50 protein-coding genes (2 of these 50 cut by a window edge) are annotated in these 57,671 nt (G+C 71.9%); 35 read left to right on the top strand and 15 right to left on the bottom strand.

From position 1 onward, the window contains the following. The 4 genes from AB0898_RS20630 to AB0898_RS20615 form a co-directional block, all read right to left on the bottom strand. Positions 1-1,075, bottom strand: partial view of a DUF3488 and transglutaminase-like domain-containing protein gene (locus AB0898_RS20630; RefSeq protein ID WP_366804386.1) — the beginning only. The gene continues 1,319 nt to the left of window position 1, outside the view; 1,075 of the gene's 2,394 nt are visible here — the first part of the coding sequence; its start codon is at positions 1,073-1,075; its stop codon lies beyond the left edge, outside the window. Beyond that, on the bottom strand, positions 1,072-2,424 hold the full coding sequence (locus AB0898_RS20625) for a DUF58 domain-containing protein (RefSeq protein ID WP_366804385.1): 1,353 nt from the start codon (positions 2,422-2,424) through the stop codon (positions 1,072-1,074). Before AB0898_RS20625 ends, AB0898_RS20630 begins: the two co-directional genes overlap by 4 nt. Next, complete coding sequence (locus AB0898_RS20620; protein ID WP_366804384.1) at positions 2,424-3,464, bottom strand: MoxR family ATPase; 1,041 nt, start codon at positions 3,462-3,464, stop codon at positions 2,424-2,426. The genes AB0898_RS20625 and AB0898_RS20620 overlap by 1 nt, the downstream gene beginning before the upstream one ends. Before the next feature lie 742 nt (positions 3,465-4,206). Further along, complete coding sequence (locus AB0898_RS20615; protein ID WP_366804383.1) at positions 4,207-4,755, bottom strand: carbonic anhydrase; 549 nt, start codon at positions 4,753-4,755, stop codon at positions 4,207-4,209. Positions 4,756-5,177: 422 nt separating this feature from the next. Between AB0898_RS20615 and rsmH the strand changes: the two genes are divergently transcribed. The 16 genes from rsmH (at position 5,178) to AB0898_RS20535 (ending at position 23,117) form a co-directional block, all read left to right on the top strand. Then, entirely contained in the window at positions 5,178-6,134 is a 957-nt protein-coding gene (gene rsmH, locus AB0898_RS20610; RefSeq protein ID WP_199588002.1) for a 16S rRNA (cytosine(1402)-N(4))-methyltransferase RsmH, read from the top strand. A gap of 42 nt (positions 6,135-6,176) precedes the next feature. After that, positions 6,177-6,806: a septum formation initiator family protein gene (locus AB0898_RS20605; protein WP_366804382.1), complete on the top strand. Its 630-nt coding sequence runs from the start codon at positions 6,177-6,179 to the stop codon at positions 6,804-6,806. Positions 6,807-6,811: 5 nt separating this feature from the next. After that, positions 6,812-8,776 (top strand): penicillin-binding transpeptidase domain-containing protein, encoded by a 1,965-nt coding sequence (locus tag AB0898_RS20600; RefSeq protein ID WP_366804381.1) that lies wholly within the window; start codon positions 6,812-6,814, stop codon positions 8,774-8,776. A gap of 44 nt (positions 8,777-8,820) precedes the next feature. Further along, positions 8,821-10,476 (top strand): UDP-N-acetylmuramoyl-L-alanyl-D-glutamate--2,6-diaminopimelate ligase, encoded by a 1,656-nt coding sequence (locus AB0898_RS20595; RefSeq protein ID WP_366804380.1) that lies wholly within the window; start codon positions 8,821-8,823, stop codon positions 10,474-10,476. Positions 10,477-10,480: 4 nt separating this feature from the next. Then, positions 10,481-11,896, top strand: coding sequence for a UDP-N-acetylmuramoyl-tripeptide--D-alanyl-D-alanine ligase (murF, locus tag AB0898_RS20590; RefSeq protein WP_366804379.1), 1,416 nt, complete (start codon positions 10,481-10,483; stop codon positions 11,894-11,896). Continuing rightward, the gene (gene mraY, locus AB0898_RS20585; RefSeq protein ID WP_361107915.1) at positions 11,893-12,966 is read left to right on the top strand and encodes a phospho-N-acetylmuramoyl-pentapeptide-transferase; all 1,074 of its coding nucleotides are present in this window, start codon (positions 11,893-11,895) and stop codon (positions 12,964-12,966) included. Before murF ends, mraY begins: the two co-directional genes overlap by 4 nt. Next, positions 12,948-14,390 carry a UDP-N-acetylmuramoyl-L-alanine--D-glutamate ligase gene (gene murD / locus AB0898_RS20580; protein WP_366804378.1) on the top strand — a complete coding sequence of 481 codons (1,443 nt, stop codon included), beginning with the start codon at positions 12,948-12,950 and terminating at the stop codon, positions 14,388-14,390. The genes mraY and murD overlap by 19 nt, the downstream gene beginning before the upstream one ends. Before the next feature lie 68 nt (positions 14,391-14,458). Continuing rightward, entirely contained in the window at positions 14,459-15,820 is a 1,362-nt protein-coding gene (gene ftsW / locus AB0898_RS20575) for a putative lipid II flippase FtsW (protein ID WP_366804377.1), read from the top strand. A 6-nt stretch (positions 15,821-15,826) separates the two neighbouring features. Continuing rightward, positions 15,827-16,915 (top strand): undecaprenyldiphospho-muramoylpentapeptide beta-N-acetylglucosaminyltransferase, encoded by a 1,089-nt coding sequence (gene murG / locus AB0898_RS20570; RefSeq protein WP_361782711.1) that lies wholly within the window; start codon positions 15,827-15,829, stop codon positions 16,913-16,915. 26 nt (positions 16,916-16,941) lie between these two features. Next, positions 16,942-17,736: an FtsQ-type POTRA domain-containing protein gene (locus AB0898_RS20565; protein WP_366804376.1), complete on the top strand. Its 795-nt coding sequence runs from the start codon at positions 16,942-16,944 to the stop codon at positions 17,734-17,736. A gap of 276 nt (positions 17,737-18,012) precedes the next feature. Beyond that, positions 18,013-19,218, top strand: coding sequence for a cell division protein FtsZ (gene ftsZ / locus AB0898_RS20560; protein ID WP_366804375.1), 1,206 nt, complete (start codon positions 18,013-18,015; stop codon positions 19,216-19,218). Further along, complete coding sequence (pgeF, locus tag AB0898_RS20555) at positions 19,215-19,943, top strand: peptidoglycan editing factor PgeF (protein WP_366804374.1); 729 nt, start codon at positions 19,215-19,217, stop codon at positions 19,941-19,943. Before ftsZ ends, pgeF begins: the two co-directional genes overlap by 4 nt. A 6-nt stretch (positions 19,944-19,949) precedes the next feature. Further along, on the top strand, positions 19,950-20,669 hold the full coding sequence (locus AB0898_RS20550) for a YggS family pyridoxal phosphate-dependent enzyme (RefSeq protein WP_366804373.1): 720 nt from the start codon (positions 19,950-19,952) through the stop codon (positions 20,667-20,669). 127 nt (positions 20,670-20,796) lie between these two features. Next, complete coding sequence (gene sepF / locus AB0898_RS20545) at positions 20,797-21,438, top strand: cell division protein SepF (RefSeq protein ID WP_366804372.1); 642 nt, start codon at positions 20,797-20,799, stop codon at positions 21,436-21,438. 49 nt (positions 21,439-21,487) lie between these two features. Then, complete coding sequence (locus AB0898_RS20540) at positions 21,488-21,778, top strand: YggT family protein (RefSeq protein ID WP_161178205.1); 291 nt, start codon at positions 21,488-21,490, stop codon at positions 21,776-21,778. Between the two features lie 52 nt (positions 21,779-21,830). Beyond that, positions 21,831-23,117: a DivIVA domain-containing protein gene (locus AB0898_RS20535; protein ID WP_366804371.1), complete on the top strand. Its 1,287-nt coding sequence runs from the start codon at positions 21,831-21,833 to the stop codon at positions 23,115-23,117. Between the two features lie 215 nt (positions 23,118-23,332). On the opposite strand, the gene ileS is transcribed toward AB0898_RS20535, so the two are convergent. Continuing rightward, a complete protein-coding gene (gene ileS / locus AB0898_RS20530) occupies positions 23,333-26,470 on the bottom strand; it encodes an isoleucine--tRNA ligase (protein ID WP_366804370.1) in 3,138 nt (1,045 codons plus the stop codon). Between the two features lie 1,161 nt (positions 26,471-27,631). Between ileS and AB0898_RS20525 the strand changes: the two genes are divergently transcribed. The 5 genes from AB0898_RS20525 to AB0898_RS20505 all read left to right on the top strand — a co-directional run bounded on the left by AB0898_RS20525 (position 27,632) and on the right by AB0898_RS20505 (position 33,222). After that, positions 27,632-29,368: a histone H1-like repetitive region-containing protein gene (locus AB0898_RS20525; protein ID WP_366804369.1), complete on the top strand. Its 1,737-nt coding sequence runs from the start codon at positions 27,632-27,634 to the stop codon at positions 29,366-29,368. A 67-nt stretch (positions 29,369-29,435) separates the two neighbouring features. Continuing rightward, entirely contained in the window at positions 29,436-30,050 is a 615-nt protein-coding gene (gene lspA, locus AB0898_RS20520) for a signal peptidase II (RefSeq protein ID WP_366804368.1), read from the top strand. Between the two features lie 79 nt (positions 30,051-30,129). Continuing rightward, the gene (locus tag AB0898_RS20515; RefSeq protein WP_366804367.1) at positions 30,130-31,074 is read left to right on the top strand and encodes an RluA family pseudouridine synthase; all 945 of its coding nucleotides are present in this window, start codon (positions 30,130-30,132) and stop codon (positions 31,072-31,074) included. Next, complete coding sequence (locus AB0898_RS20510) at positions 31,071-31,538, top strand: GNAT family N-acetyltransferase (protein WP_366804366.1); 468 nt, start codon at positions 31,071-31,073, stop codon at positions 31,536-31,538. Before AB0898_RS20515 ends, AB0898_RS20510 begins: the two co-directional genes overlap by 4 nt. Positions 31,539-31,635: 97 nt before the next feature. Beyond that, the gene (locus AB0898_RS20505) at positions 31,636-33,222 is read left to right on the top strand and encodes a Na+/H+ antiporter (RefSeq protein WP_366804365.1); all 1,587 of its coding nucleotides are present in this window, start codon (positions 31,636-31,638) and stop codon (positions 33,220-33,222) included. Between the two features lie 38 nt (positions 33,223-33,260). Here the strand turns inward: AB0898_RS20505 and AB0898_RS20500 are convergent, their stop codons facing one another. Next, positions 33,261-34,367: a mechanosensitive ion channel domain-containing protein gene (locus tag AB0898_RS20500; protein ID WP_366804364.1), complete on the bottom strand. Its 1,107-nt coding sequence runs from the start codon at positions 34,365-34,367 to the stop codon at positions 33,261-33,263. A gap of 111 nt (positions 34,368-34,478) precedes the next feature. Between AB0898_RS20500 and AB0898_RS20495 the strand changes: the two genes are divergently transcribed. After that, positions 34,479-35,048 (top strand): dienelactone hydrolase family protein, encoded by a 570-nt coding sequence (locus AB0898_RS20495; protein ID WP_366804363.1) that lies wholly within the window; start codon positions 34,479-34,481, stop codon positions 35,046-35,048. Between the two features lie 7 nt (positions 35,049-35,055). Here the strand turns inward: AB0898_RS20495 and AB0898_RS20490 are convergent, their stop codons facing one another. From AB0898_RS20490 to AB0898_RS20475, 4 genes are all read right to left on the bottom strand, one after another. Beyond that, positions 35,056-36,726: an alkaline phosphatase D family protein gene (locus tag AB0898_RS20490; protein ID WP_366804362.1), complete on the bottom strand. Its 1,671-nt coding sequence runs from the start codon at positions 36,724-36,726 to the stop codon at positions 35,056-35,058. 80 nt (positions 36,727-36,806) lie between these two features. Continuing rightward, entirely contained in the window at positions 36,807-37,631 is an 825-nt protein-coding gene (locus AB0898_RS20485; RefSeq protein ID WP_366804361.1) for a thioredoxin domain-containing protein, read from the bottom strand. 96 nt (positions 37,632-37,727) lie between these two features. Continuing rightward, positions 37,728-38,417, bottom strand: a complete 690-nt coding sequence (locus AB0898_RS20480) for a hypothetical protein (protein WP_366804459.1) — start codon at positions 38,415-38,417, stop codon at positions 37,728-37,730. A 68-nt stretch (positions 38,418-38,485) separates the two neighbouring features. Further along, positions 38,486-39,826, bottom strand: coding sequence for a DUF2252 domain-containing protein (locus tag AB0898_RS20475; protein ID WP_366804360.1), 1,341 nt, complete (start codon positions 39,824-39,826; stop codon positions 38,486-38,488). A 256-nt stretch (positions 39,827-40,082) separates the two neighbouring features. Here AB0898_RS20475 and dnaE point away from each other — a divergent pair, with 256 nt between their 5' ends. Beyond that, entirely contained in the window at positions 40,083-43,622 is a 3,540-nt protein-coding gene (dnaE, locus tag AB0898_RS20470; RefSeq protein WP_366804359.1) for a DNA polymerase III subunit alpha, read from the top strand. A gap of 107 nt (positions 43,623-43,729) precedes the next feature. On the opposite strand, the gene AB0898_RS20465 is transcribed toward dnaE, so the two are convergent. Beyond that, positions 43,730-43,906, bottom strand: coding sequence for a hypothetical protein (locus tag AB0898_RS20465; RefSeq protein WP_366804358.1), 177 nt, complete (start codon positions 43,904-43,906; stop codon positions 43,730-43,732). Positions 43,907-44,130: 224 nt separating this feature from the next. Between AB0898_RS20465 and AB0898_RS20460 the strand changes: the two genes are divergently transcribed. The 4 genes from AB0898_RS20460 (at position 44,131) to AB0898_RS20445 (ending at position 48,122) form a co-directional block, all read left to right on the top strand. After that, positions 44,131-45,363, top strand: a complete 1,233-nt coding sequence (locus tag AB0898_RS20460; RefSeq protein ID WP_366804357.1) for an NYN domain-containing protein — start codon at positions 44,131-44,133, stop codon at positions 45,361-45,363. Between the two features lie 102 nt (positions 45,364-45,465). Continuing rightward, positions 45,466-46,479, top strand: a complete 1,014-nt coding sequence (locus tag AB0898_RS20455; RefSeq protein ID WP_366804356.1) for an ABC transporter ATP-binding protein — start codon at positions 45,466-45,468, stop codon at positions 46,477-46,479. Positions 46,480-46,600: 121 nt separating this feature from the next. Beyond that, positions 46,601-47,422, top strand: a complete 822-nt coding sequence (locus AB0898_RS20450; protein WP_366804355.1) for an ABC transporter permease — start codon at positions 46,601-46,603, stop codon at positions 47,420-47,422. Positions 47,423-47,456: 34 nt separating this feature from the next. Further along, a complete protein-coding gene (locus AB0898_RS20445) occupies positions 47,457-48,122 on the top strand; it encodes a DUF2567 domain-containing protein (protein WP_366804354.1) in 666 nt (221 codons plus the stop codon). Positions 48,123-48,194: 72 nt separating this feature from the next. Here AB0898_RS20445 and ybaK read toward each other — a convergent pair whose 3' ends face one another. From ybaK to AB0898_RS20425, 4 genes are all read right to left on the bottom strand, one after another. Further along, positions 48,195-48,746, bottom strand: a complete 552-nt coding sequence (ybaK, locus tag AB0898_RS20440; RefSeq protein WP_366804353.1) for a Cys-tRNA(Pro) deacylase — start codon at positions 48,744-48,746, stop codon at positions 48,195-48,197. Between the two features lie 24 nt (positions 48,747-48,770). Next, on the bottom strand, positions 48,771-49,508 hold the full coding sequence (locus AB0898_RS20435) for an LON peptidase substrate-binding domain-containing protein (RefSeq protein WP_366804352.1): 738 nt from the start codon (positions 49,506-49,508) through the stop codon (positions 48,771-48,773). An 11-nt stretch (positions 49,509-49,519) separates the two neighbouring features. Next, positions 49,520-50,572 carry a hypothetical protein gene (locus AB0898_RS20430; RefSeq protein ID WP_366804351.1) on the bottom strand — a complete coding sequence of 351 codons (1,053 nt, stop codon included), beginning with the start codon at positions 50,570-50,572 and terminating at the stop codon, positions 49,520-49,522. Positions 50,573-50,760: 188 nt separating this feature from the next. Continuing rightward, positions 50,761-52,338, bottom strand: coding sequence for an oxidoreductase (locus tag AB0898_RS20425; RefSeq protein ID WP_366804350.1), 1,578 nt, complete (start codon positions 52,336-52,338; stop codon positions 50,761-50,763). Positions 52,339-52,516: 178 nt separating this feature from the next. On the opposite strand from AB0898_RS20425, the gene hisD reads away from it, so the two are divergent. The 8 genes in view from hisD to hisF are tightly spaced (at most 4 nt apart) and all read left to right on the top strand, a layout consistent with a single transcriptional unit that may run on beyond the window. Next, positions 52,517-53,842 carry a histidinol dehydrogenase gene (gene hisD, locus AB0898_RS20420; RefSeq protein WP_366804349.1) on the top strand — a complete coding sequence of 442 codons (1,326 nt, stop codon included), beginning with the start codon at positions 52,517-52,519 and terminating at the stop codon, positions 53,840-53,842. Continuing rightward, complete coding sequence (locus AB0898_RS20415; protein WP_366804348.1) at positions 53,839-54,945, top strand: histidinol-phosphate transaminase; 1,107 nt, start codon at positions 53,839-53,841, stop codon at positions 54,943-54,945. The genes hisD and AB0898_RS20415 overlap by 4 nt, the downstream gene beginning before the upstream one ends. Beyond that, the gene (gene hisB / locus AB0898_RS20410; protein ID WP_026248532.1) at positions 54,942-55,535 is read left to right on the top strand and encodes an imidazoleglycerol-phosphate dehydratase HisB; all 594 of its coding nucleotides are present in this window, start codon (positions 54,942-54,944) and stop codon (positions 55,533-55,535) included. Before AB0898_RS20415 ends, hisB begins: the two co-directional genes overlap by 4 nt. Before the next feature lie 4 nt (positions 55,536-55,539). Next, positions 55,540-55,704 (top strand): hypothetical protein, encoded by a 165-nt coding sequence (locus AB0898_RS20405; protein ID WP_030810044.1) that lies wholly within the window; start codon positions 55,540-55,542, stop codon positions 55,702-55,704. Further along, positions 55,695-56,342 carry an imidazole glycerol phosphate synthase subunit HisH gene (hisH, locus tag AB0898_RS20400; protein WP_366804347.1) on the top strand — a complete coding sequence of 216 codons (648 nt, stop codon included), beginning with the start codon at positions 55,695-55,697 and terminating at the stop codon, positions 56,340-56,342. Before AB0898_RS20405 ends, hisH begins: the two co-directional genes overlap by 10 nt. A 4-nt stretch (positions 56,343-56,346) precedes the next feature. After that, positions 56,347-57,072, top strand: a complete 726-nt coding sequence (gene priA, locus AB0898_RS20395; RefSeq protein ID WP_366804346.1) for a bifunctional 1-(5-phosphoribosyl)-5-((5-phosphoribosylamino)methylideneamino)imidazole-4-carboxamide isomerase/phosphoribosylanthranilate isomerase PriA — start codon at positions 56,347-56,349, stop codon at positions 57,070-57,072. Further along, a complete protein-coding gene (locus AB0898_RS20390) occupies positions 57,069-57,464 on the top strand; it encodes a RidA family protein (protein WP_366804345.1) in 396 nt (131 codons plus the stop codon). Before priA ends, AB0898_RS20390 begins: the two co-directional genes overlap by 4 nt. Beyond that, a protein-coding gene (hisF, locus tag AB0898_RS20385) for an imidazole glycerol phosphate synthase subunit HisF (RefSeq protein WP_366804344.1) crosses the window boundary here: on the top strand, positions 57,461-57,671 show its 5' portion. Its footprint extends 545 nt past the window's final position; 211 of the gene's 756 nt are visible here — the first part of the coding sequence; it begins with the start codon at positions 57,461-57,463; its stop codon lies off the right edge, out of view. Before AB0898_RS20390 ends, hisF begins: the two co-directional genes overlap by 4 nt.

The raw sequence follows: 57,671 nt of genomic DNA, 5'->3' as shown, positions 1-57,671 counted from the left end.
GCGGATACGGCATCGGCAGCCAGTCCTGCGCGTACCACTCGGCCGCCGAGACGGTCGTCAGCACCTTGGTCCGGCGTACGTCGCTGCCGAGCCCGACCGGTGTCGGGAAGTCGTCCGGCACCCCGACGATGTGCCGCTGGGCCGGCTTCCAGGTCGTGCCGTCGAAGTCGTCGAGCGACACGATCCGCACGTACATGTCCGACAGGTTCTCGGCGTTGGTCCGCAGGGACAGCACCTGGCGGTCGCTGTCCACGTTCAGGGAGTCGCGCAGCGACACCAGCGGGTTGACGGCGGAGATCATGCCCCCGGTCCCGCTGCCCGCGCCGACGCCCGCCCCCCGGCCCCCCAGCAGTCCGCCCTGCATCGCGGGCAGCGCCAGCGGCACCAGCAGGGCCACGCCGAGTGCCACCGCGCCGATCCGGCGCCCGGTGCGCACCGGGGACGCGAGGGTGTTGTCACCGGCGCCCGGCGCGCGGGCCGTCGCCCCGAAGACCCGGCCCCACCGGGTCACCCGCTCCCGGCCCTCCGCGAGCAGCAGCATCAGATAGCCGGCCGCCGCCAGCAGGAACCACAGCCAGTCGGCGGCGCCCCCGGACAGCCCGGCCGCCACCGAGTACAGCGCGAGGAGCGGCAGCCCGGACGGGGCCGCCGCCCGGAAGGTCACCGCCAGCGTGTCCACCAGGAGATGGACGATCAGCACCCCGCCGATCAGCATCAGCCGGATGCCGTCGGTCAGCGGCGCCGGGGGCGCGTACCGGCTGACGTCGTCCGAGCCCTGCTGAAGCAGGTCCGAGAAGTGCCCGAACGCCTCCGGCCCCGGGAACAGCCCGGCCACCGCCTGGTGCCGCGCGAAGACCAGGGTGAGCAGCAGCAGCGTCACCAGCAACTGCGCCAGCACGGTCAGCGGCCGCGCCAGCGGCACCCGCCGCGCCGCCGCCCCCACGCCCGTCTGCACCGCCACGAGCAGCGCCGCCACGGCCAGCCAGGCGGGGCCGTGGACCAGCGGCAGCAGTGAGCACGCCGTCATCAGCGTGGCCGCCGCCGCGCACCCCGCGAGCCGCGCCCGCCCGCTCATCCCCCCGCCCTTCCGCTCGGCGTCACCAGACCGGACCGCTCCCGGTCGGCCTGCCGCCACAACTCGTCCAGCGAGGCACCGCGCGGCACCCCGAGCGCCGTCCAGCCCGCCTCGCGCAGCACCCGCAGCCGCTCCCCGCACGGATCGCCGGGGCCCGGCTCCGCACCCGGAGCACGCGTCCACACCCCCGGATCCAGCACGAAGACCAGCGCGGCCCCGCTGCGCCGCCGCATCCGGGCCACCGTGTTCACCTGCTCCTCGTCGAGATCGCCGAGCAGGGCGACCAGCAGCCCCTCGTCCCCGGCGCGCAGCGCGTCGTACGCCCCCGTCAGGCCCGTGCCGTCCGAGTGGTCGACCACCGCGAGGGTGTCCATCATCAGCCCCGAGGCGGCCGCCGTCTCCTGACCCGTCCCCGGGAAGCCGGCACCGCCCTCGCCGGGCACCGTCGCGCCCGTGTCCATGAGCAGCCGCACCGAGAAGCCGCGCTCCATCATGTGCGCGACGACCGAGGCGGCGGCGGAGACCGCCCACTCGAAGGCCGAGCCGGGGCCCGTGTCCTCGTAGCCCACGGCGCGGGTGTCCAGCAGCACCGTGCAGCGGGCCCGCCGGGGCTGCTCCTCACGGCGCACCATCAGCTCGCCGTGGCGCGCGGTGGACCGCCAGTGCACCCGGCGCAGATCGTCGCCGTAGCGGTACTCGCGCGGGATCACGTCGTCGTCCCCGGCGACGGCCAGGGAGCGCCGCCGCCCGTCGCCGTACCCCCGCGCCTCGCCGCCCAGGCGCACCGGGGCCAGCGGCTCCACGCGCGGGACGACCGTCAGCGTGTCGTGCGCCGGGAAGGACCGGGTCAGCTCGCACATGCCGAAGGGGTCGCTCAGCCGCAGCTGGAGCGGCCCGAGCGGGTAACGGCCGCGCAGGTCCGAACGGACCCGGTAGGACACCTCGCGGTGCCCGCCCGGCTCGACCCGGTCCAGCACGAAGCGCGGCCGGGGCCCGAGCACGTACGGCACCCGGTCCTGGAGCATCAGCAGCCCGGTCGGCAGCCGGGAGACGTTGTCCACGCTCAGGCTCACCCGGGCCTCGGCGCCCGCCGGGACGCGCGCGGGGGAGAGCCACCGCTCGGACGCCACCCGGTGCCGGGTGCGGTGCACGACGGCCGCGCAGACCAACGGCAGCACGGCGAGCAGCAGTCCGACCCGCAGCAGATCGCTCTGGCCCAGCACGTACGCGCACACCGACGCGGCGATGCCCGCCGCCAGGAAGGAACGGCCCCGGGTGGTCAGCCCGGCCAGGGCCGTACGGATCCGGGCCGCGCGGCCCGGCGTCCGCTCCGGCCCCCCGGCGGACATCACAGACCCCGCGGGGGCTGCTGGGGATAGGCGGGAACGCCCCGGCCGAGACCGCCGTAGGCCCGCTCCCGCTGCGCGGCCGAGGGCACCGCGGTGTGCCGCAGGATCTCCAGCACGACCTGCTCGGCCGTACGACCGCTCATCTGGGACTCGGTGGTGGGCAGCAGCCGGTGCGCGAGCACGGCCACGGCCAGTTCCTGAACGTCGTCCGGCAGCGCGTACTCCCGGCCGGACAGGGCGGCGGACGCCTTCGCCGCGCGCAGCAGATGAAGCGTGGCGCGCGGCGAGGCGCCGAGTCTGAGGTCGGGATGGGAACGGGTGGCGGAGACCAGCTCCACCGCGTATCTCCGGACCGCGTCCGAGACGTGGACCTCGCGCACCGCCTCGATCAGCTTCACGATGTCGTGCGCGTGCGCCACCGGCTCCAGGTCCTCCAGCGGGGAGACGCCGCCGTGCACGTCCAGCATCCGCAGCTCGGCCTCGATGCTCGGATAGCCCACCGACACCCGCGCCATGAACCGGTCGCGCTGGGCCTCGGGCAGCGGATACGTGCCCTCCATCTCGACCGGGTTCTGCGTCGCCACCACCATGAAGGGGCTCGGCAGTTCGTAGCTCTGCCCGTCGATGGTGACCTGCCGCTCCTCCAGCGACTCGAGCAGCGCCGACTGGGTTTTCGGCGAGGCGCGGTTGATCTCGTCGCCGATCACGATCTGCGCGAAGATCGCACCCGGCTTGAACTCGAAGTCACGGCGCTGCGGGTCCCAGATCGACACCCCGGTGATGTCCGAGGGCAGCAGATCGGGCGTGAACTGGATACGCCGCACGGAGCAGTCGATGGACCGCGCCAGCGCCTTGGCCAGCATGGTCTTGCCCACGCCCGGGACGTCCTCGATCAGCAGATGCCCCTCGGCGAGCAGCACGGTCAGCGAAAGCCGCACGACCTCGGGCTTGCCCTCGATCACTTCCTCCACCGAACGGCGCACCCGCTCCACCGTCGCCGTCAGATCACTGAGGCTCGCTCGATCGTCATAGGTCGTCACCCGGCCCTCCTCGGCCCGTTCTCACCAGTACCGGGGCCCGCGACACCTCGCGACGCGGCTCCGGCCCACCCCGAAACACGGACACCGTGCGGAAACCGGATCCGCGCGCCGTCACACCCGCATTCTTGCCGCCGTTATCGTTTCGTGTCACGGCCTGTGGACAACTGCCCGTCCCGACCTGTGGACAACTCCCCGCACGATGCCGGTCTTGCGGCCCTTTGCCCACGCCTCGCGGGGCCGGCCATCCGTTGCCCGGCCGCTCATCCGCCGCCGGACCGGTCATCCGCCGTCGGATCGCTCGCCCGTCGTTCACCCGGGCCACCCGCCGGGCGCTCCGCGCCTGACCGGCTGCCTGCCGCCGGGCCTGGCCGCCCGCCGCCGGAGTGGCTGCCCGTTGCCCGGCCAGCCACTCGACGCCAGACCACCCGTCCGGCCGCTTCGTACCTGACCGGCCACCTGCCGCCGGGTCAGGCCGCCCGCCGCCGGACCGGCTGCCGCCGTCGGATCGGCCGCCCGCCGCCGGACCGGCCGCCCGTTGCCCGGCCAGCCACTCCGCGCCAGACCACCCGCCCGGCCGCTTCGCGCCTGACCGGCCACCAGCCGCCGGCCCCGGCCACCCGTCGCCGGACCGGACGCCCACCGCCCGCCCGGCCCACCGCCGCCCGCCGCCCCCCGCCGGAGGGGGCGGTCGGCGGGCATCGGCCGGCAGGCTTCAGGCGGACACCGGGCCGGAGGCGCGGTCCTATGCCGGGTCGATCTCGCGCAGCAGACCGCTGCGCACGTCGAAGACGAAGCCGCGCACGTCGTCGGTGTGCGGCAGGAACGGCGAGGTGCGCACCCGCTGCATCGACTGGCGCACGTCCTGGTCCACGTCGCGGAACGCCTCCACCGCCCAGGCCGGACGCTGGCCCACCTCCATCTCCAGCTCGTGCCGGAACTCCTCGGTGAGGGACTCCAGACCGCAGTTGGTGTGATGGATGAGCACGACGCTCTGCGTGCCGAGCGCCCGCTGACTGATGGTCAGCGAACGGATCACGTCGTCCGTGACCACACCGCCGGCGTTGCGGATGGTGTGGCAGTCGCCGAGCTCGAGGCCGAGCGCCGCGTGCAGATCGAGGCGGGCGTCCATACAGGCCACCACGGCCACGCGCAGCACGGGATGCGCGTCCATGCCGGGATCGGTGAACTCGGAGGCGTACCGCTCGTTGGCGTCGACCAGGCGGTCCGTCACGCTGCCGTCGCCCGTGATGGCGCTCTCGGGTCCGGTGGGAACTGCTGCGGAAGTCGTCATGGTCCCGACGTTACTGGTCACCCGCCTCCCCGGCCTGCTGTGAGAGGGGACAAAGAACGTCATCGTGGCTTGTTGTGAGCTAACCCACACGGAGCGCCAACCTCGGCCGGACGGGTGAATCCGGACCGATCGTGACTCCGGCGCGGAAGCCGTACGCGACGCGCAGGCCGGTTGATTGACCGCGACACAGGGTGGACTAAAGTGACGCGAAGCGGGAGGCCCGGCTCTTCCCGCTGGTGAAACCCCAAGGAGACGGCACGGTACCCACCCGGACCGCCTCCCCGCGTGCGCGGCGCGTACGTACGGCTCGGCCTCCTCCCGCTCCCGGTCGGCTGACGCTTCCGGCGCCGGCGGCCTCCCCTACACGGAGCAGCGGGCGGGGACCCGGCGGTGCGTGCGCCCGCCAGAACTGAGAGGCTCCCTTGACCGAGAGTCGACACGTCCCGGTGATGCTCCAGCGGTGCCTGGATCTGCTGGCACCCGCTCTGGAGCGGCCGGGAGCAGTGGTCGTCGACTGCACCCTCGGCCTCGGCGGCCACAGCGAGGCCCTGCTGACCCGCTTCCCCGAGGCCCGCCTGATCGGCCTCGACCGGGACAAGGAGGCGCTGCGCCTGTCCGGTGAACGCCTCGCCCCCTTCGGCGACCGCGCCACCCTCGTGCACGCCGTCTACGACGAACTCCCCGAGGTGCTCGACCGCCTCGGCATCCCGGACGTCCAGGGCGTCCTCTTCGACCTCGGCGTCTCCTCCATGCAACTGGACGAGGCCGACCGGGGCTTCGCCTACGCCCAGGACGCCCCCCTGGACATGCGCATGGACCAGACGACCGGCATCAGCGCCGCCGAGGTCCTCAACACCTACCCGGCCGGTGAACTCGTGCGCATCCTGCGCGCGTACGGCGAGGAGAAGCAGGCCAAGCGGATCGTCTCGGCGGTCGTCCGCGAGCGCGAGAAGGAGCCGTTCACCAACAGCGCCCGTCTGGTCGAACTGATCCGCGACGCCCTGCCGCAGGCCGCCAAGCGCACCGGCGGCAACCCGGCCAAGCGCACCTTCCAGGCGCTGCGCATCGAGGTCAACGGCGAACTGTCCGTCCTGGAACGGGCGATCCCGGCGGCCGTGAAGGCCATCGGCGTCGGCGGCCGCGTCGCCGTCCTCTCGTACCACTCGCTGGAGGACCGGCTGGTCAAGCAGGTGTTCGCGGCCGGGGCCGCCAACACCGCGCCCCCCGGCCTGCCGGTCGTGCCCGAGCGCTACCAGCCCCGGCTGAAGCTGCTCACGCGCGGGGCCGAACTCCCCACCGAGGAGGAGATCGCCGAGAACCGCCGGGCCGCCCCCGCCCGGCTGCGCGGTGTCGAGCGGATCAGGGAGGACGCCGAGTGAGCGGACGGGGCCGACCGGGCGGCCGGACCCTGCGGAGGGCCCGTGGGCGCTGAACCCGAACTGCGAGGGCGGGCCGCACGGCTCGCCCGGCTCTTCCCGGCGGGCCGCGCCCGCGCCGCCCGCACCCCCTTCGTCTTCCTCGTCGTCCTGCTCCTCGGCGGCGGTCTGCTCTGTCTGCTGATGCTCAACTCCGCGCTCAGCGAGGGCTCGTTCAAGCTCGACGACCTCCAGAAGCGCACCAAGAGCCTCACCGACGAGGAGCAGGCCCTCCAGCGGGACATCGACTCCTACTCCTCCCCGGACGCCCTCCAGCGCCGCGCCCGCGAACTCGGCATGGTCCCCGGCGGCGACCCCGCCTTCCTCGGCCCCGACGGCAGCGTCAAGGGCGTTCCGAGTGCCGCGCCCAGCGCCGCCGCGCTCACCAGGCCGCGCGCGCCCGAGGTGATGACGTCGGCCGGCGGCCCGAGCGGCAGCCCCGCCGCAAGCCCGGCCCCTTCGGCCCCCGGCGTCTCCACCGCACCGGCCGCCCCCTCCGCCCCTTCCGCCACGGTGAGCCCGGCCGCCACGGTGAGCCCTGCCGTCAGGACGAGCCCGTCCGCCAAGGCGAGCCCGTCCGCGCGGAACCTGACCCGCACCACCCAGCCCGCCCCCACCCCGACCCACGGCAGGTGACGGAAGTGTCCGACAGGCAACCGCCCCGTCGCCGCGTGCCCGGGGCCGCCGGACCGCCCCGCCCCCGTGGCGCCGCCCCCCGGCGCCAGCCAGGGCGTCCCGCTCCCGGCGCGCGCCCCGCCCGCCGCCCGTCCGGCCCCCGGCCCCCGGCCCGCCCCGCCCTCCGGCTCGGCAGCCCGCGCCCCCGGCTGCGCCTGGTCGGCCTCGCCTTCACCCTCGTGCTGTCCGCGTTCGTGGTCCGGCTGCTCCAGGTCCAGGCGGTGGACGCGAGCACCTACACCGCCAAGGCCGAGCAGAACCGCTATGTCGTGCACACCCTGGCCGCCGAGCGCGGCCGGATCACCGACCGCTCCGGGGTGGCCCTCGCCGTCAGCGAGGACGCCTACGACATCACGGCCGACCCGATGATGTTCCAGCCCAAGCAACTGAAGGTCTCCGACGGCCCCGAGCAGGCCGCCGCCCTGCTCGCCCCGATCCTCGACGAGGACCAGGCCGCGCTCGTCAAGAAGCTCCGGCCGGCCGACAAGGAGTCGCGCTACGCCCGGCTCGCCACCCGGCAGACACCGCAGGTCTGGAAGCAGATCAAGGACCTCAAGGCCGCCCTCGCCAAGAAGTCCGGCACCGGCAACGTGCTCGCGGGCGTCTTCGCCGACCCCAGCAGCCAGCGCGTGTACCCCAACGGCGACCTCGCCGCCGGGATACTGGGCTGGGTCAACAGCGAGGGCAAGGGCGGCGGCGGCATCGAGCAGCAGCTGAACAAGCAGCTCACCGGCAAGGACGGCAAGATCCGCTACGCCCAGTCCGGCGGCCGCGAGGTGCCCACCGCCGGCTCCACCGAGACCCCGGCCGTCTCCGGCAGCGACATCGAGCTGACCATCGACCGCGACATCCAGTGGGCCGCGCAGAACGCCATCTCCCAGCAGGTCAAGAAGTCCAAGGCGGACCGGGGTTACGTCGTCGTCCAGGACACCCGCACCGGCCAGATCCTGGCCATGGCCAACTCGCCCGGCTTCGATCCCAACGACCTGTCGAAGGCGAACTCCGCCGCCATGGGCAACGCGGCACTCCAGGACGCCTACGAACCCGGCTCCACCGCCAAGGTGATGTCCATGGCGGCCGTTCTGGAGGAGAACGCGGCCACCCCGCTCACCCATGTCGTCGTACCCAACCGGCTGCACCGCGGCGACCGGCTCTTCCAGGACGACGTGGACCACGCCACCTGGCACCTCACCCTCAACGGCGTGCTCGCCAAGTCCAGCAACATCGGCACCATCCTCGCCGCGGGCCAGCTCGGCAAGACCCAGAATGCGGCGAACGACACCCTCTACTCGTATCTGCGCAAGTTCGGCATCGGCCGCTACACCGGGCTCGGTTTCCCCGGTGAGACCCCGGGCATCCTCGCGCCCGCCGCCAAGTGGTCCACCTCGCAGCAGTACACGATCCCTTTCGGCCAGGGGTTCTCCATCAACGCCGTCCAGGCCGCCTCCGTCTACTCGACCATCGCCAACGGCGGAGTCCGCGTCGCGCCCACCCTGGTGCGCGGCACCAAGGGCGCCGACGGGCGCTTCACCCCGGCCCCCGAGCCCGCGAAGACCCGGGTCGTCAGCGACAAGACCGCGCGCACGGTCGCCCAGATGCTGGAGTCCGTGGTCGACGACGAACAGGGCACCGGCATCAAGGCCCGTATCCCCGGCTACCGCGTCGCGGGCAAGACCGGCACCGCCAACCGAGTGGATCCGGCCACCGGGAGGTACCACGGATACACGTCCTCCTTCGCCGGGTTCGCCCCCGCCGACAAGCCCCGCGTCACGGTCTACTGCGCCATCCAGAACGCCACCTCCGGCAGTTACTTCGGCGGCCAGATCTGCGGCCCCGTCTACAAGCAGGTGATGGAGTTCGCGCTGAAGACCCTCCAGGTACCGCCGACCGGCGCGAAGGCCGCGAACCTGCCCGTCACCTACCAGCCCTGACCGGCCGCGACACACCACCGGGCCCCGACCACCAGGAACCAGCCGTGACAACGATCACCCCCGACGACGGGAACCAGACGGGCCCCCGGCCCTCGCTTCGCCCCGAGGCGGGTACTCCCGGTACGCTCACCGCCGTGCCACACGCTGATCAGTCCCAAACCACCCAGAAGGGCGCTTCCGTGACCTACCCGGGACCGCCACGACCGGTTCAGATCTCCGCCACCCCCCTCGCGGAGCTCGCCGATCAGCTGGGGATCGCCGCACCGGCCGGCTCCGCCGACGTCACGGGCATCACCCACGACTCGCGCGCCGTCCGCCCCGGCGACGTCTACGCCGCACTGCCCGGAGCCCGTCTGCACGGCGCCGACTTCGTCACCCAGGCCGCGAGCCTCGGCGCCGTCGCCGTGCTCACCGACCCCACCGGCGCCGAGCGCGCCGAGGCCACCGGACTGCCGGTCCTCGTCGTGGACGACCCGCGCGCCGAGATGGGCGAACTGGCCGCCACGGTCTACGGACACCCGGGCCGCGAGCTGCTCCAGATCGGCATCACCGGCACCTCCGGCAAGACCACCACCGCCTACCTCGTCGAGGGCGGCCTCAAGGCCGTACGCGCCACCGGGCTCATCGGCACCGTCGAGATGCGCATCGGCGAGGAGCGCATCAAGTCCGAGCGCACCACCCCCGAAGCCACCGACCTCCAGGCCCTGTTCGCCGTCATGCGCGAACGCGGCACCGAGGCGGTCGCCATGGAGGTCTCCAGCCACGCGCTGGTCCTCGGCCGGGTGGACGGCTGCGTGTTCGACATCGCCGTCTTCAACAACCTGAGCCCGGAACACATGGAGTTCCACTCCGACATGGAGGACTACTTCCAGGCGAAGGCTCGGCTCTTCACCCCCGAGCGCAGCAGACTCGGCGTGGTCAACGCCGACGACGAGTACGGCCGCAGGCTCGCCGGCGAGGCGGGCGTCCCGGTCGTCACCTTCTCCGCCGAGGGCGACCCGGACGCCGACTGGCGCGCCGAGGACGTCCAGATCGGCCCCATGGACTCGACGTTCACCGCGATCGGCCCGAACGGCGAGCGTGTGCACGCCCGCTCGCCGCTGCCCGGCCCCTTCAACGTGGCCAACACCCTCGCCGCCCTCGTCGCCCTCGCCTCGGCCGGGATCGACCCGCAGACCGCTGCCGACGGCATCGCCGCCGTGCCCGGCGTCCCCGGCCGCCTGGAGCGCGTCGACGCCGGACAGCCCTACCTCGCGGTGGTGGACTACGCGCACAAGACCGACGCCGTCGAGTCGGTGCTCAAGGCGCTGCGCAAGGTCACCAAGGGCCGGCTGCACATCGTGCTCGGCTGCGGCGGCGACCGCGACAGGACCAAGCGCGCCCCGATGGGCGCCGCCGCCGCCCGGTACGCCGACATCGCCGTACTGACCTCCGACAACCCCCGCTCCGAGGACCCCCTCGCGATCCTCGCGGCCATGCTCGAAGGCGCCGCCTCCGTCCCCGCGCACGAGCGCGGGGAGGTGCTGCTCTTCGAGGACCGCGCCGCCGCCATCGCCGCCGCCGTGGGCCGCGCGGCCGCGGGCGACACCGTGCTGGTCGCGGGCAAGGGCCATGAGCAGGGCCAGGACATCGCCGGCGTGGTCCGTCCCTTCGACGACCGCCAGGTGCTCCGCGAAGCTATCCAGAACACCCAGGGATGAACTTGTGATCGCCCTCTCCCTCGCCGAGATCGCAGCTGTCGTCGGCGGGCAGACACACGACATACCGGATACGTCCGTCACCGTCACGGGACCGGTCGTCCGGGACTCCCGCGAGGTGGTGCCCGGCGCCCTCTTCGTCGCGTTCAGCGGCGAGCGGGCCGACGGCCACGACTTCGCCGAGGCGGTCGTCGAGGCGGGCGCCGTCGCCGTACTGGCGACGCGCCCCGTCGGCGTACCCGCGATCGTCGTGGACGACGTCCAGAACGCGCTGGGCGCCCTCGCCCGCCATGTGGTCGAGCGCCTCGGCGCGACCCTCGTCGGGCTGACCGGCTCGGCGGGCAAGACCAGCACCAAGGACCTCATCGCCCAGGTGCTCGGCGGCAAGGCGCCCACCGTCTTCACGCCCGGCTCCCTCAACAACGAGATCGGGCTCCCGCTGACCGCCCTGTCCGCCACCGAGGAGACGAAGTTCCTCGTGCTGGAGATGGGCGCCCGCGGCATCGGGCACATCCGCTACCTCGCCGGCCTCACCCCGCCGAAGGTCGGACTCGTGCTCAACGTCGGCAGCGCCCACATCGGCGAGTTCGGCGGCCGCGAGCAGATCGCCCAGGCCAAGGGCGAGTTGGTGGAGGCGCTGCCGCCGGCCGAGGAGGGCGGTGTCGCCGTCCTCAACGCCGACGACCCGCTGGTGCGCGCGATGGCCTCCCGTACCCGCGCGAAGGTGGTCCTTTTCGGAGAGTCGGCCGAAGCGGACGTACGCGCCGAGAACGTGCGACTCACGGACAGCGGACAGCCTGCCTTCAGGCTTCACACACCCTCCGGTGCAAGCGATGTGACCATGCGCCTGTACGGTGAGCACCACGTGTCGAACGCGCTCGCCGCGGCCGCCGTCGCCCATGAGCTGGGCATGTCCGCAACCGAGATCGCCACCGCGCTCTCCGGGGCGGGCTCCCTCTCCCGCTGGCGCATGGAGGTCACCGAGCGCCCGGACGGCGTGACCATCGTCAACGACGCCTACAACGCCAACCCCGAGTCCATGCGGGCCGCCCTCAGGGCGCTCGCGGCCATGGGCAAGGGGCGCCGCACGTGGGCGGTGCTCGGCAAGATGGCCGAGCTGGGGGACGAGGCTCTCGCCGAGCACGACGCGGTCGGACGGCTCGCCGTCCGGCTCAACGTCAGCAAGCTCGTCGCGGTCGGGGGGATCGAAGCCTCCTGGCTGCAACTGGGCGCATACAACGAGGGTTCGTGGGGTGAGGAGTCGGTGCACGTGTCCGACGCACAGGCGGCGATCGACCTGTTGCGCAGCGAGTTGCGCCCGGGGGACGTCGTGCTGGTGAAGGCGTCCCGTTCCGTGGGTCTTGAGAGCGTCGCCCAGACGCTCGCCTCGGCCGGTACCGAGGGCGAGGTCGCCCCCCGATGATGAACCAGGTCCTGTTCTCGGGAGTCATCGGCCTCTTCCTGACGCTGATCGGCACCCCGCTGCTGATCAAGCTCCTCGCCCGCAAGGGCTACGGCCAGTTCATCCGTGACGACGGCCCGCGCGAGCACGCCAGCAAGCGCGGTACGCCGACCATGGGCGGCATCGCCTTCATCCTGTCCACGATCGCCGCGTACTTCCTCAGCAAGGTGATCACGGGCAAGCCCCCGACGTACTCGGGTCTGCTGGTCCTCGGCCTGATGTTCGGCATGGGCCTGGTCGGCTTCCTGGACGACTACATCAAGATCGTCAAGCGCCGTTCGCTGGGTCTGCGGGCCAAGGCGAAGATGGCCGGCCAGCTCATCGTCGGCATCGGCTTCGCGGTCCTCGCGCTGCAGTTCCCGGACAACCGGGGCAACACCCCGGCCTCCACCAAGCTGTCGTTCATCACGGACTTCGGCTGGACCATCGGCCCGGTGCTGTTCGTGGTCTGGGCGCTGTTCATGATCCTCGCGATGTCGAACGGCGTGAACCTCACCGACGGTCTCGACGGCCTCGCCACCGGCGCCTCCGTCCTGGTCTTCGGCGCCTACACGTTCATCGGCGTCTGGCAGTTCCAGGAGTCCTGCGCCAACGCGATGACCCTGACCAACCCGGCCGCCTGCTACGAGGTCCGCGACCCGCTCGACCTCGCGGTGGTCGCCTCCGCGCTGATGGGTTCCTGCCTCGGCTTCCTGTGGTGGAACACCTCGCCGGCGAAGATCTTCATGGGCGACACCGGCTCGCTCGCCCTCGGCGGTGTCCTCACCGGCCTGGCCATCCTCTCCCGCACGGAGCTGCTGGTGGCCATCATGGGCGGCCTGTTCGTCCTCATCACCATGTCGGTCGTCATCCAGGTCGGCTCCTTCCGGCTCACCGGCAAGCGCGTCTTCCGGATGGCACCACTCCAGCACCACTTCGAACTCAAGGGCTGGTCCGAAGTCCTGGTGGTGGTCCGCTTCTGGATCATCCAGGGCATCTGCGTCATCGTCGGACTGGGCCTCTTCTACGCGGGATGGGCAGCGGACAAGTGACCACCTCGGTGCCTTCGGGGCAGAGCGAATTCCAGGGCAAGCGCGTCACGGTCGCCGGACTCGGCGTCTCGGGCGTCCCGGCCGCCAGGGCGCTGCGTGAGCGCGGCGCGGTCGTCACGGTCGTGAACGACGGCGACGACGAGCGGGCACGGGCGCAGGCCGCCGAACTGGAGGCGCTCGGCGTCACCGTCCGCCTCGGCGACGGGGCTACGCTCCCCGAGGGCACCGAGCTGATCGTCACCGCCCCCGGCTGGCAGCCCGGCAAGCCGCTGTTCCAGGCGGCTGAGCAGGCGGGCGTGCCGATCTGGGGCGACGTGGAGCTGGCCTGGCGCCTCAGGGGGCCCGGCGCGGCCCCCTGGCTCGCCGTCACCGGCACCAACGGCAAGACCACCACCGTGCAGATGCTCGCCTCCATCCTGAAGGCGGCGGGCCTGCGCACGGCGGCCGTCGGCAACATCGGCGTCTCCCTCCTGGACGCCGTCCTCGGCGAGGAGGAGTACGACGTCCTCGCCGTCGAGCTCTCCAGCTACCAGCTCCACTGGGCGCCCTCCCTGCGCGCCTACTCCGGCGCGGTGCTCAACCTCGCCCCGGACCACCTCGACTGGCACGGCTCCATGGACGCCTACGCCGCCGACAAGGGCCGTATCTACGAGGGCAACAAGGTCGCCTGCGTCTACAACGTGGCCGACCCGCGCACCGAGGACCTGGTCCGCGAGGCCGACGTGGAGGAGGGCTGCCGGGCCGTCGGGTTCACCCTCGGCACCCCGGCCGTCTCCCAGCTCGGCGTCGTGGACGGCATCCTGATCGACCGGGCCTTCGTCGAGAACCGGTACAAGAACGCACAGGAGCTGGCCGAGGTCTCCGACGTCGACCCGCCCGCCCCGCACAACATCGCCAACGCGCTCGCGGCGGCGGCCCTCGCCCGCTCCTTCGGCGTACCGGCCCAGGCGGTACGCGACGGACTGCGCGCCTTCCGCCCCGACGCCCACCGCATCCAGCACGTCGCGGATATCGACGGCGTGGCGTACGTGGACGACTCCAAGGCCACCAACACCCATGCCGCGGAAGCCTCGTTGGCGGCCTACGAGCCCATCGTGTGGATCGCCGGCGGCCTCGCCAAGGGCGCCGAGTTCGACGAGCTGGTGGCGGCCTCCGCGAAGCGTCTGCGGGGGGCCGTCCTGATCGGCGCCGACCGCGCGCTGATCCGCGAGGCCCTCGCGCGACACGCCCCGGAAGTACCCGTCGTGGACCTCGACCGGACCGACACTGGGGCGATGCTCCAGGCGGTGACCGAGGCGAAGCGGCTGGCCCGGCCGGGCGACACCGTACTGCTGGCCCCGGCCTGCGCCTCCATGGACATGTTCACCAACTACAACCAGCGCGGTGACGCGTTCGCGGCGGCCGTCCGCGAACTCGGCGCCTGACCCCGGCCGCCCGCCGGGCGGATCTTGGGAGGGACGCGTGGGACGTTCGGCGCACAGGGGAGGCGTGGATGCCCGGTAGCCGTACCGGACGGCCGCCCGTGCAGCGGGCGGCCCGCCGCCCCGCACCCCGGCCGAGCGCGCCCGAGAACCCCCTGCGCCGGCTGCGCAACCGCGCCCGCAAGGCCTGGGACCGCCCGCTGACCGCGTACTACCTGATCCTCGGCGGCAGCCTGCTGATCATCGTCCTCGGCCTGGTGATGGTCTACTCGGCCTCCCAGATCACCGCGCTCCAGCTCTCGCTGCCCGGCTCGTTCTTCTTCCGCAAGCAGTTCCTCGCCGCGCTGATCGGCGGCGCGCTGCTGCTGGCCGCCTCCCGGATGCCCGTGCGGCTGCACCGGGCGCTGGCCTACCCGATCCTGGCCGCCGCCGTCTTCGCGATGGCGCTGGTGCAGGTGCCGGGGATAGGGATGTCGGTCAACGGCAACCGGAACTGGATCTCGCTCGGCGGCTCCTTCCAGATCCAGCCCAGCGAGTTCGGCAAGCTCGCCCTCGTCCTGTGGGGCGCGGACCTGATCGCCCGCAAACAGGACAAGAAGCTGCTGACCCAGTGGAAGCACATGCTGGTCCCGCTGGTCCCGGTGGCCTTCATGCTGCTCGGTCTGATCATGCTCGGCGGCGACATGGGCACCGCGATCATCCTCACCGCGATCCTGTTCGGCCTGCTCTGGCTCGCCGGGGCCCCGACCCGGCTGTTCGCCGGCGTGCTCTCGGTCGCGGCGCTCATCGGTGTGATCCTCATCAAGACCAGCCCCAACCGGATGGCCCGGCTCGCCTGCATCGGCGCGACCGAGCCCCGGGCGGGCGGCGCCGACTGCTGGCAGGCCGTACACGGGATCTACGCCCTCGCCTCCGGCGGAATCTTCGGTTCCGGTCTTGGCGCGAGTGTGGAGAAATGGGGCCAACTCCCCGAAGCCCACACCGACTTCATCTTCGCCGTCACCGGTGAGGAACTGGGTCTCGCGGGGACGCTGTCGGTGCTCGCCCTGTTCGCCGCTCTAGGCTATGCGGGTATCCGCGTGGCCGGACGCGCGAAGGACCCCTTCGTGAGGTACGCCGCGGGAGGTGTGACGACCTGGATCACCGCGCAGGCGGTGATCAATATCGGTGCGGTACTCGGCCTGCTGCCGATCGCCGGCGTCCCCCTCCCGCTGTTCTCCTACGGAGGGTCCGCCCTGCTGCCGGCCATGTTCGCCATCGGGCTGCTGATCGCCTTCGCGCGTGACGATCCCGCTGCGCGGGCGGCGCTTGCGATGCGGCAACCCCGCTTTGGTAGAAAGCGGGCGGGCGGCTCCCGTGCCGAGCGGGTGCCCCGGAGATGGAACACGATGCGACGGCGCGCCTCGGCGGCGCGTCCGTCCGGAGAGCGGTGAATTTCGGTGCATGTCGTACTCGCCGGCGGGGGTACCGCGGGCCACATCGAGCCCGCGCTCGCCCTCGCGGACGCCCTGCGCAGGCAGGACCCCACCGTGGGGATCACAGCCCTGGGCACGGAGCGCGGCCTTGAGACCCGGCTCGTTCCCGAGCGCGGTTACGAGCTGGCGCTGATCCCGGCGGTTCCGCTGCCGCGCAAGCCCACGCCCGAGCTGATCACGGTGCCGGGCCGGCTGCGCGGCACGATCAAGGCCACGGAGCAGATCCTGGAGCGCACCAAGGCGGACGCCGTGGTCGGCTTCGGCGGCTACGTCGCGCTGCCCGCGTATCTGGCCGCCAAGCGCCTCGGCGTGCCGATCGTGGTCCACGAGGCCAACGCCCGGCCCGGCCTGGCCAACAAGATCGGCTCGCGCTACGCGGCCCGGGTGGCCGTCTCCACGCCCGACAGCAAGCTCCGGGACGCCCGCTACATCGGCATCCCGCTGCGCCGCTCCATCGCCACCCTGGACCGCGCGGCCCTGCGCCCCGAGGCCCGGCACTACTTCGGTCTGAGCCCCAACCTGCCCACGCTGCTGGTCTCCGGCGGCTCGCAGGGCGCCCGGCGCCTGAACGAGGTCGTCCAGCAGGTCGCCCCCTGGCTCCAGCAGGCCGGCATCCAGATCCTGCACGCGGTCGGCCCGAAGAACGAACTGCCGCAGGTGCAGCAGATGCCGGGCATGCCCCCGTACCTCCCGGTAAGTTACCTGGACCGGATGGACCTCGCGTACGCCGCGGCCGACCTGATGCTCTGCCGCGCGGGCGCGATGACCGTCGCCGAACTCTCCGCCGTCGGACTCCCGGCCGCCTACGTCCCGCTGCCCATCGGCAACGGCGAACAGCGGCTGAACGCCCAGCCGGTGGTCAAGGCGGGCGGCGGACTCCTCGTGGACGACGCGGAACTGACGCCGGAGTGGATCCAGCAGAACGTGCTGCCGGTCCTGGCCGACCCGCACCGCCTCTACGAGATGTCCCGCGCCGCCGGTGAGTTCGGCCGCCGCGACGCCGACGACCTCCTGGTCGGCATGGTGTACGAGGCGATCGCCGCGGGCCGGTAGGACCGTTCGACGAAGGGACAGTGAGCGTGGCCGGACCCACCGTCGCCGAGCGCGACGCACGCCGACCGGAGATGTCCGGCCCGCCACTCGTCCCCAGGCTGCGACGACCGCGGCTTCTTATGATCATCGCTCTGGCGGCGCTGCTCGTCGTCCTCGGAGCCGGTTCCGTATGGGTGTTGTACGGCTCCGCGTGGCTGCGGGTGCGTCAGGTCGCGGTCTCCGGCACGCGCGTGCTGACCCCGGCCGAGGTCCGCAGGGCCGCCGCCGTCCCCGTCGGGGCCCCGCTGGTCTCCGTGGACACCGGCGCCATCGAGGCGCGGCTGCGGCGGGAGTTGCCCCGGATCGACACCGTCGCGGTGGACCGCTCCTGGCCGCACGGCATCACCCTGAAGGTCGTGGAACGCACCCCGTCCCTGCTCGTCCGCAAGGGCGCCGGATTCACCGAAGTCGACGCCCAGGGAGTGAGGTTCGCGACCGTCCCGCAGGCGCCGCGCGGGGTGCCGATGCTCGAACTCACCGTCTTCCCCGAGGACTCGGGCGCCGCGAGCCTGCGCCGCTTCGGCACGGGCCGTCTGACGCGCGAGGCCGTACGCGTGGCCGCCGCGCTGCCCGGGCCCGTCAAGAAGGACACCAGGGCCGTCCAAGTCCGGTCCTACGACGCCGTCTCGCTGCGGCTGAAGGACGGGCGCACGGTGGCATGGGGCAGCGCCGAGAACGGCGCGGCCAAGGCGCGGGCCCTCACAGCTCTCATGAAAGCAGCTCCCGACGCGCGGCACTTCGATGTCAGCGTGCCCACCGCCCCTGCGTCAGCCGGGAGTTGACGTACATCAGCGCAGGCCAGCACCCTGGTTGGGCACTGCTACGGCTGATCACATAGGGTGAAAAGAAAAACGGGAGGTTCGGCGTGTTCGTTGAACGGGCGCCGCTTGTCGACTTAGTGTCCTGTTCAGAAGACTCCAGGGAACAGACACACTGGTAACCCTAAACTTCAGGGTTAGGGTTCGGGTCGGCGTTCGGACCGTCCCAATTCGGCATCCGTCGTCCGGTCGGGGAACCGCCCGGCGCGACAACGTAATTCGAGGCGAGAGGCCTTCGACGTGGCAGCACCGCAGAACTACCTCGCAGTCATCAAGGTCATCGGTGTCGGCGGCGGTGGTGTCAATGCCATCAACCGGATGATCGAGGTCGGCCTCAAGGGCGTCGAGTTCATCGCCATCAACACCGACGCGCAGGCACTGTTGATGAGCGACGCCGACGTCAAGCTGGACGTCGGCCGCGAACTCACCCGCGGACTCGGCGCCGGCGCCAACCCGGCCGTCGGCCGCAAGGCCGCCGAGGACCACCGCGAGGAGATCGAGGAAGTCCTCAAGGGGGCCGACATGGTCTTCGTGACGGCAGGCGAGGGCGGCGGCACCGGCACCGGCGGCGCGCCCGTCGTGGCCAACATCGCGCGCTCGCTGGGCGCCCTCACCATCGGCGTGGTCACGCGCCCGTTCACCTTCGAGGGGCGGCGCCGCGCCAACCAGGCCGAGGACGGCATCGCGGAGCTGCGCGAAGAGGTCGACACCCTCATCGTGATCCCCAACGACCGGCTGCTGTCCATCTCGGACCGCCAGGTCTCGGTCCTGGACGCCTTCAAGTCGGCCGACCAGGTCCTGCTCTCCGGTGTCCAGGGCATCACCGACCTCATCACCACCCCCGGTCTGATCAACCTCGACTTCGCCGACGTCAAGTCGGTCATGTCCGAGGCCGGTTCGGCCCTCATGGGCATCGGCTCGGCCCGCGGCGACGACCGCGCGGTGGCCGCGGCCGAGATGGCGATCTCCTCGCCGCTCCTGGAGGCGTCCATCGACGGCGCCCGCGGCGTGCTGCTCTCCATCTCCGGCGGCTCCGACCTCGGCCTGTTCGAGATCAACGAGGCCGCCCAGCTGGTCAGCGAGGCCGCCCACCCGGAGGCCAACATCATCTTCGGCGCGGTCATCGACGACGCCCTCGGCGACGAGGTGCGGGTCACCGTGATCGCGGCCGGCTTCGACGGGGGCCAGCCCCCGGCCCGCCGGGACAACGTGCTCGGCTCGGCGTCCTCCGGCTCCCCGGCCCAGCGCCGCGAGGAGCAGCCCGCTCCGCCCCGTCAGCAGACCGAGTCCCGGCCGACGTTCGGCTCGCTCGGCAGCGTGACGCCGAAGGAGGAGCCGGAGCCGGCGCCCGAGCCGGTGGTCGAGGTCCCGGTGGCACCGCCGGTGCCCCAGTCCCGGTCCTACGAGGACATCGTCGAGCTGGATGTGCCGGACTTCCTCAAGTGATAGGACAGCGCGAAAGCGTGAGCGGCGCGCACTTCGCCTTCACCGACAGGTGGGGCGGGGTGAGCGCCGCTCCGTATGAGGAGCTCAACCTCGGCGGCGCGGTCGGCGACGACCCCGGCGCGGTACGGGCCAACCGTGAACTGACCGCCAAGGCACTGGGTCTCGACCCGGCGTCGGTGGTCTGGATGAACCAGGTCCACGGCGCCGACGTGGCCGTGGTCGACGAACCCTGGGGAGACCGTCCGGTCCCTGAGGTGGACGCGATCGTCACCACCCGGCGCGGCCTCGCCCTCGCCGTACTCACCGCCGACTGTGTGCCGGTGCTGCTCGCCGACCCGGTCGCGGGTGTGGTCGCGGCCGCGCACGCGGGACGCCCCGGAATGGTCGCGGGCATCGTCCCCGCCGCCGTACGGGCCATGACCCGACTCGGGGCGGAGCCGGGCCGGATCGTCGCCCGCACCGGCCCGTGTGTGTGCGGCCGTTGTTACGAGGTGCCCGAAGCGCTGCGCGCCGAGGTCGCCAAGGCCGAGCCGACGGCGCACGCGGAGACGAGCTGGGGCACTCCCGCCGTCGACGTGAGCGCCGGAGTGCACACGCAGCTCGACCGGCTCGGGGTGTGCGACCGGGCGCAATCACCGGTGTGCACGCTGGAGTCGGGGGATCACTTCTCCTACCGGCGCGATCGCACCACGGGCCGGCTCGCCGGGTATGTGTGGCTGGACTGAGTGGACATGACGGACCGTAGGACCGAACTCGCCGGAAATCTGGCGAAGGTGGAGGAACGCATCGCGGCCGCGTGCGCGGCGGCGGGGCGTGCCCGTGACGAGGTGACCCTGATCGTGGTCACCAAGACGTACCCGGCGAGCGACGTGAGGATCCTGTCGGAACTGGGTGTGCGTCAGGTCGGCGAGAACCGCGACCAGGACGCCGCCCCGAAGGCCGCCGCCTGTGCGGATCTGCCGCTGCAATGGCACTTCATCGGTCAGTTGCAGACCAACAAGGTGCGTTCCGTGGTCGGTTATGCCGATTTCGTGCAGTCGGTCGACCGGGACCGGCTCGTCACCGCGCTCTCCCGGGAGGCGGTGCGGGCCGGGCGCGAGGTGGGCTGTCTCCTCCAGGTCGCGCTCGACGCCGGAGCGGACGGCCGGGGCGAGCGCGGCGGCATCGCGCCCGCCGGAATCGAAGAGTTGGCCGGTCTCGTCGCCGACGCGCCCGGGCTGCGGCTCGACGGACTGATGACCGTCGCCCCGCTCACCGGGGAGTACGCGGGACGCGAACAGGCCGCGTTCGAACGGCTCATGGATTTGTCGACGTACCTGCGCCGATCCCATCCGGCTGCAACCATGGTGTCGGCAGGGATGAGTGCGGACCTTGAGCAGGCCGTGGCGGCCGGAGCGACACATGTGCGCGTCGGCAGCGCGGTACTCGGAGTCCGCCCCCGCCTCGGGTAACGTCGCGAAGAAGTCGGACCACAGCAGAAAATATGGTCAATGCCGCCGAAAGCGGTACGAAGGCCACGTGGATCGCGGGCACTTGGCAGTCGTCAGCCGATCCACCACAGAGCGGAGGACTCAGAGCATGGCCGGCGCGATGCGCAAGATGGCGGTCTACCTCGGCCTCGTGGAGGACGATGGGTACGACGGCCGGGGATTCGACCCCGACGACGACTTCGAGCCCGAACTGGACCCGGAGCCCGAGCGGGACCACCGACGGCACGAACCGTCACACCAGCCGCACAACGCACATTCTCCCCAAAGGGATGAATCTGTACGAGTGGTGCAGCCGCCGGCGCCCCGTGAGCCGGTCTCGCATTCCGTGGCGCCGACCGCGGATCAGGGCCGTCCGGCGCGGATCGCGCCCGTGGCGTCCATCACACAAGAACGTCCGTCCCTGGAGAAGAACGCGCCGGTGATCATGCCCAAGGTCGTGTCGGAACGAGAGCCGTACCGGATCACCACCCTGCATCCCCGGACCTACAACGAGGCCCGTACCATCGGGGAACACTTCCGTGAGGGCACCCCGGTGATCATGAATCTCACGGAGATGGACGACACTGACGCGAAGCGACTTGTCGACTTCGCCGCAGGTTTGGTGTTTGGACTTCACGGCAGTATCGAACGGGTGACGCAGAAGGTCTTCCTGTTGTCTCCTGCTAACGTCGATGTCACGGCGGAGGACAAGGCCCGCATCGCAGAGGGCGGGTTCTTCAACCAGAGCTGAGAAGCACCACCGGGAAGATGCACGGCACAGGGGAGAGGGAAGCGCAGCGATGAGTGTGTTCGCGCAGGTGATCTACATCGCGCTGATGGTCTTTCTCGGCCTGCTGATCGTCCGGCTGGTCATGGACTATGTCTTCCAGTTCGCCCGCTCGTGGCAACCCGGCAAGGCGATGGTGGTCGTACTGGAGGCCACCTACACTGTCACCGATCCACCGTTGAAGCTGCTGCGGCGGTTCATCCCGCCGTTGCGTCTCGGGGGCGTGGCACTCGACCTGTCCTTCTTCGTACTGATGATCATCGTCTGGATTCTCATCTCGGTGGCGGGGAGCTTCGCGCGATGAGGGTGGACGATACGGTCTTGCCGACTGCCGATGACTACGTTGAGGTGAAGAGATGCCGTTGACCCCCGAGGACGTGCGGAACAAGCAGTTCACGACCGTCCGCCTCCGAGAAGGCTATGACGAGGACGAGGTCGATGCCTTCCTCGACGAGGTCGAAGCCGAACTGACCCGTCTGCTCCGCGAGAACGAGGATCTGCGCGCCAAGCTGGCCGCCGCCACGCGGGCCGCCGCGCAGAACCAGCAGAACATGCGCAAGGGTCCGGAGCAGCAGGACCAGCAGCAGGGCGGAATGCCGCAGCAGGGTGGTATGCCCCAGCAGGGCGGAATGCCCCAGGGTGGTATGCCGCAGGGCGGTATGCGAGGACCCGGCGCTCCGGTGCCCGCCGGCATATCGGGCCCGCCGCAGCAGCAGATGGGTGGCCCCATGGGTGGTCCGCCCCAGCTGCCCAGCGGTGCCCCGCAGTTGCCCGCCGGCCCCGGCGGTCAGGGCGGCCCGCAGGGCCCCGGCCCCATGGGTCAGGGTCCGGGCCAGATGGGCCAGGGTCCCGGCCCCATGGGCCAGGGTCCGATGGGTCAGGGTCCGGGTCAGATGGGCCAGGGTCCCGGCCCGATGGGTCAGGGTCCCGGTCCGATGGGCCAGGGTCCGATGGGTGGTCAGCCGCCCATGCCGCAGCAGATGGGCGGCCCCATGGGTGGTCCCCCGATGGGCGCCCCCGGCCTGCCCGGTCAGGGTGGCCCCGGCGGCGACAGCGCCGCGCGTGTCCTCTCGCTGGCCCAGCAGACCGCCGACCAGGCGATCGCGGAGGCCCGTTCCGAGGCCAACAAGATCGTCGGCGAGGCCCGCAGCCGCGCCGAGGGTCTGGAGCGCGACGCCCGTGCCAAGGCCGACGCCCTGGAGCGGGACGCGCAGGAGAAGCACCGCGTCGCCATGGGCTCCCTGGAGTCCGCGCGCGCCACGCTGGAGCGCAAGGTCGAGGACCTGCGAGGCTTCGAGCGCGAGTACCGCACGCGCCTGAAGTCCTACCTGGAGTCCCAGCTGCGTCAGCTGGAGACCCAGGCGGACGACTCGCTGGCCCCGCCGCGCACCCCGGCCGCCGCGTCCCTGCCGCCGTCCCCGTCGCCCTCGATGGCGCCGGCCGGTGCGGGCGCCCCGTCCTTCGGCGGCAACCAGGGCATGGGCGGTCCGCCCTCCCCGGCGGCCCCGTCCTACGGCGCGCAGCAGCAGATGACGCCGGCCATGACCCAGCCGATGGCTCCGGTCCGGCCGCAGGGCCCCGGCCCGATGGGCCAGGCCCCCTCGCCGATGCGTGGGTTCCTGATCGACGAGGACGACAACTGACGGCCGCGCATGGCCAGTAGTACGCCATAGGCGTCGGCAGCGTTCAGGGCGGGCCCCGGACTTCGGTCCGGGGCCCGCCCTGTTTTACGCGAGTTGACCGCCAAACGGGAGCCGCGTCTCGTTGTCCGTGGCTCCGCCTTGTGTCCGTACCGTGCCCGTCAACGCCGAAGGCCCGGTCCCCCTTCAGAGGGGAACCGGGCCTTCGTACGGGGGTGTTACGCCTTGCGGAGGCGGAACGTCAGGGTCAGGCCCTCGTCCGTGAAGGCGTCGCCGTACGTCCCGTCCGCCTCGCCCTCGGCGAAGTCCGTCGCGAGGACCTCCTCCGCGATCAGGCCGGAGTGCTCGGAGAGGGCGGCGGTCACCGCCGGGTCCGTCGCCGTCCAGCGCAGGGCGATACGGTCGGCCACGTCCAGGCCGCTGTTCTTGCGGGCCTCCTGGATGAGCCGGATCGCGTCACGGGCGAGGCCCGCCCGGCGCAGCTCCTCGGTGATCTCCAGGTCCAGCGCCACCGTGGCACCGGAGTCGGACGCCACCGACCAGCCCTCACGCGGGGTCTCGGTGATGATCACCTCGTCCGGGGCGAGCGTGACGACCTCGCCGTCCAGCTCCACCGACGCGTTGCCCTCGCGCAGCGCGAGCGACAGCGCGGCGGCGTCGGCGGCGGCGACCGCCTTCGCCACGTCCTGCACCCGCTTGCCGAACCGCTTGCCCAGCGCGCGGAAGTTGGCCTTGGCCGTGGTGTCCACCAGCGAGCCGCCCACCTCGGAGAGCGAGGCCAGCGCGGCCACGTTCAGCTCCTCGGTGATCTGCGCGTGCAGCTCCGGGTCCAGCGCGTCGAAGCCCGCGGCGCCGACCAGCGCGCGCGAGAGCGGCTGACGCGTCTTGACGCCGGACTCCGCGCGCGTGGCACGGCCCAGCTCCACGAGCCGGCGCACCAGCACCATCTGCTTCGACAGCTCCGGGTCGATCGCGGACAGGTCCGCCTCCGGCCAGGAGGACAGGTGGACGGACTCCGGCGCCCCCGGGGTCACCGGCACGATCAGGTCCTGCCACACCCGCTCGGTGATGAACGGGGTGATCGGGGCCATCAGCTTGGTGACCGTCTCCAGCACCTCGTGCAGCGTGCGCAGCGCGGCCTTGTCGCCCTGCCAGAACCGGCGGCGCGAGCGGCGCACGTACCAGTTGGACAGGTCGTCCACGAACGCGGAGAGCAGCTTGCCCGCGCGCTGGGTGTCGTACGTCTCAAGGGCCTGGGTCACCTGGTCGGTGAGGGCGTGGAGTTCGGACAGCAGCCAGCGGTCGAGGACCGGGCGGTCGGCCGGGTCCGGGTCCGCCGCGCTCGGCGCCCAGCCGGAGGTACGGGCGTACAGCGCCTGGAAGGCGACCGTGTTCCAGTACGTCAGGAGGGTCTTGCGGACGACCTCCTGGATGGTGCCGTGACCGACCCGGCGGGCCGCCCACGGGGAACCGCCGGCCGCCATGAACCAGCGCACCGCGTCCGCGCCGTGCTGGTCCATCAGCGGGATCGGCTGCAGGATGTTGCCCAGGTGCTTGGACATCTTGCGGCCGTCTTCGGCGAGGATGTGGCCGAGGCAGACCACGTTCTCGTACGAGGACTTGTCGAAGACCAAGGTGCCGACGGCCATCAGCGTGTAGAACCAGCCGCGGGTCTGGTCGATCGCCTCGGAGATGAACTGGGCCGGGTAGCGGCTCTCGAACAGCTCCTTGTTCTTGTACGGGTAGCCCCACTGCGCGAACGGCATCGAACCCGAGTCGTACCAGGCGTCGATGACCTCCGGCACGCGCGTGGCGGTGTCGCCGCACTCGGGGCAGGGGAAGGTCACGTCGTCGATGAACGGGCGGTGCGGGTCGAGGGAGGACTGGTCGGTGCCGGTCAGCTCGCTCAGCTCGGCGCGGGAGCCGGCCACGGTCAGGTGGTCGTTGTCGCAGCGCCAGATGGGCAGCGGGGTGCCCCAGTAGCGGTTGCGGGAGAGTGCCCAGTCGATGTTGTTGCTCAGCCAGTCGCCGAAGCGGCCGTGCTTGACGGTCTCCGGGAACCAGTTGGTCTGCTCGTTCTCCGCGATCATCCGGTCCTTGACGGCGGTGGTGCGGATGTACCAGGACGGCTGCGCGTAGTAGAGCAGCGCGGTGTGGCAGCGCCAGCAGTGCGGGTAGCTGTGCTCGTAGGGCAGGTGGCGGAAGAGCAGGCCGCGCGCGCCGAGGTCCTCGGTGAGCTTCTCGTCGGCCTTCTTGAAGAAGACGCCGCCGACAAGGGGGACGTCCTCCTCGAAGGTGCCGTCGGGGCGGACCGGGTTGACCACGGGCAGGCCGTAGGCGCGGCAGACCTTGAGGTCGTCCTCACCGAAGGCGGGGGACTGGTGGACCAGACCCGTGCCGTCCTCGGTGGTGACGTACTCCGCGTTCACCACGAAGTGCGCGGGCTCCGGGAACTCCACCAGCTCGAAGGGGCGCTGATACGTCCAGCGCTCCATCTCGGCGCCGGTGAAGGACTGCCCGGTGGTCTCCCAGCCCTCGCCGAGCGCCTTCTCGACCAGCGGCTCGGCGACGACGACCTTCTCCTCGCCGTTGGTGGCGACGACGTACGTGACGTCCGGGTGCGCGGCGACCGCGGTGTTGGACACCAGGGTCCACGGGGTCGTCGTCCACACCAGGAGCGAGGCCTCGCCCGCCAGCGGGCCGGAGGTGAGGGGGAAGCGGACGTAGACCGAGGGGTCCACGACCGTCTCGTACCCCTGCGCCAGCTCGTGGTCCGACAGGCCGGTGCCGCAGCGGGGGCACCAGGGGGCGACGCGGTGGTCCTGGACCAGCAGGCCCTTGTTGAAGATCTCCTTCAGCGACCACCAGACCGACTCGATGTACTCGGGGTCCATGGTGCGGTACGCGTCGTCGAGGTCGACCCAGTAGCCCATGCGGTTGGTCAGCTCGGCGAAGGCGTCCGTGTGCCGGGTCACCGACGCGCGGCACTTGGCGTTGAACTCGGCGATGCCGTACGCCTCGATGTCCTGCTTGCCGGAGAAGCCCAGCTCCTTCTCGACCGCCAGCTCGACCGGCAGGCCGTGGCAGTCCCAGCCCGCCTTGCGGCCCACGTGGTAGCCGCGCATGGTGCGGAAGCGGGGGAAGACGTCCTTAAAGACGCGGGCCTCGATGTGGTGGGCGCCGGGCATGCCGTTCGCCGTCGGCGGGCCCTCGTAGAAGACCCACTCGGGGCGGCCCTCGGACTGCTCCAGGCTCTTGGCGAAGATCTTCTGGTCGCGCCAGAAGTCGAGCACGGCGTGCTCAAGCGCGGGCAGGTCGACCTGGGCGGGCACCTGGCGGTACGTCGGCGCTGTCATCTGCGAGCATCCTCCAACGGAACTTGCTGCCTTCCGTCGGAGGGACGAGAGCGTTCTTCCTGTTCACGCCGTATGCGGCGCGCTCCCGCGGTACCACCCTCCTTGGCCCGCCGCCGGTGTCCTACCGGTGGTGAGCCCCCTCATTGGGGTCGCGAAGCCGGCTCTACTCGCCCCTCGCGGGGCTTTCTTCCGGCGGCTCCGGGGTGATCTTCACATCGCGCTCGCCGCCGGGCTCCCACCGTCCCCGGCTCGCTCTGGGCTGCGGTACGACGCTACTCGTCCCCATCCACGCTTCTCGCTCCGCCCAGTGTACGGCGCCGGGCGGACAGCGGCCGACCGGTTTTCCGGCGGCCTGCGGGGGAGCGGGGCGCTGACCCGAATGGGCAGTCCGCCGAGGTGTGCGTCAGGGCGCGGTGCTTCCGGCGGATTACCCGGACGCGAGCTGGGCACAACGGATGCAGGTCTGCTGCGCGGGGGGTGCGGGGCGGGCGAATCGGGCGGCGTGCCCCGTTGCCGCGGGACTCAAGTCGATTTATCGTCCCAGCACGATTCGCGTGCAAGATCACAATATGTGAAGGGGCCGCGGCCATGGTGGCGAAGAAGACCGCCGGTACCTCCGGTGGCTCAGCGGGAACCCTTGCCGGCGTCGGCCCCCCGGTCCGGCCCGACCGCCACCTGCGCGCGGCCTCGGGAGGCGGCGGGGCGGCGAAGGCGGGTTCCGGGGCGGAGGCTGCGTCTGGTGTGGCGAAGGCGTCCGGGGTGAAGGCTTCGTCCGGGGCGGGTTCCAGGGCGGCTAAAGCGGAGTCTGGCGCGAAGGAGGCGTCCAGGGCGAAGGCTGCGGCTGGTGCGGCGGGGGCGGGTTCCAGGGCGGCGAAAGCGGGGTCTGGGGCGAAGGAGGCGTCTGGGGCGGAGGCTGCGGCTGGTGCGGCGAAAGCGTCCGGGGCTAAGACGGCGTCTCGTGCGGCGAAGGCGTCCGGGGTGAAGACTTCGTCTGGTGCGGCGGGGGCGGGTTCCGGGGCGGAGGCTGCGGCTGGTGCAGTGAGGGCTGCTGGGGCTAAGACTCCGTCCGGTGCGGCGAAGGCGGCCGGGGCGAAGGCTGCATCTGGTGCGGCGAAGGCGTCCGGGGTGAAGGCTGCATCTGGTGCGGCGAAGGCGTCCGGGGTGAAGACTTCGTCTGGTGCGGCGAAAGCGTCCGGGAGGCAGGCCGCTGGAAAGACGGCCGCTGGGAAGGGCTCCTCCGGGAGGGCTTCCTCCGAGAAGGGCACCTCTGGGAAGGCTTCCTCCGAGAAGGGCTCCTCCGGAAAGGGGGCCTCTGGGAAGGGGGTCTCCGGGGAGGACAGCTTCCGGGAGAGGGCCGTCAAGGAGGCTGCTGTTGGGAAGGGTGCCTCCCGGGGGAACGGTTCTCGGGAGAGGTCGGCCAAGCAGGTGGCCGCCCGGAAGCCGGTTTCCGGGAATGCTGACCCCGCTGACAAGGCCCCGGCCAAGAAGGCCCCCACCCGAAAGGCGCCTGCCGAGAGGACCACCGCCAAGAAGGCGCCTGCCAAGAACGGCACCGCCAAGAAGGCGTCCGCCGAGAGGACCACCGCTGGCAAGGCGCCTGCCAAGAAAGCCATCGCCAAGAAGGAGCCTGCCAAGAGGACCACCGCTGGCAAGGCGCCTGCCGAGAGAGCCATCGCCAAGAAGGCGTCTGTCGAGAGGGGAGCCGCCAAGAAAGCGTCTGCCGAGCGGGCGACTGCCAAGAAGGCGTCTGCCGGGAGTGGCACCGCCAAAAAGGAGCCTGCCATCACAGCGCCTCCCAAGAGGGCGACCGCCATTACGGCGCCTGCCGAGAAGGCCGCCGCCAAGAAGGCCACCGCCGAGGAGGCTGCCAAGAACGGCACCGCCAAGAAGGCGCCTGCCGAGAAGGGCACCGGCAAGAGGGAGCCCGCGAAGGGGGTGGCGGCCAAGAAGGGCACCTCCAACAAGGGCACAGCCAACAAGGCGGCTGGCAAGAAGGCCGTCGTTGATGAGGCCGCTGCCAAGAAGGCTCCGGCCAAGAAGGTCGGGAAGACCGCTCCGGCGAAAGTTTCCGCGGGGAAGCGGGAAGACGTCGGGGAGAAGAGCACCACTGCCAAGCGCACCACTGCCAGGAAGACCACTACGGGCCGGAAGAGAACGGGCGGCGAGACGGTGACTGCTGAGAAGACGGCCGCCATGGCGACAGCCACCGAGGCGGCGCCCTCCGAGGGCACCCAGAACACGCAGGGCGACCAGGGCAAGCGCGGCGCGGCCGCGAAGGCCGCGGGGAAGACCGCCGGTACCGCGGCGGGGAAGACAGCGAAGAAGGCGGTCGGGAAGACGGCGGCGAAGAAGGCCGCCGCGAAGAAGACCGCGGCCAAGAAGACCGGTGCGGCACGGGCCGCCGGGCAGACGGGAGCCACGAGGGTGGTTGCGAAGAAGACTCCTGGCACGGCCACGGCGGAGCAGACCGCCGTACCCAAGGCGCGGCCCGCCGCCGAACCCGGCGAGCTGGCCGTACGCCCCGGGGAGGACCCCTGGACCCCGGAGGAGGTCGACGAGGCCCGCGCGGAGCTGACCGGCGACGCCGACCGGCTCCGCGAGGAGATCAGCTCCTCCGCGGCCGCGCTCGCCGGCCTGATGCGCGACAGCGCGGACGGCGCGGGCGACGACGAGGCCGACACCGGCACCAAGAACATCACCCGCGAGCACGAGATGGCGCTCGCCGCCAACGCGCGCGAGATGCTCACCCAGACCGAGCGCGCCCTGGAAAGGCTGGACGCGGGCACCTACGGTCTGTGCGAGAGCTGCGGCAACGCCATCGGCAAGGCGCGGATGCAGGCGTTCCCCAGGGCCACCCTGTGCGTGGAGTGCAAGCAGAAGCAGGAACGGCGCTCCTGAGCGAGGGCGTACGCCGGGGTGTGCCGTAGTCTCGTCGTCAGTCAGGCACCTAGGTTGAGGGACTCACGTGGCAGAGGCGGAGCGCATCATCGGTACGCCGGACACCCCGGAAGACAGCGGCGAGCGGCCCGGTGCGGCCGCCGCGCCCGCCGGGCCCGGCACGGACGGACAGGACGCCGCCGCCCGGCGGACCGGACGCGGGCGCCGGATCGCCGTGCTGTTCGCGGTGGCCGTCTTCGCCTACGCCCTCGACCTGGTCAGCAAGCTGATCGTCGTCGCCAAGCTGGAGCACCACGCCCCGATCCAGCTCGTCGGCGACCTGCTGGAGCTGCACGCCATCCGCAACCCCGGTGCCGCCTTCGGCTTCGGCGCGGCCTTCACGATCATCTTCACGGTGATCGCGGCCGTCGTCATCGGGGTGATCATCCGACTGGCCCGCAAGCTCTACAGCACCCCCTGGGCCATCGCGCTCGGCCTGCTGCTCGGCGGCGCGCTCGGCAACCTCACCGACCGCATCTTCCGCGCCCCCGGCATCTTCGAGGGCGAGGTCGTCGACTTCATCGCGCCCAAGGGCTTCGCGGTGTTCAACCTGGCCGACTCCGCGATCGTGTGCGGCGGCATCCTGATCGTGCTGCTGTCCTTCCGGGGCCTGGACCCGGACGGCACCGTCCACAAGGACTGACGGCTCCGGCGAGGGCGGGCGGACGGAGTTTTCCACAGGCTCGTTCGGCGCCCTCGCACCCGTCCGGCATACTCGACGGGTGAGCACGATTCCCGAGATCCGAACCCTGCCCGTGCCCGACGGCCTGGAGGGCGAGCGCGTCGACGCCGCCATCTCCCGGATGTTCGGCTTCTCCCGCACGAAGGCGGCGGAGCTGGCCGCGGCCGGCAAGGTCCAGGTCGACGGCGCCGTGGTCGGCAAGTCCGAGCGGGTGCACGGCGGTGCCTGGCTGGAGGTCGAGATGCCGCAGGCACCCGCCCCCGTCCAGATCGTCGCGGAGCCCGTCGAGGGCATGGAGATCGTGTACGACGACGATGACGTGGTCGTCATCGTCAAGCCGGTCGGCGTGGCCGCGCACCCCTCGCCCGGCTGGACCGGCCCGACCGTCATCGGCGGCCTCGCCGCCGCCGGGTACCGGATCTCCACCTCCGGCGCCGCCGAGCGCCAGGGCATCGTGCACCGGCTCGACGTGGGCACCTCCGGCCTGATGGTCGTCGCCAAGTCGGAGCGGGCGTACACCTCGCTCAAGCGCCAGTTCAAGGAGCGCACGGTCGACAAGCGCTACCACACGCTGGTCCAGGGCCACCCCGACCCCATGAGCGGCACGATCGACGCTCCCGTCGGCCGCCACCCCCAGCACGACTACAAGTGGGCGGTCACCGCCGAGGGCAAGCCCTCCGTGACGCACTACGACCTCATCGAGGCCTTCCGCGCCGCCTCCCTGCTCGACGTGAAGCTGGAGACCGGCCGCACCCACCAGATCCGCGTCCACATGTCGGCCCACCGCCACCCCTGCGTCGGCGACCTGACCTACGGCGCCGACCCGACGCTCGCCAAGCGGCTCAAGCTGCAGCGCCAGTGGCTGCACGCGGTCCGGCTCGGCTTCGAGCACCCGGCGGACGGCCAGTGGGTCGAGTTCGAGAGCGAATACCCCGAGGACCTGCGAAAGGCCCTCGACCTGGTCCGGGAGGAGACCTACGCGTGAGCACGCCGTACACGGTCCGGGTCGCCGAGGGACCGGCCGACCGCGAGGCCTGCTTCGCGGTCCGCAAGGAGGTCTTCGTCGCCGAGCAGGGCGTCCCCGAGGACATCGAGTACGACGCCCATGACGCCGGTGCCGTGCACGTGCTCGCCATGAGCGCCGACGGCACCCCGCTCGGCGCCGGACGTCTGCTGCACGGCGCGGCCGCGACCGGGCACACCGGCGCGGACGCCTCGGTGGGCTCGCTCGGGCGGCTGGCCGTCACCCGCGCCGCGCGCGGACTCGGCGTCGGCGCGGCCCTGGTGCGCGCCGTGGAGGACGCGGCCCGCGCGCTCGGCCTGACCGCCGTGGACCTGCACGCCCAGACCCACGCCCTCGGTTTCTACGAGCGCCTGGGGTACACGCCGTACGGTCCGGAGTTCATGGACGCCGGCATCCCGCACCGGGCGATGCGCCGCACCCTGTAGCCGACCCCCCGCCCGCCGGGTCGGACCCCGGCTCCGGCCGGGCGGCGTGGCAGTCTTGAGCTTTGCGGTGTGATCGCGGACTCCCGGAGCGCTCGACGTGGATCAGCTGGCCCTGTTGTTCGTGGTGCTGCTCGCGGCCCTGGTGAGCGTCCCGGTGGGGGAGTACTTCGGGCTGCCGGCGCCGGTGCTGATGACCCTGTTCGGCGGGGTCCTGGCGGTGCTCGACTTCGTGCCGACGGTCGACATCCCGCCGGAACTCATCCTGCCCGCGCTGCTGCCCCCGCTGCTCTACGCCGCCGTGCGCCGCACCTCCTGGCGGCAGTTCGCGGCCAACAAACGGCCGATCTTCCTGCTCGCCGTCGCGCTGGTCTTCGTGACCACGGTGTGCGTGGCGGCCGTGGCCCACGCGATCGTGCCCGGGCTGCCAATCGCCGCCGCGGTGGCGCTCGGCGCGCTGATCGCCCCGCCCGACCCGGTGGCCGCGACCGCCGTCGCCGGACAGCTCGGGCTGCCCCGCCGTCTGGTGTCGATCCTGGAGGGGGAGGGGCTCTTCAACGACGTCACGGCGATCGTGCTCTACCACGTGGCCATCGCCGCCGCCGTCAGCGGGGAGTTCTCGCCCTGGGGCGCCGGGCTCGACCTGGTGCTGTCCGCCGTGGTCGCGGTCGTCATCGGACTGGTCCTCGGCTGGGGCGCCAACAAGCTGATGGACCTGCTCGACGACGCCACCCTCCAGATCGGGCTCACGCTGCTGGTGCCGTACGCCTCCTACGTCCTGGCCGAGGGGCTGCACGGCTCCGGCGTCCTCGCGGTGCTCACCACCGCGCTGTTCCTCGCCGAGTACGCCACCGACGCCGACGACGTGATGACCCGGCTCGCCGGGCACACCTTCTGGGACATCATCGACACGCTCGTGACCGGCGTGGCCTTCGGGCTGATCGGCCTCGAACTGCACAACGCGATCCGTACCGCCTCCGGCCGCTGGGGCGAGCTGATCGGCTGGGCGGCGGCCGTCGCGGCCACCGTGATCCTCGTACGGCTGCTGTGGCTGATGCCCGCGACCTGGCTGACCAAGCGGCTGCACGCCCGGCGCGACTACGACGAGGACATCCCGGTCGGCTGGCGCGAGACCGTCGTGATGTGGTGGTCCGGGATGCGCGGGGTGGCCTCCGTGGCGCTGGCCCTCGCCATCCCGCTGGAGACCAAGGACGGCGTGTCCTTCCCCGACCGGGACATCATCATCTTCATCGCCTTCGGGGTGATCATCGCCACCCTCGTGCTCCAGGGGCTCACGCTGCCCTGGCTGGTGCGCAGGCTCGGGGTGCGGGCGGACTCCGAGCGGGAGAAGGAGTTCGAGACGGAGCTGGCGGTGCGCGCGACCAAGGCGGCGCGGCGCCGGCTGCGGGAGATCGAACAGGTGGAGGACCTGCCCGAGGAGCTGTCGGAGCAGATGCTGCGGCGCGCCTTCGACATCGGCATCCGGATCAGCCCCGACATGGGCGAGGAGGAGCGCCGCGAGGCCCACAAGCAGCGGGCGCGGCGGCTGAAGCGGGTGCGCAAGATCCAGGCGGAGATGATGAGCGCGGCCCGCCACGAGGTTCTCGCCGCGCGCAGCGAGCCGGGCGCCGACCCGGAGATCGTCGACCGGGTGCTCCGGCACCTGGACGTACGCAGCATGCGCTGATCCGGCGCCCCGGCACCCGGCCGCGCCCGCTCTGCCCCCTAACCCCGCCCCGTGCGCGGAAACTCGTAGGCGTGGCGCAGGGTCTTGCGGTCCGGGGCCGGGACATGGTCCGGGGCGGGCACCGCGTCGCCGGTGTTGACGCGGGGGAGGGCGTAGGGGTGCTCGGCGCGCAGCCAGGCGATCATCTGCTCGCGCACCGCGACCCGTACCGTCCAGATGTCGTCCGCGTCCTTCGCGGTCACCAGGGCGCGCACCTCGATGGTGTTGGGGGCCGTGTCCGTCACCACCAGGCTGTGCGCGCGGCCGTCCCAGGCCGGGCAGGCGCGCAGGATGTCCCGCAGCCGCTCGCGCATCGCCTCGATCGGCGCGCTGTGGTCGAGCTGCCAGAAGACGGTCCCGGTCATCTGCGGGGTGCCGCGCGACCAGTTCTCGAACGGCTTGGAGGTGAAGTACGAGACCGGCATGGTGATCCGGCGCTCGTCCCAGGTCCGCACGGTCAGGAAGGTCAGGGTGATCTCCTCCACGGTGCCCCACTCGCCGTCCACGACGACCGTGTCCCCGATGCGCACCATGTCGCCGAAGGCGATCTGCAGCCCGGCGAACATGTTGGCCAGCGTCGCCTGCGCGGCCACACCGGCGACGATGCCCAGCACCCCGGCCGAGGCCAGCAGCGAGGCGCCGGCCGCGCGCATCTCCGGGAACGTCAGCAGCATCGCGGCCACCGCCACCACGCCGACGATCGCGGAGACCACCCGCATGATCAGCGTCACCTGGGTCCGCACCCGGCGCACCCTGGCCGGGTCGCGATGGGCGCGGGCGTAGCGGCTGTACGAGGTCTCCACGACGGCCGAGGTGATACCGATCACCAGCCAGGCGGTCGAGCCGATCAGCACCAGGGTCAGCGTCTGCCCGATGCCCACGCGGTGCCCCCTGAGCGCGGGCACCTGGGCGAAGGAACCTCTGAGCAGCGCGGCCAGCAGGACCAGTTGATAAGGGATGCGGCAGCGGCGCAGCAGACCCCACAGCGGGGTCTCGCCGTGCTGTCCGTCGGCCTTGCGCAGCAGCACGTCGGTGCCCCACCCGATCAGTACGGTGAGGACGACGCAGCCGCCGACCACGATCAGGGGTCGGATGTCGTTCTCCATCCGGTGCGCCTAACCGCGAGACGCCGTCATGAACCTGCGTGTTCCCCGGTGGAACGGGCAGGAGGCCGTGCCGGTACGGGCCTTCGGGGCCCCGGCTGGCACCATGGGGCCATGAACATCATGCTCTTTCACTCCGTCCTCGGGCTCACTCCCGAGGTGCGCGACGCCGCCGACCGGCTGCGCGCGGCCGGCCACGAGGTGTGGACGCCGGACCTCTTCGAGGGGCGCACCTTCGACACGGTCGAGGAGGGGATGGAGTTCAAGGAGGAGGTCGGCAAGGAGGAGCTGCTGAAGCGGGCGGTGCTCGCGGCCGCGCCCTACTCCGAACGCGGCCTGGTCTACGCCGGGTTCTCGCTCGGCGCCTCCGTCGCCCAGACCCTGGCCCTCGGCGACGAGAAGGCCCGCGGGCTGCTGCTCCTCCAGGGCACCTCGGACATCGCGCCGACCGCGCACGTGGACGAACTCCCCGTCCAGCTGCACGTGGCGGAGCCGGACCCGTTCGAGACGGACGACTGGCTGAGCGCCTGGTACCTCCAGATGGGCCGCGCCGGCGCCGACGTCGAGGTCTACCGCTACCCCGGCGCCGGTCACCTCTACATGTTCCAGGACACCCCCGACTACGACGCCGAGGCCGCCGAGGCCACCTGGCGGGTGGCGCTCGGCTTCCTCGACAGCCTGTGACGCCGGGTCACACCGGGTCGTAGGTCCGCTCGACGCTCTGGGTGCCGCTGCGGGTGCGGTACGAACGCGCCCACGCGGACGTGGCATTGGGGTCCGCGCGGTCGGAGATGACGTAGTAGTCCATCTGCGCGCGGTCGGCGGTGATGTCGAGGACGCCGTAGCCGTGCCGGTCGGTGTCCACCCAGTGCACGTGCCGGTTGGCGGCCCTGATGACCGGCGCGACGACCGCCGACACCGTGCCCTCGGGGACCTTCACGATGTCGTCGAGGTTGTCCGAGGTGAGCGAGGTGACCACGAACTCGGTCGCCGCGGACGCCGAGAGCGGATAGGTGCCCGCGTCGTAGGGCACGTCGTTGGCCCAGGCCATGTGGATGTCGCCGGTCAGGAAGACCGTGTTGCCGATGACGTTGGCCTTGAGGTGCGCGAGGAGTTCGCGGCGGTCGTCGGTGTAGCCGTCCCACTGGTCGGTGTTGAGGGCGATGCCCTCCTGCGGCAGGCCGAGCAGCTTGGCCAGCGGCCTGAGCAGGTCGGCGGAGAGCGAGCCCACCGAGAACGGCGAGATCATCACCGAGTTGCCGACCAGCCGCCACTTGGTGTCCGACGCCTTGAGCCCCGCCTTCAGCCAGTCCAGCTGGGCGCGCCCGGTGATCGTACGGTCCGGGTCGTCCACCGCGCCGCTCGCGGTGGACGCCTGCTGGGAGCGGAAGGAGCGCAGGTCGAGCAGGGAGAGGTCGGCCAGCTTGCCGAAGCGCAGCCTGCGGTAGGTGGTGCCGGCGACGGCCGGGCGGACCGGCATCCACTCGAAGTACGCCTGCTTGGCGGCGGCCTGGCGCGCCGACCAGGTGCCCTCGGCGCCCTCGGTGTGGTTGGTGGCGCCGCCGGACCAGGCGTTGTCCGCGAACTCGTGGTCGTCCCAGATCGCGACGACCGGCGCCTTCAGGTGCAGCGCCTGGAGGTCGGGGTCGGTCTTGTACTTCGCGTGCCGGACGCGGTAGTCGGACAGGGTGAGGATCTCGTGCGCGGGGGCGTGCGGGCGGACGACCTTGTCGCGGCTCGCGTACTCGCCGCTGCCGTACTCGTAGATGTAGTCGCCCAGATGCAGCCAGGCGTCCAGGTCGCCGCGGGCCGCGAGGTGGCGGTAGGGGCTGAAGTAGCCCGCCTCCCAGTTGGCGCAGGAGACCACGCCGAAGCGCAGACCGGTGACGTTCGCGTCGGGGGCCGGGGCGGTGCGGGTGCGGGCCACCGGGGAGTCGGTGCCGCCGGAGGAGAAGCGGAACCAGTAGTCGGTGGCGGGCGCGAGGCCCCGGATGTCGGCCTTCACGGTGTGGTCGGCGGCCGCCGTCGCGGTGGCCGAGCCGGAGGCGACGACCGAGGTGAGCGCCTTGTCCCGGGCGACGACCCAGCTCACCTCGGTGTCGGGGCCCGCCCCGGAGCCGGGCTGCGCCTCGGGCGTGGGCGTCACCCGGGTCCACAGCAGCACCCCGTCGGGCAGCGGGTCCCCGGAGGCCACGCCGTGCGCGAAGACGGGGGCGGCGGTGGCGGCACGCGCGGGCAGCGCGGCGGCGAGCGGTCCGGCGAGCGCGGCGGTGGCGGCGGCGGCCTTGACGACGCTACGGCGGCTCGGGGCAAGGGAGTCGAGGGCCTGGGCGGCCGCGAGAGGTCTCGATGGTCTGGTCACGGCCGATCAGGCTACTGATCGGTAAGCGAAAGAGCGGGCGAACTCCGAAAGTTCGCCCGCTCTTCACTCGGTGAAGGGGATCAGCCCTTGAGCGCCTTCGTGATGGCGGGGCCGAAGTCGGCCGCGTTCATCGGGGCGTTCTGGCCGCCGGAGTCCGTGACCTTCTTGCCGTCCATCATCAGCGTCGGCGTGCCCTGGAAGCCGTACTTCTTGCCGTCCGCGTTGAACTTGTCGCTCATCAGCAGCGCCCACTTGTCGTAGGTGCCGTCCTTGACGTCCTTCTGGAACTGCGCGTTGCCCTTGAGCGCGGGCACCGTGTCGGCCACCTTGATCAGGTAGTCGTCGTCCTTGAACTTGTCCTCCTGCTCGTCGGGGTGGAACTTCGCCGAGTAGAGGGCCGCCTTGTAGTCGAGCATGGCCTGGCCACTGACGTTCAGGGCCGCGCCCATCGCGCTCAGCGCGTTCTTGGAGCCCTCGCCCGGGATGTTGTTGTCGATGAAGGTCGCGCCGACGTACTGGATCTTGTACTTGCCGTCCGCCACGTCCTTGTCGACCGTGGCGCCGTTGGCCTGCTCGAACTGGGCGCAGACCGGGCAGCGCGGGTCCTCGTACATCACGAGGGTCTTCTTGGCGGTGTCCTTGCCGATGACCACGGTCGTGCCGTCGGCGCCGGAGGAGTGGGCGGGCTTGACCAGCTTCGCGGTCTTGGCCGCGTCCCAGCCGCTCGGCTTGTTCGCCTGGACGACCGCGTAACCGATGCCGCCCGCCGCGGCCAGCACGGCTATCGCCGAGACGGCGACGATGATCTGCCGCTTGGCCTTGGCCCGCTTGGCCTCGCGCTCGCGCTCCTGGCGCAGCCGCTCGCGGGCCGCCGTCTTCGCTGCCTGGGTGTTCCGGTTGCTCATGGTGGTGATCTCCATAGGGGACGCGCACACGACGTGCTCGGGGCACAGGTACGCGGGGATACGTGTGGGCAGCCGAGCCGTGCTCGGCGCCGCCCCTCAGGGGCAGGCGAGGGCGGGCCGGCACGGAGGGCCGCGTCGTCCCAGGGAGTGCGTGAGGAAGAGGCCGCGCGGGGTCGCCGGGCGCGGCCGGGGGCGCGGGACGCGGCGGGCCGGGGCCGGGCGGACCGCCACGGCGGCCACCGCGAGCAGCAGCGGACGGAACGTGGTCGCGGCCACCGCGCGCAGCAGGGCCGCGAGCGCCCGCTCACCGCGCCGCAGCCAGGCGGCGGCCAGCAGCCCCACCGCGACGTGCGCGGCGAGCAGCAGCCAGGCGGTCGCCGGGGCCGGATGGGTGAGCGGCACGGCGGCGCGCGCGGGCACACCGGTCAGCCGGGTCAGCGGGGTGCCCAGCGCCTCGCCCCGGCACAGCAGGTCCAGGCCGAAGGCGTGCAGCGGGCCCGCCACCGGGCCGCCCGCGCGGCCGTAGCAGGCGTGCTGCCCGGTGGTGAAGACCGTGTCCGCCGCCAGCTCCAGCGGGACCAGCAGGGCCGCGATGCGGCCGAAGCCGCGCTCGCGGCCCGCCAGGGCGTACGCCGCGAGGAACACCCCGCAGGCGACCGTGAGCACGGTCACCGGCGGCAGCGGGGCCCGGGACAGCAGGACGTGCGACGCGGCGGCGAGCGTCACGGTGAAGGCCGTGAACAGCGCCGCGCGTACGGCCCTGAGGTGAGTCCCGGATATGTCCATGGTGAGAGCAGAGTCTGTCACGTACGCGGTGAAGGGGGCCTCAAAGGTCCCGGGCGGAGCCGGGAAGGTTACAGCCCCGGAATCCGGCCGTTGCGGAACAGGTCGAGGAAGATCTGGTGGTCGGCCCGCGCACGGGCGCCGTAGGCGTGGGCGAAGTCTACCAGGAGGGGCGCGAAGCTCTCCTCGTCGGCCGCGAGGGCCGCGTCGATGGCGCGCTCGGTGGAGAACGGCACCAGGGACTCGCCGGACTGGTCGTCGGCGGCCGCGTGCATGGTGGCCGTGGCCCGGCCGAGGTCGGCGACGACGGTCGCGATCTCCTCCGGGTCGTCGATGTCGCCCCAGTCCAGGTCGACCGCGTACGGCGAGATCTCGGCGACCAGCTGGCCCGCGCCGTCCAGCTCGGTCCAGCCGAGCCACGGGTCGGCGTGCGCCTGGAGGGCGCGCTGGGAGATCACCGTGCGGTGGCCCTCGTGCCGGAAGTAGTCGCGGATCTCCGGGTCGGTGACGTGCCGGGAGACGGCCGGGGTCTGGGCCTGCTTGATGTAGATCACCACGTCGTTCTCCAGGGCGTCGGTCGCGCCCTCCAGGAGGACGTTGTACGACGGCAGCCCGGCCGAGCCGATGCCGACGCCGCGCCGGCCCACCACGTCCTTCACGCGGTACGACTCCGGGCGGACCAGGCTGCTCTCCGGCAGGGTCTCCAGGTAGCCGTCGAAGGCGGCCAGGACCTTGTAGCGGGTGGCCGCGTCCAGCTCGACGGAGCCGCCGCCCGGCGCGAAACGGCGCTCGAAGTCGCGGATCTCGCTCATGGACTCGAGGAGGCCGAACCGGGTCAGCGAGCGGGCGTCGCGCAGCGCGTCCAGCAGCGGACCCTCCGCGGTGTCCAGGGTGAACGGGGGCACCTCGTCGTCCTTGGCGCCGGTGGCCAGCGCGTGGACGCGCTCGCGGTAGGCGGCCGCGTAGACGGTGACCAGCTCGGTGATCTGCTCGTCGCTGAGGGCCTTGGCGTACCCGATGAGCGCGATCGAGGCGGCGAAGCGCTTGAGGTCCCAGGTGAAGGGGCCGACGTACGCCTCGTCGAAGTCGTTGACGTTGAAGACCAGGCGGCCGTTGGAGTCCATGTACGTGCCGAAGTTCTCGGCGTGCAGATCGCCGTGGATCCACACGCGCGAGGTGCGCTCGTCCAGGTACGGGCCGCCGCGCTTCGAGCCGAACTCATTGTTCGCCGTGAGGTCGTGGTAAAAGAGGCAGGCCGTGCCCCGGTAGAACGCGAAGGCGCTCGCGGCCATCTTGCGGAACTTCACCCGGAACGCGGCCGGGTCGGCGGCCAGGAGCCGGCCGAAGGCGGTGTCGAAGACGGCGAGGATCTCCTCGCCGCGCTGCTCGTCGCTGAGCTGGGGAACCGACATCGCGGGGTGCCTCCTGGTGCTGGTGCGGTGCGTGTGAAAAAGACGGGAACGGCCACGGCGTGCTTCCCCCGTCTCCAACGGGCGACGCGGCGCGGGAGTGCCCGGTTCCCGATGAAGGTACGTGGACGGAGCCCGCGAGTGTCAGTGCCGGGGCATAGACTTCTTCGCTGTCCCCCCGCCGTCCCACCCGTCGCCCGAACACCGCCCCTCAACGAGGCGCTCACGCGCCGCACCCGCTTTTTTGGAGGCCGAAACCGTGTCGAAGCCGCCCTTCACGCACCTGCACGTCCACACCCAGTACTCGCTGCTGGACGGTGCCGCGCGGCTCAAGGACATGTTCAACGCCTGCAATGAAATGGGCATGACGCACATCGCCATGTCCGACCACGGCAACCTCCACGGGGCGTATGACTTCTTCCACACCGCGAAGAAGGCCGGAATCACCCCGATCATCGGTATCGAGGCGTATGTCGCCCCCGAGTCCCGGCGCAACAAGCGCAAGATCCAGTGGGGCCAGCCGCACCAGAAGCGCGACGACGTCTCCGGCTCCGGTGGTTACACCCACAAGACGATGTGGGCGGTGAACAAGACCGGCCTGCACAACATCTTCCGGCTGTCCTCCGACGCGTACGCCGAGGGCTGGCTGCAGAAGTGGCCGCGCATGGACAAGGAGACCATCTCCCAGTGGTCCGAGGGCATCGTCGCCTCCACCGGCTGCCCCTCGGGCGAGGTGCAGACGCGGCTGCGCCTCGGCCAGTTCGACGAGGCCCTCAAGGCCGCCTCCGACTACCAGGACATCTTCGGCAAGGACCGGTACTTCCTGGAGCTGATGGACCACGGCATCGACATCGAGCACCGGGTCCGCGAGGGCCTGCTCGACATCGGCAAGAAGCTCGGCATCCCGCCGCTGGTCACCAACGACTCGCACTACACGTACGCGCACGAGGCGACCGCCCACGACGCCCTGCTGTGCATCCAGACCGGCAAGAACCTCTCCGACCCGGACCGCTTCAAGTTCGACGGCACCGGCTACTACCTGAAGTCCACGGACGAGATGTACGCCATCGACTCCTCGGACGCCTGGCAGGAGGGCTGCGCCAACACCCTCCTGGTGGCCGAGATGGTCGACACCACGGGCATGTTCGAGGCCAAGAACCTCATGCCCAAGTTCGACATCCCCGAGGGCTACACCGAGGTCACCTGGTTCAAGGAGGAGGTCCGCCGCGGCATGGAGCGCCGCTTCCCCGGCGGCATCCCCGACGACCGCCAGAAGCAGGCCGAGTACGAGATGGACGTCATCATCTCGATGGGCTTCCCCGGCTACTTCCTCGTGGTCGCCGACTTCATCATGTGGGCCAAGAACAACGGCATCGCGGTCGGCCCCGGCCGAGGCTCCGCGGCCGGTTCGATCGTCGCGTACGCCATGGGCATCACCGACCTCGACCCGATCCCGCACGGCCTGATCTTCGAGCGGTTCCTCAACCCCGAGCGCATCTCGATGCCCGACGTCGACATCGACTTCGACGAGCGCCGGCGCGTCGAGGTGATCCGGTACGTGACCGAGAAGTACGGCGCCGACAAGGTCGCCATGATCGGCACCTACGGCACCATCAAGGCCAAGAACGCGATCAAGGACTCCGCGCGCGTCCTCGGCTACCCGTACGCCATGGGCGACCGGATCACCAAGGCCATGCCCGCCGACGTCCTCGGCAAGGGCATCCCGCTCTCCGGCATCACCGACCCGAGCCACCCCCGCTACTCGGAGGCGGGCGAGGTCCGGGGGATGTACGAGAACGAGCCGGACGTCAAGAAGGTCATCGACACCGCGCGCGGTGTGGAGGGCCTGGTCCGGCAGATGGGCGTGCACGCCGCCGGCGTCATCATGTCCAGCGAGACCATCACCGAGCACGTCCCGGTCTGGGTCCGGCACACCGACGGTGTGACCATCACCCAGTGGGACTACCCGAGCTGTGAGTCGCTCGGCCTGCTGAAGATGGACTTCCTGGGCCTGCGCAACCTCACGATCATGGACGACGCCGTCAAGATGGTGAAGGCCAACAAGGGCGTCGACATCGACCTCCTGAGCCTCCCGCTCGACGACCCGAAGACCTTCGAACTGCTCCAGCGCGGCGACACCCTCGGCGTCTTCCAGTTCGACGGCGGCCCCATGCGCTCGCTGCTGCGGCTGATGAAGCCCGACAACTTCGAAGACATCTCCGCCGTGTCGGCCCTGTACCGGCCGGGCCCGATGGGCATGAACTCCCACACGAACTACGCGCTGCGCAAGAACAAGCAGCAGGAGATCACCCCCATCCACCCCGAGCTGGAGGAGCCGCTCAGGGAGGTCCTGGACGTCACCTACGGCCTGATCGTCTACCAGGAGCAGGTGCAGAAGGCCGCCCAGATCATCGCGGGCTACTCGCTCGGCGAGGCCGACATCCTCCGCCGCGTGATGGGCAAGAAGAAGCCCGAGGAACTGGCGAAGAACTTCGTCCTGTTCCAGAAGGGCGCCCGCGACAAGGGCTACAGCGACGAGGCGATCCAGGCGCTGTGGGACGTGCTGGTCCCCTTCGCCGGCTACGCGTTCAACAAGGCGCACTCCGCCGCGTACGGCCTGGTGTCCTACTGGACCGCCTATCTGAAGGCCAACTACCCGGCCGAGTACATGGCCGGACTGCTGACCTCCGTCAAGGACGACAAGGACAAGTCGGCGGTCTACCTCAACGAGTGCCGCCGCATGGGCATCAAGGTGCTCCCGCCGAACGTCAACGAGTCGGAGTCCAACTTCGCCGCCCAGGGCGACGACGTGATCCTCTTCGGCCTCTCCGCGGTGCGCAACGTCGGCACCAACGTGGTCGAGGCGATCATCCGCGGCCGCAAGGCCAAGGGGAAGTACCTCTCCTTCCCCGACTACCTCGACAAGGTCGAGGCCGTCGCCTGCAACAAGCGCACCACCGAGTCGCTGATCAAGGCCGGCGCCTTCGACTCGATGAACCACACCCGCAAGGGCCTCACCGCGCAGTACGAGCCGATGATCGACAACGTGGTCGCGGTCAAGCGTAAGGAGGCCGAGGGACAGTTCGACCTCTTCGGCGGGATGGGCGAGGACGCCGGTGACGAGCCCGGCTTCGGACTCGACGTCCAGTTCACCGACGAGGAGTGGGAAAAGACCTATCTCCTCGCCCAGGAACGGGAGATGCTCGGTCTCTACGTCTCCGACCACCCGCTCTTCGGCCTGGAGCACGTGCTGTCCGACAAGGCCGACGCGGGCATCTCCCAGCTGACCGGCGGCGAGCACTCCGACGGCGCCGTGGTGACCATCGGCGGCATCATCTCCGGCCTCCAGCGCAAGATGACCAAGCAGGGCAACGCCTGGGCGATCGCCACCGTGGAGGACCTCGCGGGCTCCATCGAGTGCATGTTCTTCCCGGCCACCTACCAGCTCGTCTCGACCCAACTCGTCGAGGACGCCGTGGTGTTCGTGAAGGGCCGGCTCGACAAGCGCGAGGACGTGCCCCGGCTGGTCGCCATGGAGCTCCAGGTGCCCGACCTGTCCAACGCGGGCACCAACGCGCCGGTGATCCTCACCATCCCGGCCACCCGCGTCACCCCGCCCATGGTCAGCCGCCTCGGCGAGATCCTCAGCCACCACAAGGGCGACAGCGAGGTCCGCATCAAGCTCCAGGGCCCGCACAAGACCACCGTGCTGCGCCTGGACCGGCACCGCGTCAAGCCCGACCCGGCGCTCTACGGCGACCTGAAGGTCCTGCTCGGCCCGTCCTGCCTGGCGGGCTGAACACACCGGCCGCCACAGTGAAAAAGCAGTGAGAGAAGGGGCGCACCCCGCGGGAGTGCGCCCCTTCTCTCATGTGCTCGCCGGGCTCATATGCCCTGTAAAAGCACTCAGTTGTGGCCGAAGCGCTTGTTCTGCTTGCGGGCGTAGTCCGAGGGGCTGCCGGGGCCCTGCGCGGCGGACTCGTGCGCCTCTCCGGCCTGCCGCTGCGAGTTCTCCGGGGCCTGCTCGGCCTGGGAGGAGCGGTTCTTCGGGCCGGTCTGCTTGCGGTTCTTGTTCTTGGCCATGGGGATCTGCCTCCTGAAGGGGGTCTAGGGGCCAGGGCCGTCATCAGATTCACATACGCTGACATCAATCGCATGTCGGATAATTACCGTCTGTGACAGGTGTGGTGGGGGCGCGGGCGCCGGAAACGCCACGCCGAAGATCGAGTTCGGGCCGTTAACCCCCGGGCGGTCGGGCAGACTCGAAGGAAGTCCGAAGCAAACCTCCGGGGAAGAGGGTGAGTCGCGTGGACCGCTGCATCGTCCTGGTGGACGCCGGGTATCTGCTGGGTGCCGCCGCCAGCCTCCTCGCCGGTGAACCCTCGCGGTCCCGGATCACCGTCGACCACCCCGCGCTGATCCAGGCCCTGCGCATGCGCGCCGAGGCCGAGACCGGGCGCCCCCTGCTGCGCATCTACTGGTTCGACGGCGCCCCCGACCGGGTGCCCCAGCCCGAGCACCGCAGACTGCGCGTGATGCCCCGGGTCACCGTCCGGCTCGGCGCCCTGACCCGTACCGACGGGCGCTGGGCGCAGAAGGGCGTCGACGCGGCCATGCACGCCGAGCTGACCGAGCTGGCCCGCAACCGCGCCTGTTCCGACATCGTCCTGGTCACCGGCGACGGCGACCTGCTGCCCGGCATGATGGCCGCCAAGGAGCACGGCGTCGCCGTCCACCTGTGGGCCGTACAGGCCGCCGACGGCGACTACAACCAGTCCGAGGACCTGGTCGCCGAGGCCGACGAGCGGCGCGTCCTGGACCGCGCCTGGATCATCCAGGCCGTCCGCGCCAAGGAACTCGGCGGCGTCTGCGCCACCCCGCCCCCGCCCCGGCCCGACATCGCCGCGATCCTCTCCGCCCCGCTGCCCGAGTCCGCCCTCGCCCCCTCCGGGGAACGCGCCGACGAGGAGACCGCCCACCCCCACCCCACGGCGGGCGCCGCCCGCAACGGCACCGAGGAGCGGCCCAGCACCGCCAAGGGTGTACCCACCCCGAAGGACCTCGCCGCGCTCCGCGCGCCCGGCGCGGCCTCCCCGCACCCGGCGCAGCACCCGGCGAGTGCCACCCTGCGCTGGTCCTCCGACAAGGGCTGGGTGGACCGCCCCGGCACCCCGGCCGAGCCGCCCGAGGCCGCCTCCATGCCGACGCTGGCCCAGCTCACCACCGCCGAGCAGCGCTGGGCGGACCGCGAGGAGGACATCACCACCGTCGGCGGCGACCCCTACGAGGTCGGCCAGGTCTTCGCCCGCCGCTGGATGTCCCGGCTCGGCGACCAGGGCCATCTGCACCGGCTGTCCGCGATGTACCCGCGCATCCCGCACCGCATCGACGGCGAGCTGCTGCGCTACGCCGCCCGCTTCGGTCTGCTCGCCCACAAGGACGACCAGATCGACGAGCACGACCGTTACGCCATCCGGGCGGGCTTCTGGCGGGAGTTCGACGTCCCGGCGACGGCCGCCGACACCCCGGCCGGGGAGTGACCAGGGGCTGAGCCGCGACCGCGGCGGGGCGGAACCGGGGGATGCCGAGATGAGGTGCCCCAAAGACGAGTAAAGGGTCCGCACCCCGTACGCTCCTCCCTTGTGAGTACGCGCGCGGGACAGGCACTTCGGTACGACGAGGCCGTACGCGTGCGCGGGCTCAGCAAGACCTACCCGCCCGTCAAGGGACGCCGCGGAGCCCCCGGCACGCCCGAGGTGCGGGCCACCGACCGGGTGGACCTCCAGGTGCGCGGCGGCGAGGTCTTCGGCCTGCTCGGCCCGAACGGTGCCGGCAAGTCCACCCTCGTCCGCCAGCTCACCGGGCTGCTGCGCCCCGACTCCGGCAGCGTCGAGATCCTCGGCCACGACATCGTGCGCCACCCCGAGCGGGCCGCCCGCATCCTCGCCTACCTCGGCCAGGAGTCCTCCGCCCTGGACGAGCTGACCGTCGCCCTCGCCGTCGAGACCACCGCGCGGCTGCGCGGCCTGGACGTACGGCGGGCGCGGGAGGAGCGGGACGCCGTCCTGGACGAGCTGGAGCTCGGCCCCCTCGCCGGACGCCCGCTGACCAAGCTGTCCGGCGGACAGCGCCGGCTCGCCTGCGTGGCCGCCGCGCTCGTCGGGGACCGCCCGCTGCTCGTGCTCGACGAGCCCACCACCGGCATGGACCCGGTGGCCCGGCGCGCGGTCTGGAGCGCCGTGGACCGGCGGCGCGCCGAGCGCGGCACGACCGTGCTGCTCGTCACCCACAACGTCATCGAGGCCGAGACCGTCCTCGACCGGGTCGCCGTCCTCGACCGGGGCCGGGTGATCGCCTGCGACACCCCGGCCGGGCTCAAGGACCGCGTCTCCGGCGAGGTCCGGGTGGAGCTGGTGTGGCGGGAGCGGGCGCCCCTGGAGGTGCCCGAGGTCGCCGTCCTGCGCGAGCGGGCCACCGAGTCGGGCCGCCGCTGGACGCTGCGGCTCGCCCCCGAGGAGGCGCGGGCCGCCGTCGCCACCGTCACCGGCGGTGCCGCGTTCGCCGCGCTGGACGACTTCACGCTGGCCACCCCCAGCCTGGAGGACGTCTACCTCGCGCTCGGCGGGGCGGCCCGGCAGGGGCTGGTGAAGGGATGAGCGCGGGGCCCGCCGTACCCGCGCTGAGCGCGGGACCCACCGCATCCGTATGGTCCCAGTGGACGCCGTGGTCCCTGGAGGACGGCGCCCCCGCCGCCGTCGGGAAGAGGAGCAGCTCGTCGTGAGTGTCGTACCCGCGGAGGTCAGGCCCAGCGCCGTGCGGACCGTGCCGGAGCAGGCGCGGCGCGCGGTCGAACTGGGTCCGCCCGCGCAGTTCGGACCGTCGCTGGCCGCCGTCTACCGCGCACAGCTCTCCCGCGCCCGGGTGGCCCGCATCCCGCTGCTGTTCGTCGCGGTCTTCCAGTCCGTCGGCATCGCCGTGATGATGCGCGGAGTCGTCGACGGCGGCCCCGAGGCGTGGTCGGTGGTGGCCGGCTCCTCCGTGCTCGTCGTCGCCTACGTGGCGCTGAACCTGCTCTCGCAGTACTTCGGCCAGCTCCGCGCGAGCGGTGGCCTCGACCACTACGCCACCCTGCCGGTGCCGCCCGCCGCCGTGGTGCTGGGCGCGGCCGCCGCGTACGCCTCCTTCACCGTGCCCGGCACGCTGGTCACCGCGCTCTTCGGCTGCGCGCTGTTCGGGCTTCCGGTGTCCAACCTGTGGGTCCTGCTGGCCGTGATCCCGCTCGCCGGGGCCGCGCTCTCCGGTGTCGGCGCCGCCTGCGGGCTGCTCGCGCCGCGCCCCGAACTGGCCACCCTGCTCGGCCAGCTGGGCATGTCGGCGGCGCTGCTGCTCGGTGTGCTGCCCGCCGACCGGATGCCGGGGATCGTCCGGCTGGCCCGTGACCTGCTGCCCTCGACCTACGGCGTCGAGGCGTACGCCCGCACCTTCGGCCCGCACCCCGACTGGGCCGTGGTCCTCGCTGACCTGGGGGTGTGCGCGGGCGTCGGCGTGATCTCCCTCGCGGTGGCCACCCGGGCCTATCGCCGGGCCGCCGTCCGGTGACGCGGCGCACAGCACGACCTGGCACGATGTCAGGGTGACCGCACCGCTGACTCCCCCTCCGCCGCCGCACGAAGACTCCGCGCACCCGGTCCGGCAGGGACCGCCCGACGGTGAGCCGGCCGTGGAACGGTACGAACAGGACGGCCCCGGAATGAAGACCGAAGTGCGGGAGTCCGCCGTGATCGCGGCGGTGGTGGCGCTGAGCGGGGTGCTGCTCGGCGTGCTGTGGTGGCAGCTGGCCCCGCACGTGCCGCTCGTCGGCGACTCGGCCGACCACAGCTGGGTGGTGTACCTCAAGGACAGCGAGGGCGAACAGGCGGTCGGGGTGGACGGCACGTTCACCCTGCTGGGACTCGCCTTCGGCGCGCTCAGCGCACTCGGTGTGTTCCTGCTGCGCAGGCGCGGGGGCGTGCCGCTCGCGGTGGGTCTCGGGGTCGGCGGGCTGCTGGCCTCGCTGCTGGCCTGGCGGCTCGGGGTGTGGCTCGGGCCCGGGCAGGACGTCATCGCCCGCGCGAAGGCGGCCGGCAGCGGGGTCACCTTCGCCGCGCCGCTGCGCCTGGGAGCCAAGGGCGCGCTGCTGGCCTGGCCGTTCGCCGCGCTCCTGGTCCATCTGGGGCTGACGGCGCTGTTCGGGCCGCGCGATCCGGAGGAGCACGAGGACTACGTCCCGGGCGAGTACGGCCCGCCGCCGCAGCAGTAGGTCAGGCGCGGCAGAAGCTCAGGCGCGTACCGAGGGTCCCGGAGCCGGGACCCTCACGCATGTCCACCGTCCTTACGCGCGGGCGATCGGCGCCAGCACCGCCGAGGTCAGCTCTGCCAGCGCCTTGGGCGCCAGCTCGACCTCCAGACCCCTACGGCCCGCCGAGACGCAGATCGTGGTGTGGTCCGCCGCCGAGGCGTCCAGGACCGTGGGCAGGCGCTTGCGCTGGCCGAGCGGGGAGATACCGCCCCGGACGTAGCCGGTCGTGCGCTCGGCGAGCGCCGGGTCCGCCATCGCGGCCCGCTTGCCGCCCACCGCCGACGCCAGCGCCTTGAGGTCGAGCGAGCCGGAGACGGGGACCACCGCCACCGTCAGCGCGCCGTCCACCTCGGCCACCAGCGTCTTGAAGACGCGCCCGGGGGAGACGCCCATCGCCTCGGCAGCCTCCTCGCCGTAGGAGGGGTGGGAGGGGTCGTGGTCGTAGGAGTGGACCGTGTGCTCCACACCGGCGGAGGTGAGCGCCACCGTCGCCGGGGTTCCCGCCCGTCGCCCGCCACCGCCCTTCTTCGGACGCGCTCCGCGCGCGCCTTCTTCTTCCTGCTGCTTCTTGGACTTCTTCGCCATCGGGGGTGTCGGCCTCGGTTCGGGTCAGTTCAGGCTGGTGCGCGCCCGGGTCAGCTCGAACGCGGGCAGCGACGGCAGGCTACGGATGATGGCGGTCTCCGAGCGAAGGAGTTTCAGCTCGTCCCGCAGCCGGGACGCGGTGTCGGGGGCCTGGAGGAGCCGCTGCTTGGTCGGCGTGTCCAGGACCATGGCCGCCGCGACCAGGTAGGAGGCGACACCCGGGTCGTCCGGTAGCTCCGCGTCGGACAGGGAGTGCTCGGCGGCGCCCGCCAGCCGCTTCTGGTAGCGCCGGAAGTAGTCGAGGACGCCCTCCGCGAGCGCGCCCGCCTCGTCGCCGGGCTCCTCCGTCAGCTCCTCGACCTCGGCCGTCAGGAAGGCGCCCGAGGAGTCCACCGACAGCAGCCGCACCCGCCGGGTGCCGGTCGCCAGCACCTCGAAGGTGCCGTTGTCCCGCTCCCTTATGGTCGCCGCGTCCGCCACACAGCCGATCCGGTGCACCGCCTTGAGCGGGTCGGGGCCGAAGCCTGCGGCCGGGCCCTGGTCGGGCAGCGCGGTCGGGTCCGGCATCCCGGGCGCGCTCGGCGCCACCTCGTGGCCGTCCCGGATGGCCGCGACGACGAACCGGCGCGGTTCCTCCTCCGGGGTCTTCAGCAGCTCGCGCATCATGGCGCGATACCGCTCCTCGAAGACGGTCAGCGGCAGCACGAGACCCGGGAACAGCACCGTGTTCAGCGGGAAGAGGGGCAGGCGGGCGATGGTCACGACGCCCCAGCCTAATGGTCATGGCGGCCGCCGGACCCCTGCCGGCCGCCGTCAGGCCGCCGGGGTGTCGGGATCAGCCCCTCCAGGACGGTGCGCGGACCCTCCGTGACCAGCGCCTCGCGCACCCGCAGGAAGTGGCCGAGCGGGTCGTCGGAGACCAGCGTCCAGGGGAAGGAGGTGGCGTACGGGCCGATCAGGGCGGCCTGGTCGCGGGCGTCGTCCCAGCGCTCCAGGCGCAGCAGCAGGAAGAGCAGCTTGTTGCGGACCCCGGCGGGCCACGGGTCGGCCGCCGGGAAGCGGCCGGAGAGCTCCCCCGCGCGGTCGGCGGCCTCGTCCAGGCGGAGCCGCGCCACCTCGGGGCCGCACAGATCCGTCAGATAGCCGAAGGCGGCCCGCGCGGGCAGCGCCTGCACGAGCGAGTCCGCCGGGGCGTCCTGCGCGGCGCGCTCGGCGAAGTCGAAGCACTCCGCGTGCGAGCCGTGCCAGAAGGTACCGAGGTAGCGCAGCGCGGCGACATGGCAGCCGTAGTGGTGCGGGGCACGGCGTACGGCCGCCTCCCACAGCTCCTCGAAGTAGCGGTGGCCCGCCTTCGAGCCGCGCGCGTGGTCCAGCGCGATCCGCCAGGGCACCGGGTCGCGGTCGTCGGCGCGGGCGGCGGCCGTGATCAGCGGGCTCACCGAGCGCAGCAGCTCGCCGCGGGCGGGGGAGGGCCAGGCGCGGTCCACCGCCAGCTGGGCCGACACGAGCAGCGCGCCGGGGTCCTCGGGGGCGGCCGCGCGCCACGCGTCGAACCACTCGGGGCGCGCGTGGGCGAAGGCGGCCAGGCGCCGCGCGTAGCCGTCCCGGTCCTCCCAGCGGGCCGCCGCGCGGGTGGCGGCGAGCAGGGCGGCGGCGGGTTCGTACTCGCCGCGCGCGGCGGCGACGAGGACGGGGGAGAGGCGGTCGTCCGGCGCGTCGAGGACGGCGTCGACGGCGGCCGGGGCGGGGCCGGCCAGGCGCGCGGCGCGTCGTGTCATCCGGGTGGGGCGGAGGAACGCGGGCAGTGGAACCATGGTGTCGACCATTGAAAGTCCGCAGGTCGCGGCCGCGCCAGAGAGTTGGGGCAAGTCGTGGAAGGTTGTATCGGGCCAGGTCAAGACAGGGTAAAAAGGTGACTTCTGTGGTCTTGTCCGGAGCCCGCTGAAATGTCTGTTCCCCTCACCCGTCCCACCCGCCTCTGCGACACCGCTGCTCGCCTCCGGCGCACGGCCCCTCACCCCCGCCGCAGCAGCCGCGTCGCCCCCGCCGCCACCGCCGTCGCGAGCACCCAGCCCAGCAGGACGAGCGCCGCCGCCAGCCATGGCCAGCCCCCGCGCAGCCGCCACTGGCCCGCCATCCCGAGGTCCACCACCGGCAGCAGCAGGTCCAGGGTGAACAGCGCCGGACTCCAGGCCGGATGCGCGTCCGGGTCCATCGGATGGTGCCCGGCATGCCGGAACGCCAGCGTGCCCGCCGCCCACAGCACCGCCATCCATACCGCGGCCCGCCCCGGCCGGTAGCCGTACGCCACCGCCCAGTCCTGCGCGTACCCCCAGGCCTTGGCCGCCAGCGGCAGCGTCTCGCGGCGCCGGCGCTGCTTGGCGAGCAGCACCTCGCGGGCGTCCTCGTCCTCCCCGGCCGCCCGCAGCACGGCCGCGAGGCGCTCGTACGGCTCCGGGTGGTACTCGGCGGTCGCCGCCGCCACCCAGTCCAGGCGCCGGGCCAGCGGGAACGGCCCCCTCGGCACCAGGTTCTCGTACGCGAAACCGCCCATCTGGAGGTTGCCCGGCTCCGGCCAGCTGCCCGCGTGGTCCACCAGGTTCACGATCCGGGCGCCGGAGAGCACCACGCGTCCGCGCGGCGGCCGGTCGCCGAGGAAGCGCAGCTCGGGCGTCTGCACCCGGCGCAGCGACACCTCCTGGTCGTCGGCGAGCACGAACCGGGCCCGCTCCAGGTCCACCGCGTCCCCGAACCGCCCGTCGTCCAGGCGCACCCCGCCCCGGCACTCGAAGGACTGCACCCGGGTCCCGCGCGCCGGCGTGGTCCCGCTCAGCAGCGGGCTGCCCACCCCGGCCGGGGTCATGTACAGCGTGCGGCCCACGGTGAGCTGCGGGGCGTTCAGCGCGCGCCGCGCGTACGGGTTGATCAGCCGGGCCCCGCGCAGGCTCAGCGACACCCCGACGGTCGCCCCGCGCAGGCTCAGCTCGCCGTAGGACTCCAGCATCTCGGCCTGGAGGTCCTGGCCCACGCTCATGCCGTCCCCCGCGAGGGAACGCCCGCTGCGGTCCCGGTGCGCGACGGCCTGGTTGAGCAGCAGATCGGTGCCGATCTGGGCGTCGGTCAGCCGCACACCCTCGCGGAAGCGGCAGCGCGGCAGATGGAGGTCGCCCTCGGTGTGCACCCGGGCCGCCTCCAGGCGCGGCACCGCGCAGTCCACCAGGCGCAGCGTCGTGAAGTGCGCCTCCGGCATCCGGACCTCGTCGTCGAAACGGCAGCCGCGCAGCTCCACGTACGGCGTGATCGTGCCGCCCGCCACGTCCAGCGCGCCGGTGATCCGCACCCCGCACAGCTTCAGCGCGGACACCCGGCCCGCCAGCGCGGACGGACCGTCCAGCAGCAGCCAGGACACGATCCGCGCCCGCACACTGCGTCCCGGACCCCACAGATAGTCGCCGTGCGGATCGTCCACGGCGGCGTCCCCGCAGGTCAGGTCGTACATGCTGCCGTCACGGAACGCCTGCCACATGCCCGCCTCGGCGGGGGTCAGGTCCTCCGGCAGGCTCACCGTGCCCGGTCCGGACCCATCGGTCACAGCGGCCCCCTCTTCGTCCTCGGCCACCCGTACGCCGCTGATGCCCGCCCGGTGACCTCCGCAACACACCACGTGACGGCGTTCCGGCCACGCTCTGTACCACCGCTTGTCCCACGAGTCGTATCAGCCACTGATACGCGCGGACGGCCCGCTGCGGCGGTCTGAGAGAATTGGGACTGTGATCTCCCGAATCGATCTGCGCGGCGACGCCCTCCCCGAGGGCCCCGCCCTGCGCGACCTGCTGCCCCGAGCCGACTTCGACGTCTCGGCCGCCCTGGAGAAGGTGCGTCCGATCTGCGAGGCCGTGCATCATCGTGGCGACGCGGCGCTGATCGACTTCGCGGAGAGGTTCGACGGAGTACGGCTGGAATCCGTCCGTGTCCCGGCCCAGGCGCTCACCGACGCCCTCGACGCCCTCGACCCGGCCGTGCGCGCCGCGCTGGAGGAGTCCATCCGCCGCGCCCGCCTGGTCCACCGCGCCCAGCGCCGCACCGCCCACACCACCCAGGTCGTGCCCGGCGGCACCGTGACCGAGAAGTGGGTGCCCGTCGACCGGGTCGGGCTCTACGCGCCCGGCGGCCGCTCGGTCTACCCCTCCTCCGTGATCATGAACGTGGTGCCCGCGCAGGAGGCCGGCGTCGAGTCCATCGCGCTCGCCTCGCCCCCGCAGGCCGAGTTCGACGGCCTGCCCCACCCGACGATCCTCGCTGCCTGCGCCCTGCTCGGCGTGGACGAGGTGTACGCGGCCGGCGGCGCCACCGCCGTCGCGATGTTCGCGTACGGCACCGAGTCCTGCCCGCCGGCCAACATGGTCACCGGGCCCGGCAACATCTGGGTCGCCGCCGCCAAGCGCTACTTCACCGGCAAGATCGGCATCGACGCCGAGGCGGGCCCGACCGAGATCGCCGTCCTCGCCGACGACACCGCCGACCCGGTGCACGTCGCCGCCGACCTGATCAGCCAGGCCGAGCACGACCCGCTGGCCGCCGCCGTCCTCGTCACCGACTCGGCGGAACTGGCCGACGCGGTCGAGGCCGAGCTGAAGACCCAGGTCGCCGCCACCAAGCACATCGACGACCGGATCGTCCCCGCGCTGAACGGGCAGCAGTCCGCGATCGTCCTCGTGGACGGCGTGGCCGAGGGCCTGCGGGTGGTCGACGCGTACGGCGCCGAGCACCTGGAGATCCAGACCCGCGACGCGGCCGCCGTCGCCGACCGTGTGCGCAACGCGGGCGCCATCTTCATCGGCCCCTGGGCGCCCGTCTCCCTCGGGGACTACGCGGCCGGCTCCAACCACGTCCTGCCCACCGGCGGCTGCGCCTGCCACTCCTCGGGCCTGTCCGTGCAGTCCTTCCTGCGCGGCATCCACATCGTGGACTACACGAAGGACGCCCTCGCCGAGGTCGCCCACCACGTGGTGACCCTCGCGGAGGCCGAGGACCTGCCCGCGCACGGAGCGGCGGTCAAGGCCCGCTTCGGCTGGAAGGTACCGGAGACCAAGTGACCGGCATCGACGATCTCCCCGTACGGGACGAGCTGCGCGGCAAGTCCCCTTACGGCGCGCCCCAGTTGGACGTCCCCGTCCGGCTGAACACCAACGAGAACCCCTACCCCCTGCCCGAACCGCTCGTCGAGCGGATCGCGGAGCGGGTGCGCGAGGCCGCCCGGAACCTGAACCGCTACCCCGACCGGGACGCGGTCCAGCTGCGCACCGAACTGGCCAAGTACCTCGCCAAGACCGGGCATTACGACCTCGGCGCCCGGAACGTCTGGGCGGCCAACGGCTCCAACGAGGTCATCCAGCAGCTCCTCCAGACCTTCGGCGGTCCCGGCCGCACCGCGATCGGCTTCGAGCCCTCGTACTCCATGCACGCGCTCATCGCGCGCGGCACCGGCACCGGCTGGATCTCCGGGCCGCGCGGCGAGGACTTCACCATCGACCTCGCGGCCGCCGAGCGCGCCATCGCCGAGCACCGGCCCGACGTCGTGTTCATCACCACCCCCAACAACCCCACGGGCAACGCCGTACCGCCCGAGACGGTCCTCGCGCTGTACGAGGCCGCGCAGGCGGCGAAGCCGTCCATGGTGGTCGTGGACGAGGCGTACATCGAGTTCAGCCACGGCGACTCGCTGCTGCCGCTCCTCGAAGGCCGCCCCCACCTGGTGATCTCGCGGACCATGTCCAAGGCGTTCGGCGCCGCCGGGCTGCGGCTCGGCTACCTCGCGGCCGACCCGGCCGTGGTGGACGCCGTCCAGCTGGTCCGGCTGCCCTACCACCTATCGGCCGTCACCCAGGCGACCGCGCTCGCCGCCCTGGAGCACACCGACACCCTGCTCGGCTACGTCGAGCAGCTCAAGACCGAGCGGGACCGCCTGGTCACCGAACTGCGCGCCATCGGTTACGACGTGACCGAGTCCGACGCCAACTTCGTGCAGTTCGGCCGCTTCACGGACACCCAGGCGGCCTGGCGCCGCATCCTCGACCACGGCGTCCTCGTCCGGGACAACGGCGTCCCCGGATGGCTGCGGGTGTCGGCCGGCACCCCCGAAGAGAACGACGCGTTCCTCGACGCGGTTCGGGAACTGAAGAAGGAGCTCGACGCATGAGCCGGACAGGCCGCGTGCAGCGCACCACCAAGGAGACCTCGGTCCTCGTCGAGATCGACCTCGACGGCACCGGCAAGACCGACATCGCCACCGGCGTCGGCTTCTACGACCACATGCTCGACCAGCTCGGCCGGCACGGTCTGTTCGACCTCACCGTGAAGACCGACGGCGACCTGCACATCGACACCCACCACACCATCGAGGACACCGCCCTCGCGCTCGGCGCCGCCTTCAAGCAGGCGCTCGGCGACAAGGTGGGCATCTACCGCTTCGGCAACTGCACGGTCCCCCTGGACGAGTCCCTCGCCCAGGTCACCGTCGACCTCTCCGGGCGTCCCTACCTCGTGCACACCGAGCCCGAGAAGATGGCGCCGATGATCGGCGAGTACGACACGACGATGACCCGGCACATCCTGGAGTCCTTCGTCGCCCAGGCGCAGATCGCGCTGCACGTGCACGTGCCGTACGGGCGCAACGCGCACCACATCGTGGAGTGCCAGTTCAAGGCCCTCGCCCGCGCCCTGCGCTACGCCAGCGAGCGCGACCCGCGCGCGGCCGGCATCCTCCCCTCCACGAAGGGCGCGCTGTAACCCCATGACCGGTCTTTCCACCATCCTGATCGTCGTCGGCCTCTTCCTGGTCGGCGGCATCATCTCCTTCGTCAAGCAGAAGATGCCCACCAGCCTCATCGTGCTGGTCTCCATCGGCGCGGCCATGTGCCTGGTCGCGGGCGTCATGCGGCTGGGGGTGTGGAGTTGAGCGACGCGAAGAAGGTCGTCGTCTTCGACTACGGCTTCGGCAACGTCCGCTCCGCCGAGCGTGCCCTCGCCCGCGTCGGCGCCGACGTCGAGATCACCCGTGACTTCGACGCGGCCATGAACGCCGACGGCCTGCTCGTCCCCGGCGTCGGCGCGTTCGCCGCCTGCATGGAGGGCCTGCGCGCGGTACGCGGCGACTGGGTGATCGACCGGCGCCTGGCCGGCGGCCGCCCGGTGCTCGGCATCTGCGTCGGCATGCAGATCCTGTTCGCCCGGGGCATCGAGCACGGCGTGGAGACCGAGGGCCTGGACGAGTGGCCCGGCACGGTCGGCCCGCTCAAGGCCGAGGTCGTCCCGCACATGGGCTGGAACACCGTGGACGCGCCCGCCGACTCGCGGCTCTTCGCGGGCCTCGACCCGGCGGACCGCTACTACTTCGTGCACTCCTACGCCGTGCAGGACTGGGAGTTCGAGCAGCTCAACGCGGCCATGACCCCGCCCGCGGTGACCTGGTCGACCTACGGCGGGCCTTTCGTGGCCGCCGTGGAGAACGGCGCCCTCGCCGCCACCCAGTTCCACCCCGAGAAGTCCGGCGACGCCGGCGCCCAGCTCCTCACCAACTGGATCGGAACCCTCTAAGACCATGGCCAAGCTCGAACTGCTCCCCGCCGTCGACGTCCGCGACGGCCAGGCCGTACGCCTCGTGCACGGCGAGTCCGGCACCGAGACCTCCTACGGCTCCCCGCTGGAGGCCGCCCTCGCCTGGCAGCGCGCGGGCGCGGAGTGGCTGCATCTGGTCGACCTGGACGCCGCGTTCGGCACCGGGGACAACCGGGCCCTGATCGCCGAAGTCGCGGGCGCCATGGACATCAAGGTGGAGCTGTCCGGCGGCATCCGCGACGACGACACCCTCGCTGCCGCCCTCGCCACCGGCTGCACCCGCGTCAACCTCGGCACCGCCGCCCTGGAGACCCCCGAGTGGGTCGCCAAGGTCATCGCCGAGCACGGCGACAAGATCGCGGTCGGTCTGGACGTACGCGGCACCACCCTGCGCGGCCGGGGCTGGACCCGCGACGGCGGCGACCTCTACGAGACGCTGGACCGTCTGAACAAGGAGGGCTGCGCCCGCTACGTCGTCACCGACATCGCCAAGGACGGCACCCTCCAGGGCCCCAACCTGGAGCTGCTGAGGAACGTCTGCGCGGCCACCGACCGCCCGGTGGTCGCCTCCGGCGGTGTCTCCTCGCTGGACGACCTGCGCGCCATCGCCGGCCTCGTGCCGCTCGGCGTCGAGGGCTCCATCGTCGGCAAGGCGCTGTACGCCAAGGCCTTCACCCTGGAAGAGGCCCTGGCGGCGGTGGACCGGTGAGCGACGTACGCCGGGTGAACACCGGAGCGCCCTGGGAGGAGCAGTTCGGCTACTCCCGCGCGGTGGAGCTGCCGAACGGACTGGTGCTGGTCTCGGGCTGCACCTCCATCGTGGACGGGCAGATCGCCGGGGGCGGCCCGTACGAGCAGGCCGTCAACGCCTTCCACGTCGCGCTCGGCGCGCTGGAGCAGGTGGGCCTCGGGCGCGACGACGTGGTGCGCACCCGGATGTACATCACCCACGCGCGGGACGTGGAGGAGGTCGGACGCGCCCACAAGGAGCTGTTCGACTCCGTCCGCCCCGCCGCAACCATGATCATCGTCTCCGGTTTCGTGGACCCCAGCCTGGTCGTCGAGATCGAGGTGGAGGCGTTCCGAGGAGTGTCCGCATGAGCCTGGCCGTACGAGTGATCCCCTGCCTGGACGTGGACGACGGCCGGGTCGTCAAGGGTGTCAACTTCCAGAACCTGCGCGACGCGGGCGACCCGGTGGAGATGGCCAAGGTCTACGACGCCGAGGGCGCCGACGAGCTGACCTTCCTGGACATCACCGCCTCCTCCGGCAACCGGGAGACCACCTACGACGTGGTGCGCCGCACCG

Source organism: Streptomyces sp. NPDC005435 (genome assembly GCF_040703155.1).
Taxonomy (GTDB): domain Bacteria; phylum Actinomycetota; class Actinomycetes; order Streptomycetales; family Streptomycetaceae; genus Streptomyces.
The sequence above is the reverse complement of the archived record's forward strand: the minus strand, read 5'-3'. Positions and strand labels throughout refer to the sequence as shown.

Coding starts and splice junctions, on each gene's coding strand:
- AB0898_RS20625 (WP_366804385.1), bottom strand. CDS start 2,424: ATGTCCGCCGGGGGGCCGGAGCGGACGCCGGGCCGCGCGGCCCGGATC.
- AB0898_RS20495 (WP_366804363.1), top strand. CDS start 34,479: ATGAACATCATGCTCTTTCACTCCGTCCTCGGGCTCACTCCCGAGGTG.
- hisB (WP_026248532.1), top strand. CDS start 54,942: ATGAGCCGGACAGGCCGCGTGCAGCGCACCACCAAGGAGACCTCGGTC.
- AB0898_RS20500 (WP_366804364.1), bottom strand. CDS start 34,367: ATGGAGAACGACATCCGACCCCTGATCGTGGTCGGCGGCTGCGTCGTC.
- mraY (WP_361107915.1), top strand. CDS start 11,893: ATGATGAACCAGGTCCTGTTCTCGGGAGTCATCGGCCTCTTCCTGACG.
- AB0898_RS20465 (WP_366804358.1), bottom strand. CDS start 43,906: ATGGCCAAGAACAAGAACCGCAAGCAGACCGGCCCGAAGAACCGCTCC.
- AB0898_RS20430 (WP_366804351.1), bottom strand. CDS start 50,572: ATGGTCGACACCATGGTTCCACTGCCCGCGTTCCTCCGCCCCACCCGG.
- AB0898_RS20480 (WP_366804459.1), bottom strand. CDS start 38,417: ATGGACATATCCGGGACTCACCTCAGGGCCGTACGCGCGGCGCTGTTC.
- AB0898_RS20485 (WP_366804361.1), bottom strand. CDS start 37,631: ATGAGCAACCGGAACACCCAGGCAGCGAAGACGGCGGCCCGCGAGCGG.
- AB0898_RS20475 (WP_366804360.1), bottom strand. CDS start 39,826: ATGTCGGTTCCCCAGCTCAGCGACGAGCAGCGCGGCGAGGAGATCCTC.
- ileS (WP_366804370.1), bottom strand. CDS start 26,470: ATGACAGCGCCGACGTACCGCCAGGTGCCCGCCCAGGTCGACCTGCCC.
- AB0898_RS20550 (WP_366804373.1), top strand. CDS start 19,950: ATGACGGACCGTAGGACCGAACTCGCCGGAAATCTGGCGAAGGTGGAG.
- ybaK (WP_366804353.1), bottom strand. CDS start 48,746: ATGGCGAAGAAGTCCAAGAAGCAGCAGGAAGAAGAAGGCGCGCGCGGA.
- AB0898_RS20540 (WP_161178205.1), top strand. CDS start 21,488: ATGAGTGTGTTCGCGCAGGTGATCTACATCGCGCTGATGGTCTTTCTC.
- sepF (WP_366804372.1), top strand. CDS start 20,797: ATGGCCGGCGCGATGCGCAAGATGGCGGTCTACCTCGGCCTCGTGGAG.
- AB0898_RS20405 (WP_030810044.1), top strand. CDS start 55,540: ATGACCGGTCTTTCCACCATCCTGATCGTCGTCGGCCTCTTCCTGGTC.
- AB0898_RS20535 (WP_366804371.1), top strand. CDS start 21,831: ATGCCGTTGACCCCCGAGGACGTGCGGAACAAGCAGTTCACGACCGTC.
- priA (WP_366804346.1), top strand. CDS start 56,347: ATGGCCAAGCTCGAACTGCTCCCCGCCGTCGACGTCCGCGACGGCCAG.
- AB0898_RS20615 (WP_366804383.1), bottom strand. CDS start 4,755: ATGACGACTTCCGCAGCAGTTCCCACCGGACCCGAGAGCGCCATCACG.
- murD (WP_366804378.1), top strand. CDS start 12,948: ATGGGCAGCGGACAAGTGACCACCTCGGTGCCTTCGGGGCAGAGCGAA.
- ftsW (WP_366804377.1), top strand. CDS start 14,459: ATGCCCGGTAGCCGTACCGGACGGCCGCCCGTGCAGCGGGCGGCCCGC.